Here is a 48,995-nt window from a genome sequence, read left to right as displayed (position 1 = left end):
CCCGTGTCTAAATTTAGGGGGTCACTTCAAAGCTGGGAGGCCTTTTTTGTTATACTTTCTTGACTTTGTTCATGTACTCTTCGAATGTTAAGTCGTGATCATGCATCGCTTTTGCGGCTTCTTTCCCTACATAGCGCAGGTGCCACGGCTCATATTCATATTTTGTGATGTCTTCTTTTCCTTTTGGATAACGGATGATAAAGCCATATTTATAGGCATTTTTGGCGACCCATTTGCCATCAGGTGTTTCACCAAATTTTTCAGAAATCTCAAAACCGGCACTTTTTGAGGAAATGTCTATTGCAAGACCTGTTTGATGTTCACTTTCGCCTGGTAATGCTACGGCTTCTTGGGCTTTTTCTTTCCCTTTTAATTTGACTTCACTATCAAAAATAACTTTTTGACGATCATAGGAGCGATAGCCAGATACAGCGGCCAGCTCGAAGTTTTTCTTTTTCGCACCTTTGAATAATTTCTCAAGTGCCTCCGCTGCTACTTTCCGAATATATCGTTTTTCAATATCCTCTGTAAAAGAGAATTCTACTTTTGGTACAACGAGATCAGAAGGTTTATAGGTTCCTGGCAGTGCGTATTCTTTGTTGACAAGTGCGAGCACATTTTCAGGATTTTGAATGGTTTTCAGCCCGCTAACAACCTTGATGTCATTGAAATATTCACTCTTTAACGTCAGCTCTTGATTAGATGAATCTGCCGTATCATTTGAGTTTTGCTGGGACGATGAACTTTGAGTTTTTTGTTCGCTTGTTTTGTTGGATTCACTGGTACCGCTTTTTTGATCCAGCAACTGGCAGCCTGATAATGCGGCCGTCAAACCAAGAATCGATGCGATTGAGAGTATTTTATAGCTTTTCTTCATGACATACCTTCCTTTTGCTCTACTAAAAAAATAAAGATGCGCTACGTCGTAGCACATCCTTTATACTATTATAAAACAGACTCTAGTGCAATTAAGATCATTTCGTCAAACGTTGTTTGGCGCTCTTCAGCAGTTGTTTCTTCTCCTGTTAGCACATGATCACTCACTGTCAAAATCGACAACGCTTTTCTGCCAAATTTTGCAGCGAGCGTATAAAGAGCTGTTGTCTCCATTTCAATCGCTAGAATTCCATATTGATCCATCAGCTCAAGTGGTTTTTCATTATAAAATTGGTCTGCGGTAAACACATTCCCAACACGCACAGCTACATTTTTTGCTTCGGCTGTGTCATAGGCTTTCTTCAGAAGATCAAAATCTGCGCAAGGCGCATAATCAATCGGTCCAAATGCCACACGGTTCATTTGAGAATCTGTTGATGATGTTTGAGCTAAAATGACATCACGCACATTGACGTCCTTTTTGATCGCTCCGCAAGAGCCAACACGAATTAAGTTTTGAACATCATAGCTTTGGATCAGCTCATTCACATAGATCGAAATAGACGGTACGCCCATTCCAGTGCCTTGTACAGAAATACGCTTCCCTTTATACGTTCCAGTAAAGCCATACATGCCGCGCACTTCGTTATAGCACACAACATCTTCTAAATATGTATCTGCAATATATTTCGCACGAAGCGGATCACCTGGCAGCAATACCGTTTCTGCAATTTGTCCTTTTTCTGCTCCAATATGTACACTCATTTGTCAGCCTCCACTTACATTTAACATGTATTTAGTCCCATTTATTATAAACGATTGAGGGGAAAAAGAAAATACCAGCTGGATGTGAGGCTGGCATCATCAGTTTATATTTAACTCATCGTCATTAAGCGTTCACTGCGTTTCCATCCTGTCGGAAAGAGCTGATAATAGCACTTCCCTTTTTTCTGATCATCAATCACAACGATATCCCCTGTTGAGATGAACCGTGCATTGTAATCATTAGGGACTGTATCTTGTACATTAAATGTCGAGAATGCTTTTTCCAGTACATCAAGGTGTGTCCTGCCGCCAATCTTTGTCCGGTACACAGGCTGATGCCCGCTTACAGCACCATATTCAGGTGTTTGGTAAATGGTTAAGTGATATGCTGAAGGTTTCTTTTGAAAAAATCTCAACGTCAATTGCATTCAAATCCCTCCCCTTTTATATAAAATTAGCTGGGATTTGTTAATTTCCTTCTTCTAATTTTGTCGAATGCCGGACAATTTTTCGTCAATCTTTTTACATATGAGAAATAAAGCTAGTCCGATCGCAAAGCCCCCTGCTACATCCGTCAAATAATGTACACCGATATACATCCTGCTGATGCCAATCATCAGCACACATAATCCTGTCACCATATAGACCGCTTTTTGTCTTTTTTTGAGCCATGGAATCATCTCAATTAATAGATATGCGATAAACGGATAGATTGTTGCTGCATTCATTGAATGACCGCTCGGAAAGCTGTAATATGTTTCATTCACTAGATGATCAAAGGCTGGACGCTCTCTAGCAAAAAGCCCTTTCAGTTCATGATTGATCGCCCTTTCTGAAATATAGAGCAGAAAAAGCAGCATGATAGAGTAGTAGCGTTTATACGCGAGCAGCACCACACTAAAGATGAGCATGATTGGGACAAGCAGTGCACTGATGCCAAAATCAGTCAAAGTGAGCATGACGTCATTTAAAAAAGGAAGTCTCATGTTCTCAAACGATAAGATGATCTGGTTGTCCAATTTTTGAAACACACCAGATACCATAAGCGCAGCGATGGCGCCAAATATCATGAAAAGAATGATCACATACACGCTAAAGTATTCCCCTCCCTTTCTACTCAGAATCTCTTCAAAGTATAGTGCCTACCAAGCCTCTTCTTCAACTATCATTGCTTTCCTCAGCATATATTCAAATGTGATATCAGCAAGCTCAAATGTTTCCAGCTCAGATGGTATGTACCCTCTTTTGACCAGCTCCATGTAGAAGTATTCTGCAATTTCCTCTGTATCAATCACCAAATCAGCTTCTTTCATTGCTTTAGCCTCCTTTTTTATGATGTATGAACGCTCCCTTATTTTTATTACAGTTTGTCATAATGGCTCATTCCATACATATAAATGCAGTAAACAAAAAGAAAAGGGGCTTGAGACAATGAAATGGTTAAGCATATTAGATGGAGATACTTTTGATCAAGTGATGGGCCGTATCTTGAGGGGATGGTTTTATGTGATTGCTTTTTTCTGTGTCCCTTATTTTTTATTCGTGTTAGGACAAGTCTTTCTTTAACCAAAATGTTCGTTTAAGCTTTCCAAAATAAAGTCCATCATATCCTTGTATTCTGGGTCCTTAAAAAATTCATAGAGAATTTTATAATCATTGTAAATGTCAAGAAGCTCATCCACTATAGATACAGCGAGGAATTCTAGTGTGGCTTCGCTTTCTTGTTTCTCTTCTAACTGTAATAGTGCCGTCTGCACCATATCTTCTTCTATTTCTTTTGAGGTCTCCCCAACGTAATGCACAAAAAGAAGCTGATGGACAAACTGGTCCATCTCATATTTCCTTAGGACAAGCGTCAAGTCTTCCTCTTCTGTTTCCAGCCATTCTCCGTCTTTTAACCTCGTGAGTTCGTAAATCACATCTTCCCAGCCATCTTCAAGGTAGCGCCAAATTTCAGTCCGATGGCCAATGATTTTAAACAGCTCTTTTCCGTAATCTTTTACATATACAACATCGCCAATGAGGAACTCATATTCAATGTCCAGCTTTTCTGTATCCACAATCACCCCGTCGTACTCGTCATAAAGCTGAAGTGATGTTTCAAAATAAAGCACCTCATTATGATTGACCTCATATAGATAGTGCTGGTCAATTTGATGGACTTTTGTTATCGTTCCAACAGTGCCGTACATGACAACGACGACAATATCCCCTACTTTATATTTTGGTGCTTTCGCCTTCATTTTGTCTCCCCCTTGCCCGACTTTTGGTCTTAACGTATCGTATGCCGGCGCAAGGAATTCTGCATGGGCAACCACACCATGCAAAACGCCATTTTATTTCCCCAATAAAAAACCGCTTCTCCCATACGGAACAAGCGGTGTTATGTGTTATTTTTTTTTGACTTCTACTTCGTATTGCTCAAATGCTTCGTCAAATGTCGTCATAGAGCTTAAATAGTCCCCATTTAACTCTAAATACGCACACAGCTCATGATAATCAGTGGAAGCTTTAGGGAAGCTGTGATCTTCATAAGCAGCATTGGCAAAATGACTGATGTCATCTTTCGGTTTTGGATGTCTGTACTTCATTAAATAGTGGTAAAACGACTTCACCTGTAATTCCCTCCGCGACACTCTGTTTTGTTGTTATATTATACAGGAAATTGATGACTTGTATAGGCGGAGGTACAACTTATGATGAAAAATCAAAGTAATTTCGCTTTAATAATCGCTTCATACTCATTAATTCTTCATATGAGATTTTTTCGGGCAGCTTTGTTTGATCGACTAAAATCAATTGATCTTCTATCTCTTTTACCGTTTCATCCTTCTGATAGGTCATGCCGCAATGCGTGCAGGAGATTGAGGGCGTTTCAATTATTTCAATTGACTGTGTGCCGGTGATCAGCTCCCAATAGACCGTTGTCTGCTCTTCATTTGCTTTCTTCTCCTCACACCAATCACATGTCAGCAACGTTATTTCTCCTCCTTTACGGTTTGTTCTTTTTTGAGCTGCGCTTGATATTTCTTTTCTTTTAATTCATCTCGCTTTTCACGTTTATTTTTGAGCGTATCGTGTTCAGGATTTGTCTCATACGACGCTCTTCGTTTCATTCGGCTTAAATTTTCAGGTGTAAAGGATTTGGCCTCATCCTGAAATAAAGCGGTCACACCGATTGCCGGTTCTTTCTTCTTTTCGTAAATTTCATTAAAATATGCATCCGCCTGGCCAGCGACGTAATGTTCTGGCTCTGGATATGAGGTAATGACACCTTCAAAGTTACGAAGAACGACTTTGTCAGGGCTTTGTGACAATAAATAATTTGGCTGTAAGGCGATCTTGCCTCCTCCTCCTGGCGCATCTACAACAAAGCTTGGCACGGCATAACCACTCGTATGTCCTCTTAGGCCTTCAATGATTTCAAGACCTTTTGAGACGGGTGTTCTAAAGTGGCCGATGCCCTCAGATAAATCACATTGATAAATATAATAAGGTCTGACGCGAATCTTCACGAGATCATGCATCAGCTTTTTCATAATCGGTACACTGTCATTAATCCCCGCAAGGATCACAGCCTGATTGCCTACAGGGACACCGGCATTGACAAGACGTTCACACGCTTCTTTTGCTTCTTTTGTGATTTCAATGCTTGTATTGAAATGGGTATTCAGCCAAACCGGATGATATTTTTTCAGAATCTCACACAGTTCATCCGTAATTCGCTGCGGAAAGACAACCGGAGCACGAGTCCCAATTCGAATGATTTCAACATGAGGAATATCTCGTAAGTTTTTCAAAATGTATTCAAGCACTTGATCATTGATTAAAAGCCCGTCACCACCTGAAATTAACACATCCCGCACTTCAGGTGTTTCTCTAATATAGCCAATTGCCGCATCTAGTTGCTTTTTCGGTACGCCCATGCCGATCTGACCGGAAAAACGTCTTCTCGTACAATAGCGGCAGTACATGGAGCACTGATTTGTCACAAGAAACAGCACACGATCTGGATAGCGGTGCGTTAGACCCGGAACAGGTGAATCCTCGTCTTCATGAAGCGGGTCTTCCAGGTCATATTTGGTTTTATGAAGCTCCTCTGCAATTGGTACAGACTGCATACGGATTGGACATCTTGGATCGTCTGGATTCATCAGTGAGGCATAGTAGGGTGTAATGTTGAGTGGAATGGTTTTGGTGGAAATCTTCACCCCTTCTTTTTCCTCTTCTGTTAAGTTCACGACTTTTTCTAAATCATCAAGCGTTTTAACAGTATGCGTCAGCTGCCAAATCCAGTCGTTCCATTTCTCCTCAGGGACATCCTTCCATAGCTCAATGTCCTTCCAGTGTCGCGCCGGTTGATACAGTTTCTGATTCATATCCATTCCCCCTATCAGCATTCACTTTATACTATGCAAGTTATGTGCCAACATGGGAAAATGCCCCTACTCTTTACAAAAGGAGCTTTTTCCGTGGTATTCAATTTTTTGAGGCGCCTACTTTTCGGCACCTGCATATTTTTTCATTTTATATTGCAGTGTTTGTCGAGGAATCTTTAAGGCTGCGGCAGTTTGCTTAATATTTCCAGCGTGCTTTCTTAAAGCTTCTTGGATCAGCGTTTGTTCAAATAAAGTCACTTGAGTTTTTAATGAGGACTCAGGCGGGCTCTTATCTACCTTGTGCGTTCGTAAATGAGCAGGAAGATACGCCGGGGTTATTTCTTCCGCTTCCTTTGGCATCATCAAAACGGCATGCTCAATGGTATGTTTTAGTTCTCTCACATTCCCTGGCCACTGGTGAGCCATAAATAATTGGGTCGTTTCTTCAGAAAGACGGGTCACATGTTTAGAAAATTGCTGATGATAGGTTTGAATAAAGTGGCGGGATAACAGCTGGATATCATGCTTTCTCGCACGAAGTGGCGGGATATGAAAAGATGACACATGCAGTCTATAAAACAAGTCTTCTCTTAAAATTTGCTTTTTAACCGCTTCAAATGGGTCTACATTCAGTGCAGTTATGACTCTGACATCCACTTGAATGGCCTTTGAATCACCTATGCGGCGGACAACACCATCCTCTAAAACACGCAGTAGTTTTGTCTGCAATGTAAGCGGCATCGCCTGCAGCTCATCAAGAAAAAGTGTACCCCCATCTGCTAATTCAAACAGCCCCTTGCGATCAACGGCGCCCGTATAGCTCCCTTTGACAGATCCGAATAAAAGGCTCTCAAGTAATGACTCTGGAAGCGCCGCGCAGTTTTGCGGGATGAAGACCCGGTCTTTTCGGTCAGATTCATGGACTATGGCTTGTACGAGTACTTCTTTTCCAGTCCCTGTTTCCCCGTAGACAACAACGGATGAAGGATATGCAGCAGCTTTTTTAGCCTTCTCAAGCGTCTCTTTTAAGTGTGAATCATTTGTTAAAAATGAAGAAAAATCATGCATTTGATCAATTTCAGCGACTCCGTCTGATCGCTTTTTTTGATCTAAACGATTCGAGAGCGCTGACAGCTTTGAAACATCTTTGGCTACTTCTACTGCGCCTATTAACTTGCTGCCTTCTATAATGGGCAATGTGGTGTTGACCGTTTCAATTTTTTCTCCATTTTTATTCAAATAGGTTTGTAAAGAATGATAAATGGGCTTTCCTGTTCTGAGCACATGCATGAGTGTACTTGTTTTTTCAGTTAATGATGGATACACATCCAGGATGAATTTGCCAACCACCTCTTTTTTATCTAAACAGTCAAACTTCGCTGCGTTATGATTATAAAAAATGGTGACCCCCTGATCGTCTACAACATGAATCGCTTCGTCGATGGCTTCTAAAATTAATTCAAACCAATCCGCTCTTTCGACAACCTTCCCCATTTCTTCCCCCTCGCTTTCTATGCCGAAAACCCGGCATCCATTGCCCAATTTTCAGCGGCTTGATCATGTTCATATCGTTCCCCTACCCTTTTCACGTTTCGCTTTTTCCTTTCGATCTCCTGCTTTTTTTGTCTATTCTAAAAAAAAGCACCCCTCTTATGAGGAGTACTTTCGCCCTGATGTTTGATAAAGAGACATGTCGAATTCTTGCAGTGATTCCATATACAGCGGCACAATTGGCTTCCCTTCTGGAAAAAAGGCAAATTGAGAGGGATACAGCTTGATTGGCTGATGGTAAAACGCAAATAACTTCACTACCTCAGGTACAATCCGGCAAAAGGTGTCATGTACCAGTAAATAGATATCTTGTTTCCATTTAAACAGCCGTCTGTTTGGCGGGCTGAAAACAGGCGATACTTGAATAATGCTGCCATCCTCAAACGTCTCGAGCTGTTCATTTGAAATGGTGTATATCTCATTTGGGTGAAACTGAAAGTATTGTACATCACGTTTTGAAGCAAATCGTCTTTTTTTCTGATGTTCAATATAATAAAACGTTTTTCCGTAATCTGCGGTGACGACTGTATCATTTGGCACTGTGAGCATTTCTCTTATTTCATATTTCATCGTACATAACGATGGCACACGAATCGCACGCCTGTTCTTTCCATTGACCCAGCGCCTGTCAATTCGATGAAGATATCCGTGAGCGATCTGATAATAATCTCCACCCTTTTCGATCACGGTTCCATCAATTAAATCATAGGGCATACTTGAAAACATATGATGGAATGATTGTGGTGTTTTATATGTGATATCAAGTATTTCTTTTAATGGAAAGAACGCAGCAAAATGATTTAGCCTCTTCCAAAAAACGGAGTCTCCATGATGCCAATGTTTCGGATCATCAGCCCAGTATTGTCCGTATTGATCATGAATAAGTGGAAGCAATCGCCTTCTGTGCATGACCGAACAATGGTCGACTTGAAAGGACGCATGCTCTAACACTTGTTCTGCTTCTCGGACGAAGCTCCCCGTTTCCATCGAATGCTGATTCACCTGCACGACACGCTGCGAGGAATACACGATATCGATGTCAGGGTTCGACTGAAAAACATCCACCATTTTCTCTAAACGATCTTTCCGGTACACCGTATCATCAGTTAAATAACAAACCAGCTCGCCTGTTATACGTGTTAAAGCTTCATTAATAAGCGTCGCATAACGTACGGTCGTCAGCCGATTTGCAGGATGAATTTGATGCGAATACAACTGGATGCGCTCATCGTCTAAAAAAGGCTCGATCTTTTGAATCGTTTCTTGTTCTGACCCATCATCCATAATCAAAAGCTCCCAATGCTGATACGTTTGTTCCACCATACTCCTTAGCACACGATCAATGAAATCAGGTTTATTATAGCTTGTTAAAATCACTGATACTTTCATGATCACATTATCCTTTTTTAAATAGATTAAAAAGCTCCCCAGCTGACAATGTTCACGTAAGGAACACTCACTCTTAGCTGATTTGTCGCATTTTTAAAGACTGCCACTGAATCAAACAATTGCACGACAATTACGTTTTGCAGCACATCTCCGTTGACTAAATGAACACGCGGTACCGGAATGCCCAGCTCAAGCCATGAACGCAGCAATTCTTTGATTTCTGACGCACTTTCTTCCTCACTTCCCTCTAAAAGACGAAGAAGAAGTAAAATCAACATCACTTCAAGGACTCCTTCTGCTTCTAGTAATTCTTCGTTCCAGCCACTTAATAATTGTTCAAATTCCATTCAAAATCCCTCTCTCTTCTCCTTTGATCTTTACTAGAGTATGAGATTCACTTCATTTAGCATCAGCACTTGAGAACATTTTAAAAAATGTGTGAAATCATTAAATGAAAAAAGAACAAGGAATGAGCATTCTGCTTATACCAAAAAAAGAGAACAGCATATACATAATGGTGTGTTTGAAAGGATGAAGAAAGGATGGGGAAAAGATGAGCGAAAAGCGTGCCGAATTAAAAAAAGAGCTATTAAAGCTGTTTTTCCAACCGCTTAGTCATGCATTAACAGCCAATCTCGAAGAAGGAGGAGTTCAAGTGGAAGAAAAATTAAACAATTTATTTAGTGAGGTGGCAGTCGAGGCATCCGCGACAGGTTCTGCTGCAGCACTCAACACTTCTCAAGCAGCAAGATGGATTTTTGCAAGACTTGCACCAGGCACAGTCATTAGCATTGTGATGGACTCAGGAGACTTAATCGGTCCAGTTCAATTCGTATCATTCGATGCTTCAGCGGGTATTGTTTTCGTCACACAAGAAAGCTCTGTGACACCTACAGGCTCTGCAACGACTCTATTAGATGTAGATAAAGTTGAAAGTGTTACGTTCACATCTTAATGTGAGAGGGCCATCATGAAGCTTCTTTATATCAGCTCTGGCTACGGTGGAATCTATCGGCATTTCGATCAATGGATAGAAGAAAGCTTCATTGATTCCCCGTTTTCCTGTATCAAAATGGAAAGGGAATCTCTCCTCGATCATATGCACAAAATCCGGACATTTTCTCCGGATTTTGTTTTCATGATGATCGGTGACCATGTTCCAAAAGACTTGCTTCATCAATTCAAACAAGAAAAGATCCCGATCGTGCTGTGGATGACAGAAGACCCTTTTTACACAGATGTGTCAGCTGCTTGCGCAGGTGATGCACAGCTGATCTTAACGATTGACGAAGGTGCTTTGTCATTTTACAAACAACTTGGCGCTAATCACTCGCACTACTTTCCTATTCCGACAAATACAAAAGTATTTCAAAAAAAAGAATCCCTGCTTGAGACGTGCATCTATGACATTGCACTCATTGGCTACCCTTACCCAAACCGTATCAAAGCCATCCATACACTCTTACATCAAAACAAATGGCGTATTCTCGTTGCAGGTAAAGAATGGCATCGTCAGTTGAATAAATCACGCAGACGATATCGTGATGTAACACTGATGACCCATTGGCTGAACCCACAGCAAATGGCAGAGATCTATCAAACATCAGCCATTGTTCTAAATCCGCACAGGCCGGCACAATTTGCCTATAATCAAAACAAAGCCATGGTTCAAAATAAGAGCCTGAACAACAGAGCGTTTGATATCGCTGCAAGCGGACGCTTTCAATTGACGGACCTGAAACCGCCGCAGGCATTTTCAAGCTTTGCTTTTTACACAGATGAGAACGATTTGATTGAACAGGTCGAGTATTATATCACCAACGTTGAAAAAAGACAGTCGGTCGCACAGAATAATTACGAGCAGGTCGTTCGCTGGAACACATTTGATACGCTGCCATACAGACTTTATGAAATAACCAAAAGCGCCCTATGACCGGGCGCTTTTCTTACTGATTATACCGTTCCTTCTGCATCTTGCCGAGCCAATAAAACGCTCTCTGCCTTTTTCCGATCTGCCTCATTTAGGACAACAAGCGATTGCTCACGATCCATCATATACGCTCCAACAGATCCTTCTAAAAAGGAATGAATGCATTCTTTTGCATAAGGAACATGAAACGCATAGACAGCACCATTTAAACGCCCATACGTATAAGGGTGGTCATGTGTTGGAATGAAAAAATAATGATTGTCCTTATAAAGGTTCGCTTCATTGGTTTCATGAAGTGTCCACGTTTCATTCGGGTTTTCTAACGCCTCTGTGAAAGAAGCCGTACAATCAAATCCCCCTTCGACTAGCAGCTTCAAGCAGTTCTCAATATCTTCCGGCTGCCTTAGTGGTGATAAAGGAGGCAGATACAACACAATATCAAATGTCTTCCCCTCTCGTTCTAAATAAGCAAGCGCATGCTTCACAGCCAGTATAGCAGGTGTTTGTTCGGTCACATGTGTGCTTGGCAGCTCAATCACATTTGCCCCGTAGTGAGACGAAATGATTTGAGTATTCACATCCTCTGAAGATACGATGACTTCATCTAATTCAACCATTTGTAATAACGGCTGAATGGTCCAATAGATCAGCGGACGCTCCGCTACTACACGAATGTGTTTTGAATGATGAGTTTGCTGGCCGCTAAAAGCTGGTATCATGGCTAAAATACGATTTCCCCTATACATGTATGATCTTCTCCCCTCGTGCAGCCCAGTATCCTGCAAAAAAGCTTTTCCATTACGCTGAGCTGATCGCAGTACTGAAGTGTTCACGATTCTCGTTTTTCTACTTGTTCTTCTATCTCTACATATTCTATTAAGACGTCAAGCAGATGGTTATAATTTGTTCACCTAATTTATGCATAAAGTGGTTCTTTTCCTCAAACGTCTGTCACGCTTTTACATATGATACAAAGTAGAGAAATGAGAGTTGGGGGATTAGATATGTCCAAACAGGTAGAAATGAGTTTGAAGACCTTTTTTCGCGACAAAATTATATTGGTCACAGGCGGCACGGGGTCGATCGGTCGTCAAATTGTGAAAAAATTAACAGCATGCTCTCCTAAGAAAATCATTGTCTTCAGTAAGGATGACAGCAAACAATACATGATGAAAAATGAGTATGCAGCGTATCCAGAGGTCGTATTTGCACTTGGAGATGTGCGGGATGCAAGCCGTGTGAGACAGCTTGTCAAAGGGGTTGATATCATCTTTCATGCAGCTGCCTTAAAACAAGTACCCACTTGTGAAGATAATCCGTTTGAAGCCGTTCAAACCAATATCATCGGCGGACAGCATGTCATTGAAGCAGCAATCGAGCATGAAGTCAGTCATGTTGTCAACATTTCAACCGACAAAGCCGTCTCTCCAACAAATGCCATGGGTGCAACAAAATTGATTTCAGAGAAATTATTTTTTCAAGCGAACGAAAGTATCGCTAATCAAAAAACGATGTTTTGTTCTGTACGCTTTGGCAATGTGCTTGGATCAAGGGGTTCCGTCATTCCCATCATGCTCCAGCAGCTGTTAAATGAGAAGCCTTTAACGGTAACAGACCCTAAGATGACACGTTTTTTTATGTCCATTGAAGAAGCTGTATCCCTCACACTTAAAGCGGCGATCATGATGAAAGGCGGCGAAACGTTTATTCTCAAGATGGAGTCATTACAGCTGGCTGATCTATTAAAAGCGTTTCATGAATATGCCGGTCAAATCAATGTTGCATCTCCTGATATTCTCGTGATCGGAAAAAGATCAGGAGAAAAACTGCACGAGGAACTCACATTCCCTCACGAAGCAGATACACTGTTTGAACATGAACAGTTTTATGCCATCTTACCGAGACCGCATCTGCACCCCGCGTTCAAAAAAATCGATTTGATCAATTACACGTCAAACAAAGCACCGCTCATTACAAAAGAGAAGCTGTTTCACATCATTGAACAATTACATCATACGCATCATAAAAAATAAAAAATCGTCACACGGAAGCACTCGCTTTCCATGTGACGATTTTTCAATCAATCATTTAAATAGATGGTTCAAATGACCGTAGCCCTCTTTTTCAAGATCATCCTTTGGGATAAACTTCAAAGCGGCTGAGTTAATACAATATCGAAGACCGTTTGGCCCTGGCCCATCTGGAAAAACATGACCAAGATGAGAATCCGCTGTCTTACTGCGAACCTCTGTCCGAACCATCCCATGACTCGTATCAACCTTCTCTTCTACCTCTTGATCTTCAATCGGTTTTGTAAAACTTGGCCAGCCGCAGTGGGCATCAAATTTATCCAAAGAAGAAAACAATGGTTTGCCTGAAATGATATCTACGTAAATGCCCTCTTCTTTATGATCCCAAAATTCATTTTGAAATGGCGGCTCAGTGCCATTATTTTGCGTGACTTCATACTGCATCCGGTTTAATTCTTTGATGCGCTGCTCTTTTTCGTTGGCCATTATTTATCACTCCAATGAGACTTAATAAAACCTGCTCTGCCCGAACCGACATGATATCGTTCGTAGTGCATTTTGTTCTTTTTATAATAATGCTGATGATATTCCTCAGCGGGATAAAAAGGACCAGCGTTTAAAATTTCAGTGACGATTGGTTTTTGGAAGATTCCGCTTTGGCTCAGCTGCTGTTTTGATGTTTCTGCAAGCTGCCTTTGTTTTTCGTTGTGAACATAAATACCTGTACGGTAGGATTCTCCTCTGTCACCAAATTGCCCTCCATCATCTGTTGGGTCTATTTGCTGCCAATATAGTTCTAATAGCTTCTCATATGGAAAAACATCAGGATCAAATGTGATTTGAACAGCTTCTCTATGCCCCGTTGTATTTGTACAAACTTCCTCATAGGTCGGATTCACTGTATGTCCGCCAGTATACCCTGATTCAACTTTGATAATGCCTGGCTGTTCATCAAAAGGTTTAACCATACACCAAAAACAGCCCCCGGCAAATGTGGCTAATTCTTGTTTTTCAGACATATTAGTGCCCCCTTCATTTAAAAAATGGTATCATCATATTATAACATGATAAAAAATAATGAAAATGATACGACTTGTATACCTAAAATGGAGAGAAAGCATTCTGTCGTATCCTTAAAATATAATGGGGGTTTAATGATTGGAACAAAGAAAACAAATGATGTATGAAATGGATACTTTACTGAGAACCGTATTTAAGCAGATTCGTTATGAAATTAACAGCCTGCTTGAAAACGAATTATCTCGGAATGAATTTCTCATTTTAAATTTACTGCGTGAGCAGGGTGCGAAAAAAGTAACGGAATTTGCTTCGATTCTCGGGGTATCAGCCAGTCATATTACAGCGGTGACCGACACACTTGTAGAAAAAGGCTGGATCACCCGCATACGTTCAAAAGAGGATCGCCGCATCATCAAAATCCACTTAACCGATAAGGGTAAGGAAATTACTGAGCATTTTGAGAAAAAGAAAACAGAATACTTTATGGAGCGATTTGAATCCTTTGATGATCAAGAACTAAAAACGATGATCAAATTATTTAAAAAGCTGGATAAAAGTCAAAAGAATTAAGCATAGATTTTAGCGTTCAGGACATGCTACGGATAAAAAAGAGGTGGAATAAACGATGACAAGCCCTTATCTTTGTCCAAATTGCAAAACCAATAGAACGCGCTTTAATCTCATCGAGCAGCTTTCAGAACCTGTGAAACTTGATCCTGCGACTGGAGCCGTTGTTGAAACATACGAAGGTGATCAGCTTTCTCCTTTTCACATGAGCTATCAAGGTCCTAAAATCAAAGTCCAATGCGGCGTCTGTGGTTTAATTGAGGATGAAAAAACGTTCATAAAGCTGGCTGAATATCATCAATATTCGTCTCCTTCTTAACATGCGAGCCTGACGCTATCTGTCAGGCTTTTTTCTATGTTTCTTTTGCCTATACAGATCGTCCCTGTCGTGCATACGCTACAAAAAACACATTGCATGAGAAAGAAGGGATGAGGACTTGCAGCAGCTCTATGAGATGAATCACTTTCTATATCGTCCATCAGCTACCGCCCACCCATACCATCAGAGAAACACCTCTTCAAAAGCCGTTATTCGAATATTTCACGCCGCACCTGATTTAAGTGAGCTCGCTGTATTTGTGAACCAGCACCAGATTCATAAGAAGATGCCTTACGGCCAGCTGACAGCATATATGGAGTGGGATGAGGGTGTATATGAGATAGAAGTATTCAAGCTGGCTACAAAAGAAAGAGTTCTTTCTTCTCGTATGACGATGAAGGGAAACGAGACTTACACACTATGTATCACAGGAGCTCATACTGGCTTTGCGCTGCTTACAGAAAGGCAAGACTCGCTGATTAAGCAAGAAGATTTGTCAGCACTGACGTTTGTCCAGCTGTCTCCAGACCTCCCTCCCATTGATATATATGAACGGGATCAAGGAATGTTATCAAAGGAGCTCGGTTATGTGAGCGGCACTCAAACCCATCATTTCTCGCCGAATAAGTATCATTTTGAATTGAAAGCGTCTGGTACTCAGAGTGTGCTGCTTGATATCCCGAAAGTCCATCTGCAAACAAAGCGGGCCTATCTTATTTTGCTTCATGGTTTTGCAAATGGAGAACCAGAGCTTATGGCAAAGGTGGTCTTGTCTCGTCAAATGTAAAAAGAGCCTTTCCAAATGGAAAAGGCTCCTTACGAGACATCTTCAGCTTTTTCTTGCTTTTGAAAATCAAAAGCAAGAATCATGATACCTAAAAATAAAGCACAATAGGCGATATTTAAGTAAAACTGGTCGATATTTTCTGCTTTTAAATCAGTGGCAGCCGTAATGCCAAAGTACGCAGCAAATAAGAGCGACAGTAAACTAAAATATTGATAGACTCGCTTCATGTTTTCACTCCTGACTACCACGTTCTATTGCTTTGGATGGTAATATGAAAATTCAATTTCATCATTCTCAAGATCAATTTTGTTCGCTTTGACATACATATCATTCGTCAGCGGCATTTCTGAAAGGCGCACTTCCACCGTTTTTTGGTCTGGTTTCACATGAACGAATTCAGGCAGTTCATAGAACTGACCCATATAGCTTAAAACAAAACTGATCGGAATGCTTAATTGTCCGATGGAAAAGTCATCTACTTTAAGCAGTACATCCCCATTATCTTCAACAGTTGGCGTAAATGAGACGTTTGCATCAATGGTAGAAGAAAAGGCTTTGATTGCGCCAGTTACCTTCACATCTTGATCAATCGCCACATGAAAGTCTGGCATATCGCTTGACCCTTGATTTTTCAAATAATCATTGACAAATCTGGTCAGAGATTCTTTTGAGCTAGAAATGTTAAACGCATACTCGCTATTCACTTCTTTTGTTGAAGCGGATTGACCGCCCGGCAGCAGCATCAAAATACCGCAGGCAAGAACAATGAGTAGATTGATTGACAGTAAAATAAAAAATAAGCTCTTCCATTTTTTCATCTTTTCACCCTATTCCTTCGGCAGTCCTTCTTTTTTCACTTCTGAGAATAAACGATTTGCCATAAGAGAGTACCCCTTTTGGTTTGGGTGGAAATCATCATCTGCCAGTAATTTTTCATCAGAATCTTCATCAAATAAATCTGCCACATCGATCATCTCAGCGTTGCCGTCTTTTTTCAGTTCTTTTTTGGCAGCAGCGTTCCAGTCTTTGACGACTTCGTCAATATCTCTTAGCTCAGACAAGCTGAACTTAAACGGATTGTACATACTGACATACATGATCTTCGCGTGGTCATTATGCTCTCTTAGCTGGGCAAGAATGGTCTTAAAGCGCTCCTCAAAAGGACCTTGCTCTCTTTGAAAAGGAGCAAACGTCAAATTGAGCACATTTTGACGGACGACATGCATCAAGTCATTTCCGCCGATCGTAAAGAAAATATAATCAGCGTCTTTCAGTCCATCCTGCACCTTTTTTTCTTTTAATCTTTTTAATAAATCTACCGTTCTACTGCCTTTAATGGCATAGTTTTTTAATGTCACAGATTGCACGCCGTCCACCGCTTCTATCTTGTCACGGGTGATGCCTGCATATCCTTTTTTATCTTGATCTCCGATTCCTTCTGTTAAGGAATCTCCAACCGCTGCAATCGTAATATGTTCTTTTACGTTTTGTGTGTCTTCTAGTTTATCCTTTATGCCAGCCTCTTGCGCAGAACATGCAGAAAGAACAAAAGCTAGAGACATCACAATCAAAATCAAACGAGCTTTCAAACGATGATGTCCCTCCTTTTTCTGATTAAAAAAGTGTATCATGTTTTCGCTCATTTGAACATCCTTATGCTAGCTCCGGCTCAGCGTCTTGATGTCCTTAATGATTTCATCATATGGTGTGTTTTGAACACCGTCATAATTTTTTATCACTTTTCCTTCTTGATCCACAAGGAAAAACAGTGATTGATGAATCACCTGATCTTCGTCTTCAGGTTTTTTCACGATGGTCTTAAAGCTTTTCATCGCGAATTTTTCAATCTCTGACTGTGAGTAACCAGTCAGAAAATCCCAATTTTTAAAGGACAATGGATATGCTTTTGCAAACGTCTTTAGCTTTTTCGGTGAATCTACCTCTGGGTCTACGCTAAACGAAATGATATGCGCATCCAATTTTTCTTCTTTTAATCGTTTTTGCAGTTCTGTCATATGTGCCGTCATAGGAGGACAAATCGTTTCACAGCTTGTGAAAATAAAATCTGCCACCCACACTTTCCCCTTTACATCATCGAGCGACACCTTTTGACCATCCTGGTTTTGATATTCAAACGGCTCGATTTGATAATTTAACGCATCCTTGATTTGCCCATTTGAACACGAGACTAAAAGAAGCACGCTTATCATCATAAGCGTACCAAACAAGGCTCCCCTTTTTCTATACATGACTTGCACATCCCCTTTTTCAATCAATCGGTATAAAAAGTAAAGCCTATTGCGCCTTTTCCGGTATGACAGGAAATAATCGGTGTTGTATAGGCAATGTCAATAAGGGCATCAGGTGTGTGCTCAAGCAGCGCTGCTTTGAGTTTTTCAGCGAGTTCTAATGCATCTGCATGCGCAATTCCAATAGCCTGAACGGTTCTTCCTTTCACCGCCTGTACATACTGTTTTGTTAAATAGCGCACAAGAGCAGAGTAGCTTCTCACGTTCGCTTCTGGCGTATATACCCCGTCTGTTAAGCTGGCAATTGGTTTGATATGAAGAAGTGAGCCGATCAGCGCCTTTCCTCTTCCAATTCTTCCACCTTTCACGAGATTTTCTAATGTATCAATTGTGACATATAGCTTTGTTTTAAGACGGATTTTTTCCACTTCTTTGATGATCTCTTCACTGCTGGCTCCTTCTTTTGCAAGCTCCGCTGCTTTAAGGACTTGAAAGCCCAGTCCTTGAGAGATAAAAGCAGAATCAATGACCGTAATGTTTCCATCCACCATTTTAGAAGCGCTTTCAGCAGTTTGAACCGTACCACTCATTCCACCGGTTAAATGGATACTCAACACTTCGCTTCCATCTGCCGTCAGCTTTTCATATAATTCCACGAATTGACCAATTGCAGGTTGAGACGTTTTCGGCAGTTCTTCTGCGGCTTCCATTTTCTCAATAAATTCATCTGGCTGTAAATTTATCCGGTCAATATAGTCAACTCCAGAAATGGATATATTCAGTGGAATGACGTGAATTGAAAGATCGTTGATTTTCTCTTGCGGAAGGTCCACGGTTGAATCTGTTACAATTTTAATTTGTTTCACTATCGTCTCATCCTTGCTGTCTTAGTCTTTACTTATGATATTACCTTATTTCCTGCAATCTTGAAAACAACTGTCATAACGTTTTTGAAATTGTCACATTTTCTTCTTTTCATCAAAAAAATCCTTGCCAAACGGAGCAGCCGTCATTTCAAAGCCGCCTCTTACTCCTTTGACAAAGATTTCTATTTACGCATTGTGTTTCAATGTAGGCTGCTGATAGATCTGTTCATATGTGCTCCACTTGACGTTACGTTTCACATCCTCCCTGAAAGAGTAAACATATCTTTTCCCTTTAGATACATAGACTTTTTTCAAGAAAGCTTCAAGTCTAAAGGTGAGCATGAAACCATATGGCTCATCTCCCTTTAGAACAGGGATTTCTGTTACCTTGATCTGAGCTCCATCCATCCGTCTAAAACATATTGTTTTGAGCAGCACAAACGATCAGTCCTCTTTTCCAAGTGATCTGTTTACCCTAAATAAATAGGTGGAATAAATCTTGATCTTTATTCACTTCAACATAATGGAAGCCTTTTTTGTTCATTCGTTCAATCAGCGCTGCATAGTCATCTCGCTCTTTCAATTCGATGCCAACAAGCGCAGGTCCTTTGCTTCGGTTATTCTTTTTCGTATATTCAAAGCGTGAGATATCATCATTTGGCCCGAGCACTTCATCTAAAAATTCCCTAAGAGCACCTGCTCTTTGCGGGAAGTTGACGATGAAGTAATGTTGAAGCCCTTCATAAATCATTGAGCGTTCTTTGATTTCTTGCATTCTGCCAATGTCATTATTTCCCCCGCTGACAATACAGACGACATTTTTCCCTTTAATCTCCTCGCGGTGTGCATCTAAGGCTGCAATTGGCAAAGCGCCTGCTGGCTCAGCTACAATCGCACATTGATTATACAGCTCTAAAATGGTTGTACACACTTTTCCTTCTGGTACGAGACTAATTTTATCAACAACGGACTGAAGGGATGTAAACGTCTTTTCGCCAATTCGCTGAACCGCTGCCCCGTCTACAAACTTATCAATCGAATCAAGTGTCACAACCTCCCCCTTCTCATGGGAAGCATGCAGTGAAGCTGCACCAAGCGGCTCGACTGCAATGATTTCGGTTTCTGGTGCGATATTTTTGAGATAGGTACCAACACCAGATAACAAACCTCCACCTCCGACACTTGCAAATAAAAAGTGAGGCTCTACTTCGATATCATTTAATATTTCTACAGCAGTCGTTCCTTGTCCTGCCATAACATCCAAATCATCAAACGGATGGATAAATTCGCGTTTTTCCTCATCTCCGCATTTTACTGCTTCATGATACGAATCATCAAAGGTATCTCCGGTTAAGATAATGTCAACATATTCTTTTCCGAAAAGCTCCACTTGAGATACTTTTTGCCTTGGAGTCGTAGCCGGCATAAAGATTTTCCCATGGATCCCTAAATATTTACAAGAATAAGCCACGCCTTGCGCGTGATTTCCAGCACTGGCACAGACAATGCCATTTTCTAGTTTATCTTTTGGGAGCTGGCTCATTTTATTAAAAGCGCCTCTTAATTTAAAGGAACGAACTACTTGAAGATCCTCTCTTTTTAAGTAGACATTACATTCATATCGTTCAGAAAGTCGCTCATTTTTTTGAAGTGGTGTATGAATGACTACATCCTTCAAATTTTGATGGGCTTTTAAGATGTCTTTCACTTGAATTAGCGTGTTTTCTTTGAGCAACGGTTTCATGTACAAGATCCTTTCTCTTTAACCTTATTTAATTTGTCATTATAACATGAATATTCAAAAAATGAACCAATAGATCATGGATCGAAGATAAATTTCATGAACTTTTTCGTTTTTCTATACAATTGTTCTAATTGGGTGTTATAATAAAACCAATTAGAACCAAAAAGAAAGGAATCACCCAATGACCACACCTCCGTTTGCTTCTATATATGGGGAGCATCAAGATATTAAGCACGCCATTCATATGGCAAAGCAATTCGCGAAAAATGAGCAGCCTGTCTTGTTGACAGGACAAATTGGAACAGGCAAAACACGATTTGCACAGGAAATGGCAAACCTATCTAATCCACAAGCTTCCATGCGGCACATATACTGCCCTATTTTGGATGAAGTCACTTTAAAGGAAGCATTCACGCAAGTGACAAACCAAGTTCTTTATTTAGACGAAGTCAGTCTATTAAGTATCCCTATGCAGCATCACGTCATTCATTTTCTAGAAACTTCTCCTGAAACAAAAATCATTGCTTCTTCGTCTTTATCTTTAGAGGCTCTGAGGGTTTCGTCAACTTTTTTACCTGAGCTGTTTTATCGTCTCAATGTACTCCACGTGCCTCTTCCGTCTTTAGCAGAACGAAAAACAGATATTCCTGTTTTAACACTAGCTTTCTTTCAGGAGCTCGGCATGAAGCCCGATATTGATTCAAGTGTTTGGGAGTTCTTGCAGCAGTATCCGTTTGAAGGCAATGTCCAGGAACTAAAAAATATGGTTCATTATGCTGCTTCGGTTCTCGAGGGACAAACGGTTTTCTTGCACCACTTGCCGCCTTTTGTGCTATTACCTCAACACACGGCGAGTAAAGGAAAAAAAGAGGAACACCAGCTCACGCTTATGGAGAAACAAGAATTTGTTTTCTTACTTGAAGCCATTAAGTCTCTCAATGAAAAGGGGGAAACAGCCAGCAGGCGCATCTTGTCTGAATTAAGCAAGCAAGGTGATATCCCGCTGACTCCTCAGCAAGTCAGGAGCCGATTAGATGATCTTGAGAAAAAAGCCTATGTGACGAAAGGAAAAGGCAGAGCTGGAACGAAGATTACACTTGAAGGTCTCTCATTTCTGAAGTCGCTTGATGGTTATATACCGGTTCAATAAAGGAGGACATCCATTGTTTACTGTAAAAGAAGAAATTGCAAACGCCATTACACATGGCATTGGGGTCATTTTATCCATTCCCGCCATTGTTTTTCTCGTTTTATTCGCTGTTCAATATGGCACAGTCACAGACATTATTAGCTTTTCGATATTCGGCGCATCCATGCTGCTGCTTTATTTAAGCTCAACTTTGCTTCATAGCATTCGGCACAAAAAAACAAAAGATGTGTTTGAAATCCTCGATCACTCGGCTATTTATGTCTTGATCGCTGGTACATATACACCTTTTTTACTCGGACCATTAAAAGGCGCACTCGGCTATACACTTCTTGCAATCGTATGGGCGCTTGCTGCTGGAGGCATTGTCTTTAAAATCTTTTTCGTCAAACGATTTATCATTGTATCAACCCTTGTTTACTTATTAATGGGCTGGATGATTATCATCGCGATCAAACCTCTGTACATTCAATTGACAGGAGCAGGTTTTAGTCTCTTACTGTTAGGCGGTATTTTGTATTCTGTCGGAACGATCTTTTATATTTGGCGGAAAATCCCCTATCATCATGCGATTTGGCACAGTTTTGTCCTAGGCGGAAGTGCATCCATGTTTTTCTGCATTCTATTCTATTGTGTCAACATCCCAGCTGCATGATAAAAAAACCAGCATCCACATTCGGATGCTGGTTTTTCTATGCACGCTTTTGTGCGTAGTCACTCATCATAACAGGTGCTTTAATATGAATATCGACATTGACAGGACGTAGCCTTTTCACGATTTTCCCTGTTAAAAGGCGCTCCGTTCCGCTTGTTTCAATCGGAACGATAGGACAGTCACATTCTTCAGCAAGCGCTTCTGCAATGGGACGATATTTTTCAGGAAGCAATATACTCTGTCCAGATATGATTCGCTCTTTTGCCTCTTCTAATAACGCATCATCAGATTGATTCTGATGAATCACCGCCATCTTTTTCAGCCATTGCTTTAAGATGGGATAGCGAAACAGATGCGGTTTTGCAATAAAAGCAAATGGCTTCTCAAGGTGGCCAATCAACAATGTCGTCGTAACTGGATGATGCTCTTGTGTGACATAAATCACAGGTCCATCTGGAAGCTTCTTTTGCTGATAAATGGTCATCACTGACCCTGATTGATCAATACATCCCCGGGCAAACTTTTTCGCATGCTCATGAATGAGATGCATTCGTTTCGTATAGGAAATGCGGGGATCAGTTAATTCATGATCGTACAAATGCTTCATACTTTTAAAAAAGGATACAACAACATACATCGTTAAACACCAATAACGAAACAACCGAACTCCTCCTACTCATTTATCCTTCTTTTCTGTCATAAACGACAAATTCATAATTGTAGGGGTTCTTTTCGTCACTATGGCCCTTTTCACGTGATATAACCGTCCAATCTTCTTCATCGTAATGAGGGAAGAAACGGTCACCTTCAAACGCATGGTGAATGTGAGTGATATATAGACGATCTGCATATGGCATCATTTCCTCATACAGCTTAGACCCACCAATGATCAATAATTCTGTCTCATTCTTCGCGATGGCTAAAATATCATCGATTGAATGGACAACCTCGCATCCTTCAGCTTGAAATGAAGAACTTGTGGTCAACACAATATTACGGCGGTTAGGCAATGCTCGTCCAATTGATTCAAATGTTTTTCTGCCCATGACAATGGTACGGCCGCCTGTGACTTTTTTAAAATACGCTAAATCAGCGGGTAAATGCCAAGGCATTTGATTATCTTGGCCAATGACTCTGTCTTTTCCTGTCGCCACTATCATGGAAATCATACACTGACTTCTCCTTTAATGTGAGGATGCGGATCATAGTTTTCAAGCACAAAATCATCAAACGTAAAATCAAAAATACTCTTTACATCTCTTGTGATGCGAAGCTGCGGAAGCGTGCGCTCCTCTCGCTCTAGCTGCATTTTCACCTGCGGAAGATGATTTTGATAAATATGAGCATCTCCTAGTGTATGAATAAACTCTCCTGGCTCAAGATTTGTCACCTTGGCAATCATCATCGTCAGAAGTGCATATGAAGCAATATTAAACGGCACGCCTAAAAAGATATCTGCCGATCTTTGATAAAGCTGGCAGGACAATTTCCCGTTTGATACGTAAAATTGAAACAAGCAATGGCAAGGAGGCAGCGCCATTTGATCAATTTCTCCCGGATTCCAAGCACTGACAATCAGTCTTCTTGAATTCGGATTGTGCTCAATATCATGGATCAGCCTTGCGATTTGATCGACTGTCTCTCCGTTTCCGCTCGCCCATGATCTCCACTGGGCACCATACACGCGCCCTAGCTCTCCATTTTCATCTGCCCATTCGTTCCAAATACGGACACCATTTTCTTGAAGATATTTGACATTTGTATCACCTTTTAAAAACCACAGTAACTCATGAATGATTGATTTCAGGTGCAATTTCTTTGTGGTTAATAGAGGAAATCCTTCCTGTAAATCAAATCTCATTTGGTAACCGAACGTGCTGATTGTGCCTGTTCCTGTTCTGTCACCTTTTTTATCCCCGTGCTGTAATACATGACGGCATAACTCTTTGTATTGTTTCATTTTTTTCATCCTTTATTTATGTTCTTGTTGTAGTTTACCTTATTTCAGCTTTTGTTGAAACCAAAAAAACATGTCTGCATGATGAGCAGACATGTTTTTCTTTTATCCTTGATTCACTCGATCCTGCTCTTCGTCCTTAATATCTTGGTGAGAGTGAGCAATGCGGCTTGCAGCGGCGGCGGCGAGTGCAGCGACAAGGTCATCAAGGAAAGTGTGCACTTCACCTGGACGACCTTCATCCAATTCCCTGATAATACCAAATTTCTCTTTATCTAAGTAACCGAAGTTGGTCAAACCGATTGATCCATATACATTGACAATGGAAAGCGGAATAATCTCATCAATTCCATATAGCGGTTCATCTGTTTCAACTAAATGCTGCAAAGGTTCTGGCAAAAGCTTTTTTTCTGCCAGCTGATCAAGAGCAAGTCCTGTCAAAACTGCGTGGACAATTTCCCTTTTATTCAGCACTTTTTCAACATTTTCAATGCAGACACTAAGTGGAAGATTTGGGTTGTATTTCTCTTGGAGTTTCAGCACAATATGTGCAATATCTTCTATTTTCACTCCACGCTCGTTTAACATCTGTTTTGTAATGCGAACCATTTCGTTCATTGTATACTTTTTCAATTGGCATGACATCTCCTTCTAGTGGCTCATCCAGCTCGGCGGGGTGTTTTTATCCCAGTAAATATTACCGAGTTCATGATGCGTCTGGAATCCATCTTCTGCTGTATGATAGTGAAAATTAAACCAGTATCCGCTGTGAGGCGGCTGATCTCTTCTCACATGGAAACGAAGCAAATCTTCTCCGGTCTTCCTGTTATAAATGTGGAAGATTTTTTCGCTATTTCCGCTCGAAGGCTGATCAGTTAAAACAACATCTTGAAATTTTTCGTCATCTTTAAAATTTGTTAAAAAATCGGTTAACACTTGTTCAATCTTCGGTTGAATCTCTTCTCTGTACTCGTCCTCAATGACAGGTGTAATTTTACGGCCAAATTTGAGAAAGGATTGGTTTTCTGCACTTGATAGAACCTCTTGTTTATATTGCTCAAAGGGGTCTACCCGCTCTTTGTTGTCTTCTTGCGATAGTTCCCAGCTGCGCGTATCATCTGATGTATCATAAACTGCTGTATAAGGTGATTTATCAGATGAAGAAAGTTCAGATGGCTTGTCTGTCATCAAAGCCGACGGAGGAGAGATTAAGCCAAACGTTGCAATCGTAAAGAGTGCAACAAGCGTTTTTCTCATCCACATCTTCATGATATCTAATTCCTTCCATACGTTATCATACTGCTATTCTAGCATATAATGAATTTTCAGTCATTCAATTTGGTCACTTATTTGAGACTTTCTTTTTTAAGATAAAACGTTTACAATGACAGTAACGACGACTAAAATTTGGGAGGAATGGATATGCTTGAAGGGTTTTTCATCACAGCTTCCTTGCTGACATTATTTTATTTTGTCTATATGGAGATCACAGATTAAAAGCCCTGAATCAGGGCTTTTTTCGATCAGATTAATTAAAGTGGTGTTGATTAGTCTTCTTCTATTGTGATATACCCATAATGGAATTGGGCGGTTTTACGTTTGATGACCTGAAATTGATAGGCGTCTGTAGTAAATCGAGTGCTTTTCCAATGATCCTTTAAAACCACTCTTTTTCTAGCCACTCTCACCGCTTCTTGCATGGCTACTTCGTGGTCAAAGTGATGCTCTGCGACATGACGGAGCGGCGACATGCTTCTAGATTCTTGAATCGTCTCCTCGAACATTGGATCAAAATAGACGATATCAAATGAACGATCAGGCAGCTTCTTTAGCTGCTCAATGCTGTCTCCGCTTATGACGGATATACGTCTCATTGCTTCATCTGCCGCCGCTACACCAGTTTCCCAAGTGCTAAGCCCTTCTCGAACTAGCAATGCCGTCATCGGATTTTTTTCAATGCCGACCACTTTTCCATTAGAGCCTGCTGCGCAGCTGGCGGTAATGGCGTCTGAGCCTAAGCCAAGCGTACAATCTAAAAAGGAATCGCCCGGCTCTAGCCCGGCTGCTTCAATTAATGGATCCTTCTCCCCTCGCAGAATCCGCTTCACCCTAAACATAGCTGAGCTTGGATGGAAGAAAAACTTTTCACCATTTGGCTGATACCATTCGAACCTTTCTTTCCCAACAACGAGAACGTCCCCTCGTTTGATCGCAAGCTGTTTGACGGATTGTTTGCGCCGCGCTATATACTCACCATGTAAGTCCCTTGCGAGTGCCTTTGCTGTTTCAATTGTATGTTCATTTGCTCTAAAGCTTGTTGTAATGAGCATGTCCATTCCTCCACCATGATCAAGAAAAAATGCCCTGATAGGATCACAGGGCATTTCAACACTTGTATTAGCAATGTTTTTCAAAAGCAGATAAGATGTTGTTCATAATGTCTTCCATTTCATGACCTTCAATTTCGTCACGCGGGATAAAATGAACGAGTTCATTTCCTTTTAAAAGTGCCATAGATGGAGAAGATGGCTCTTCTCCCGTAAAGTATTCTCTCATTTTAGCAGTTGCTTCCCGATCCTGACCAGCAAAAACCGTCACGAGTCGATCTGGTGCTTTTTCTGCCTTCATGACCGCTTGAGTAGCAGCTGGACGTGCTAAGCCGGCAGCGCATCCGCATACAGAATTGACCACAACAAATGTTGTTCCTTCTGCTTCTTGCATCGTTTGTTCTACTTCTTCTTCCGTCGTCAATTCTTGAAATCCTGCACTTGTTAGCTCTTGGCGCATTGGTACAACAAGCTGACGCATATATTCTTCATATGCCATTGACATAAAAAAGCCCCCTCTAAAATCCTTATGCTGTGAATAAAGGATACTATAGAGAGAGCCATTTTTCAAATGTTCGATTTCAGATTAAATTTTCATGATCCCGCCTGTATTGGCTGATGTGACAAGTTTTGAGTATCTGGCAAGGTAGCCGGTTTTCACTTTTGGCTCAAAGCCTTTCCAGTTTGCTTTTCTTCTTTCCCATTCTTCCTCTGGGACATCTACACTTAAAATGCGTTTTTCAATATCGACCACAACATGATCACCATTTTCAACAAAAGCAAGAGGTCCACCCTCTGCTGCCTCTGGAGAGACGTGTCCAATGGACAATCCGCGAGAAGCACCGGAAAAACGGCCGTCTGTAATTAACGCCACCTTTGGACCAAGTCCCATTCCGACAATTTGTGAGGTTGGTGCAAGCATTTCAGGCATGCCAGGTCCGCCTTTAGGTCCTTCATAGCGAATAATGACAACATGTCCTGCTTCTACTTTTCGGTTAATGATGCCTTCAAGAGCTTCTTCCTGGGATTCAAATACGATCGCAGGTCCTTCATGACGTGTGATGCCGTCTTGTACACCGCCTGTTTTAATGATGGCTCCATCTGGCGCAAGGTTTCCAAATAAAACGGCTAAGCCGCCTTTTTCAGTAAATGGCTTATCGATTGGATAAATGACGTTATAATCTTTTACCTCATGTCCTGCAATGTTCTCGCCCAGCGTTTTCGCTGTGACAGTCATTGTATCTAAATGAAGAGCACCCTCTTTTTTGGACAATTCATTTAGAGCAGCTGTTACACCGCCAGCTTCATGTAAATCTTCAATAAAAACATCAGAGGCTGGAGCAAGTTTTGATAAATGTGGCACTCGTTCTGCTACTTCATTAATACGCTCAAGTGAATATTCAACACCCGCTTCATTTGCGATTGCCAATGTATGAAGAACTGTATTTGTTGAACCACCTAATGCCATATCTAAAGCAAATGCGTTATCAATTGCTTTTTCAGTGACAATATCACGTGGTTTAATATCTTTTTTGATGAGTTCCATCAGTTGTTTTGCTGACTTCTTCGCAAATTCTCTCCGCTCTGGTGATGTCGCTAAGATCGTTCCATTTCCAGGAAGAGCGATACCAAGCGCCTCTGCTAAACAGTTCATTGAGTTTGCAGTAAACATACCTGAGCAAGAGCCGCAGGTTGGACAGCCAAACTGCTCTAATTCATTTAATTCCTCTTCATTAATTTTTCCTGACTGGTATGCCCCAACACCTTCAAAGACGGATGAAAGAGAAATTTTTCTGCCATCACTTGTTCTGCCCGCTTCCATTGGACCACCGCTGACAAATACAGTCGGGATATTGACGCGCATGGCTGCCATCATCATACCAGGTGTGATTTTATCACAGTTAGGAATACAAACCATTCCATCAAACCAGTGTGCAGACACAACGGTCTCTACTGAGTCAGCAATGATTTCACGGCTAGGCAATGAATATCTCATCCCAATATGCCCCATTGCAATTCCGTCATCGACCCCAATCGTATTGAATTCAAATGGAACGCCGCCAGCTTCACGAATGGCTTCTTTGACGATTTTCCCGAATTCCTGAAGATGGACATGCCCTGGGACAATATCAATATAGGAATTACATACGGCAATAAACGGCTTGCCGAAATCCTCATCTTTTACCCCCGCTGCTCTTAGTAAGCTTCGGTGAGGTGCTCTGTCAATTCCTTGTTTAATCATATTACTGCGTAGTTCTGCCATCTGTTTAAAAAGCCTCCTATACTACAAGTCTTGTTGACTGCATCATTTTGAGTTGATTTTATTTTACAAATTTTCTGTTTATTTAGCCACCTATGAATGATGATGACCAACATGGCTGCTGAAGCAAGTGTTCAGCAAGGATGGTGTCATAAAATCTGACCTCCAATATTCTATATTGGTACTACTATATAGAGTTTTTTCTCATATTTCAACAATATTCAAAATAATTTTTCTAAAAAAATTTTTCTGTCTATAAAGATTCCTGATTTTAGAAAACAAGCTGCCTTTCACTGGCAGCTTGTTCCGATTTCTCATCAGTCTGACGCATTTTTTCTACTTTCTGTCATTTGCTTCCAGACTGAGCCTTTCGCTTCTTCCCCGTGCTCAATTCGTTCAATCGCCATTTTCACTTGAAGACTGACTTCAAATTCAGGGTCCTGCTCCGCTTCTTTTAATGCTTCAAGTGCCGTTTCGTCACCTTCTTCATAAAGAAACATGGCCGCACGCCAGCGGACAAGCTTACTTGGGTCTTTTAATGCTGCGATCATCGCTTCAATAGCGCTTGGATCACCAAGATCTGAAATACAGTCTCCAGCAGTTCTGCGGACCGTCACTGTTTTATCTTCAAGCCCCTTATATAAAATAGGCAGAATAGCTGGGTCTTCAATCATGCCAGCATTCACAACAGCTTGCCTGCGAATAGACGTTTTTGGGTCCTCCATCGCTTTCATTAAAACGGGTATATCTTTTTTCTCAGGCTGCATTTGCTCTAAATGAGCAAATCGTTTTTTCCAATCTTCTTCACGCAGCATTTCTTCTGTGACGTCATAGGCCTTGCGATTCACCTGTTTATCGACAGCCTCTTGTCCTTCCTGAACCGCTTCTGTTAAACGGGTTAAGCGCTCGTCGTCATAAGCTGCTTGCAGCTCTTCAGTGACTTCTTGACCGATATCAGCAAATTCTCCAAAACGTACGCCATGTTCTTTCCACACACGTTCAAACACAACATTGTCTGAACTGCTTCTTAGCTTCAGGATAGCTGCCTGAAAACGTTCAGGCATGCCAAATCGTTCTTCTCTTTCCCCATCTGTCAGCTTGACCTGCATCGGAATGCCATTAAACATTTGGACAAACACTTTGACTTCGCCAAATGTGTCACCGCCTGACTGTGATGTTTCCTGAAGACCTTCCGTTTCTTGTCCAAAGGCTTCTCTGACCTGTTGTAAAATCCCCTGCCAGTCATATTTTGCATTGCGTTCGACTGCTAAGAAATCTGCTACATGGTAGACCCCTTTTACACCTTCAATCGATAAAATGCGCTTGATCATTTCTGGTGCTTCGTCTTTTTGATCCTTTTTGTAGTTGTTGCTTTTACCGCCGGCAAGCGCCTCTGTCAAAATCACCTTCATTGTATTCGGACTTGGTGTCGGTTCTATGGCAATTATTTTCATCTCATCATCCTCCTTACACACATAAAGACCCTACTCATCTGTAAGGCCGCATTCTTCTTTCCATGTCTTGATAAATAAACACATGAATTCATGCCGCTCATTAGCAAGCTGCTTTCCTTCATGTGTGTTCATTAAGTCTTTTAATTTGAGCAGTTTTTCTTGCATGTGTTCAAGCACTGAGCCTAGGTGTGAACCGTTTGTATAATGGGGTTCACCTTTTGCACCTGCATACGTAAATACCCTTGCAATACCAGTTGCTCCTATTGCATCCAGCCTATCCGCATCTTGAACAATAGCTCCTTCTAATGTCATTGGCTTATGCTGCATATGACGGCGGCGAAAAGACATCGTTGTAATGATATCCATGATATAACGAATATCCCGCTTATCCACTTCCCACAAAAGGAGCTGCTGCTTGAGTTCTTGCGGTGAAAGCTTCCATTCACTTGACAGCTTCTCATCAATTAAATCATGTACAATCGCCGCCATTTCAATGATAAATAGTGACCCGCCTTCCCGCTTTGCGATATTAAGTGCAAGGAGACGGACACGATCAATATGAGCCGCATCGTGACCTGTCGGCTCATCCTTTAGCTGTTTTGAAACAAAGAAGGCCGCTGCCTCCAATTGCTTTTGCTGCATGATCGTACGCATCTTATTGATCCAAAAGAGCGATGATCGAGCTTTCTAATTCTTTTGGCGGTGTTTTAGGAGAGAATCGTTCAGTGACTTCTCCGTTTTGGTCAACGATAAATTTTGTGAAGTTCCATTTCACCGTTTTTGTGCCAAGTACACCTTTCGCATGACTTGTTAAGTATTTGAAAAGAGGATGCGCATTGTCGCCATTGACATCAACTTTTGCAAACATTGGGAAGGTCACACCATAATTCAATGAACAGAATTCTTGAATCGCTTCTTCCCCTTCTGGCTCTTGATTCATAAATTGATTGCATGGGAATCCTAAAATTTCAAGACCCTTTTCGTGATATTGATCATATAACTCTTGTAATTGTTTAAATTGAGGGGTCAGTCCACATTTGCTCGCTGTGTTCACGATAATAAGTACTTTCCCTTTGTAATCTGCCATTGATTTTTCCTGACCGTTTATGGTCTTGACCTGAATATCATAAATTGACATCTCATTGCCTCCTAGGATTCTCTTTTTCCTATCGTAACATGCTTCTTTTAGAAAATCGCTTTTTATGCTCTCTGCTAAAAGAGTCCTGTCACACTGCCGTCTTCTAATAAATCCATCTCAAGCGCCGCAGGTTTTTTAGGCAGGCCGGGCATGGTGAGAATGCTTCCGGTTAAAGCAACGATAAAACCTGCTCCAACAGATGGCTTTAACTCTCGAATCGTAATGGTAAAGCCTTTTGGTCTGCCGATTAAAGCAGGATCATCCGAAAGGGAGTATTGCGTTTTGGCCATACAAACCGGTAAATGAGCCCAGCCATTTTTCTCGATTGCTGCCAGCTGTTTTCTTGCTTTTGAAGTGAGCGTGACGCCATCTGCACCGTAAACGTTTTTGGCCACTTTTGATAACTTTTCTTCAATGGAATCTTTTTCTTCATACAAATACGAAAATTGGTTCTCATTCTTTTCAATGAGTGTCGTGAGTTCTTCGGCAAGTGCTGTGCCTCCATCCCCTCCTTCTTCCCATACATTGACGGCTTTTACTGGATGCCCATTCGTTTCACACCAATTTTCTATCGCTTGAATTTCTTCTTTCGTATCGGTGATAAAACGATTCACTGCGACGATGTATGGAAGACCGAAGGCTTGCAGTGTTTCAATATGCTTCTCTAAATTATGTATACCCTCTAATACAGCATGTGCATTTGCTTCCTTGAGCTCTGTTTTTTGCATTCCGCCATGCATTTTTAACGCTCTGACAGTTGCTACAATGACAACAGCACCTGGTTTGAATTCACCGGCTCTTGTTTTGATGTGAAGGAATTTTTCAGCACCAAGATCTGCACCGAACCCGGCTTCTGTTACCACATAATCGGCTAGTTTTGCTGCCATCTTTGTTGCAATTAAACTATTGCAGCCATGTGCAATATTGGCAAAAGGACCGCCATGGACAAGGGCTGGAGTTCCTTCAATTGTTTGAACAAGATTTGGTTTGAGCGCGTCTTTTAAAAGTAATGTCAGTACACCTTCATATCCAAGATTTCCAACTGTGACAGGCTCACCTTCTTGATTATAGGCAACAACAATAGAAGAAAGACGTTTTTTCAGATCGTTTAAGTCTTGTGCTAAACAAAGGATCGCCATCATTTCCGAAGCAACCGTAATATCAAATCCGTCTTCTCTAGGGTATCCATTTAATTGACCGCCAAGCCCTACTACCACTTGTCTTAAAGCACGGTCGTTTAAATCAAGCACCCGTTTCCAGACAATCCGGCGTGCATCAATACCCAGTTCATTTCCATGATGGATATGGTTATCAATAAAAGCAGATAAAGCGTTATGTGCGGATGTGATGGCATGGAAATCCCCTGTGAAATGGAGATTGATTTCTTCCATTGGCAGCACCTGTGAATATCCGCCACCAGCTGCACCGCCTTTAATGCCCATTGTAGGACCTAGTGAAGGTTCACGCATGGCAATGATCGCTTTTTTGCCAATTTTTTCGAAGGCTTGACCGAGGCCAACTGTGACAGTGGACTTCCCCTCACCTGCTGGCGTTGGGTTTATCGAAGTCACAAGAATCACGTTTCCTTCTTTCTGTTCCTTTAAACGGTCAAAAATAGTCAAAGATATTTTCGCTTTTGTGAAACCATAGCATTCTAATTCTTCGTCATGTATTTGTAATTTCGCTGCGATGTCTTGAATGGGTCTCAGCTTTGCCCTTTGGGCAATGTCAATATCCAATAAATGTTTTGTAATCATCAATAAACGGCCTCCTTTTTGACAGAAACAGCTTTCATTTTTGCTCTATCTTTCATTGTAACATAATTGAAACATTGAAATATCGCCAGAAAGTTCCTATAATGAAATGAAATTAGCTTTGGTTCAGGGGGTGGCAAGTTGCCTATAAACATACCAGTTCATTTGCCGGCAAAACAAATACTAGAGAGCGAAAACATTTTCGTCATGGATGAGACAAGGGCATTCAAGCAAGATATCCGTCCTTTGAATATCGTGATCTTAAATTTAATGCCAAAAAAAATTCAAACTGAAACGCAGCTGCTAAGAATGCTCGGAAATTCTCCTTTGCAAGTGTACTTCACATTTTTGATTCCAAGTACACATACACCGAAGAATACATCAAGAGAGCACCTAGATGAATTTTATACGACCTTTGACTCAATTCGCCATAAAAAATTTGATGGAATGATCATTACAGGCGCACCAATTGAGCATTTACCTTTTGAAGAAGTTTCCTATTGGAAAGAACTGCAGGACATTTTGGACTGGAGTAAAACCAATGTGACGTCTACTCTTCATATATGCTGGGGAGCACAGGCAGGTCTATATCACCATTATGGCATTGAAAAAATCAAGCTCCCCGAGAAAAAATTCGGTGTGTTTGAGCATCATGTCAAAGAAAAAAAAGAAAGATTGGTAAGAGGTTTCGATGAAGTATACTATGTCCCACATTCTAGGCATACAGATATTAATACAGAACAATTAAAAAACACACCGAATCTGAAAATATTGAGTATATCTGAAGAAGCTGGTGTTTGTTTAATTGTTTCAGATGATGATAAACAAGTATTTTTAACTGGACATCCTGAATATGATACAGATACATTGAAGCAGGAATATGAAAGAGATTTGTTGAAACATGATACAGTTAAAAAACCTGTCCACTATTTTATAGAGGATGGAGACACATTAGTGCCAGTGAATCGCTGGAAAGCCCACGCAACTTTACTTTTTATGAATTGGCTTAATTATTATGTTTATCAAGAAACACCATATGTGTGGGAATAAAATAGACTCTGGTCTGATGAAAAATGATCAAAATGTGTTAAAATACAAATGGCTCTGTCTTCCATTATCAATTTAGCCTGTTTGTTTTTTAAAATTAGTTTAATTCTTTCGTAACGAATGATATGCTCTTCCTGTTTATATGTTATCTTTATGTATATGTAGACCTATGAGATTCATAGTTTCGTACGAAGTTTTGTTGTTGTTGATTACATTTGAGGTGAATATTCTTGAATACCAATAAAAAAATATTAATCTTGACCGCAAATTACGGAAATGGACATATGCAGGTTGCAAAAACACTGTATGATGAATGCAAATCCCAAGGGTTTGAACATGTGATAGTTTCTAATTTGTATCAAGAATCAAATCCCATTGTGTCAGAAGTGACTCAATATTTATATTTGAAGAGCTTCTCCATTGGGAAACAATTTTATCGCTTGTTTTATTACGGTGTAGATAAAATTTACAATAAACGCAAATTTAACATTTACTTAAAGATGGGAAATAAGCGTCTCGATGAATTAATTCAGTTACACAACCCGGACATCATCATCATTACATTCCCGATGATTGTTGTACCCGAATACCGAAACAAAACAGGTAAAGTGATTCCAACATTTAATGTGATGACAGACTTCTGTCTTCATAAAATTTGGGTACATGAAAACATCGACCGATACTATGTTGCAACCGATTATGTGAAACAAAAGCTAGTGGAAATCGGCACACATCCAAGCGATGTCAAGGTGACAGGCATTCCTATTAGACCACAATTTGAAGCAGACGTACCAAAATCGATCATCTATAAAAAATATGGATTATCGTCAGACAAAAAGGTCCTTCTCATTATGGCAGGTGCTCATGGTGTACTAAAAAATGTGAAGGAGCTATGTGAAGCATTACTTCTTGACAGTGAAGTGCAAATTGTTGTTGTATGCGGTAAAAACGTAGCGCTGAAACAATCGCTCAGCGATCTTGAACAAGCACACCCAGATCAATTGAAGGCGCTTGGATATGTGGAACAAATTGATGAATTGTTCAGAGTAACAGACTGTATGATTACAAAACCAGGTGGTATTACATTAACAGAAGCAACAGCAATTGGTGTCCCAGTGATTCTTTACAAACCTGTTCCTGGACAAGAAAAAGAAAATGCTCTTTTCTTCGAAGATTATGGCGCTGCCATCGTCATCAACAGACATGAAGACATTTTAGAATCTGTGACCAACCTGCTACAAGATGAAGAAAAATTACACACAATGAAACAAAACATAAAAAAACTGCACTTAAAACAATCTTCTCAAACCATTATAGAAGATATCGTTGAACAATCTGATCTGATCATGAGCAACAAAACGTATGCTCGTGCATTATCATAAAAAGGTGCCCGTCTATGACGGACACCTTTTTCTTTTACCCTTGATTTCCACTTGCTGTGTACACTTCTTCAAACGGCTGAACAACAACAAAGCCGCTTCCGCTAAACTTCATTTGAATGGACTCCCCGCTTCCCCTGCCAATAAACGTTTTGAAGGACACATCTGTTACAAATTCAGTGTTTAAATCTCCTGACCATGCGACCGTCGCATTCGGATCTGTATAAACAGAATCACCTGGCTGAACAATCAGCGTAAGCGGTTCGTAATGACTGGTGATTGCAATCAGACCTGGTCCTTCAAGTTTGACGTTAAATAAACCACCGGCAAGCATGCCAGACACCTTTTTCATCAATTTAATATCCCAGCGGATTGACGGTTCAAATGCAAGCAGATCGTTTCCATTTACAAAAATGGACTCCCCTTGAGCCAACCGAAGAATGGAGATTTTTTTGCCTTGGTCTGCGATATATAATTTCCCCTCACCCGTTGCTTTCATCAAAGAGGTTCCTTCTCCTGATAACATCTTCTTGAACATCTTTGAGACGCCATGCTCCAAAACACCTTCACGTTCAAACTTTATTTTGCCCCGATATGACACCATGGAACCTGTTTTTGCCCAAATGGTATCAGTCAAATTTATTTCCAAAAGCCTCGATGTTTCAAGCTCGAAGACCCCTTCTCCTTTATCTTCTTGCTGTGTATTGTGAACAAATTCCTCAATCGTGTAACGATTCATGACCGGCACCTCTTTCAATATTTTTTTTATATACGGACAAGACACACATTAGGTTTCAGAAAATTAGGACGTTTTATATATAAGTGGTTTTGCATTAAAAAACAAAAAAATCAAATATTCTGCTCAAAATTTGGCCTGCCTGCTTGACGCTTTACTTTTGATAGTGTATAGTGGAACCATCATTTAACAACTTCGTTAGGTGATGAAAATTTTTTTTAGTATACCAAAAGGTGTGCTACAGTACTAGGAGGAAAAAGCAATATGCAAAACGGTAAAGTAAAATGGTTCAATAATGAAAAAGGTTTCGGCTTCATTGAAGTTGAAGGCGGAGACGATGTATTCGTTCACTTCACAGCTATCGAAGGTGACGGTTACAAGTCTTTAGAAGAAGGACAAGAAGTTTCTTTTGAAATCGTTGAAGGTAATCGTGGACCTCAAGCAGCTAACGTAACAAAAATTTAATCAACTAAATCAATGATGAAACGACAAAATAAAGAGAGGCATATGCCTCTCTTATTTGATTTTCAGCTGAATTTCAATTGCTAAAATATTTTGTTTTAGTCTTTGTTCAATTTCAGAGATATCTTTTTCGAGAAAAGGTCTTCCCTTCTTTGCTACATCTACTAGCTGCTCTAGATCGCTGTATACCTCTTGAAATGTTCGATGTAATACCATTTCAAAATCCTTATTATCCATGCCGGCCTTCCCCTTTTCCTCTAATATCCGTCACTTAGTCAAAAAGTAACTTAACCGAAACTTTCTATAGTTATATCGGCTCATTTTTCAGAATATGTTCTTTTTTTACACATTCTGTCCGTTTTTTTTCATGAGCATCTGTTTAACAAGAGGAAAACCGGTGTGCCCGTTTATTTTTTGAGCAGTGCATTTCCGTATTCTTTGATTTTCTCTCCTACCGTGCATTGCTGTATACAAAAGGAGTGTGCGTATTTTTTGCCAAATTCTTTTCGAAAGTGCTTCTTTATCAAACAATCTGAACAATACGTGTCTTGAAGATCCGTCAATTCTTTTACTGCTGTTTTTTTATCCACACTATTCAGCTCCGTCTGCTTCTAATTTCAACTTACTTTCGATTGGGACGTCTGCTAGCATCTGCCTGGCAAGCTGATCGGCTTCTGCATTTTGTTTACGATCAATGACTTCATAGGTTGGGGTGAGCTTCAGCTCTTTGATTGCAGCCTCAATTCGGTCGAGCCATTTGTTATGCACATCATCATAACAAGGCCATTCCCCTTTTAACTGATTCATGACAACGAGTGAATCTCCTTTAATCGTAACAGAGTTTCTGCCCGCTCCCAGTTCTTTTAAAGCATTTACTGCTTCAAATAAAGCCGCATACTCTGCCTCATTATTAGTGGTACCCCGAAAAGGGTGATTCTTCCTTAATCGATAAGCATCTTCTCCAAGATGATAATACACGACAATTCCAAGTCCGGATTCACCCGTTTCTTTGCGAAAGCTTGCATCAAAATAAACTTGAAGCTGATCAGGTTCAAGCCTAAGTTCTTCGTTTAGTTTTTCAAGCTCTTTGATAGACCACATCGCACCCTTTTCATCTTCAAATGATAGAAGCGACTGCGGTTCTTTTTTGTCTATATGCTTTGCTAAAAGCAAGGCCTCCTTGAGTTCCATCCAATCTTCTTGAAAAAAAGCAATGGACCCAATTGATTTTACTTTCATTGTATAATGTGCTCTTAGTTTCATTGATCACATCGCCTTTCCGTACTTTTAAGGTAAACGTTCGTTATGCTATAATCAAAAAGTTACATTTTACAATCAGAAAGGAAGTTCATGTCACTTGTTTAATGAAGGTATTTGGCTCTTATTTGCGATCATTAATTTTATCATTGTTCTTCTATTTTATAAAGGATTTGGCAAGACAGGCCTTTTCGTCTGGATTGGCTTTGCGACGGTTGCCGCAAATTTACAAGTGGTCAAAACCGTTGAATTATTTGGTTTAACGGCGACACTTGGAAATATTTTATATGGCAGTGTGTTCTTTGCAACGGACGTTCTAAATGAAAAATATGGGCAAAGAGAAGCGAAGAAAGCTGTCTGGATTGGCTTTGCCACTCTTTTAACGTTAACAGTTGTCATGCAGGAGGCTTTGCTTTTCCATCCCGCTCCATCTGACATTTCACAATCATCATTAGAAACCATTTTTGGCTTTATGCCGAGAGTTGCCCTTGGCAGTCTTGCTGCTTATATCATCAGTCAAATGTTAGATGTTTATGTATATTCGTTTATTCGCCGGATATTTCCTTCAGACGGTGCGCTCTGGGTGCGAAACGCTGGAAGTACGATGATCAGCCAGCTGCTGGATACACTCGTTTTCACAACGATTGCTTTTCTTGGCACCTACCCATTTCATATCTGGATCGAAATTTTCATCACGACATACGTGATTAAGTTTATCGTAGCGGCGATTGCTACCCCATATGCGTATGCAGCAAAGAAAATGGTTCCGCTTGATGAAAGGGGGAAATAATGTGCCAGCAGAAATATACATTGATGGCGCCAGTGCAGGAAATCCAGGTCCGTCTGGCATCGGCATTTTCATTAAATATGATGGAAAGGCTGAGTCTTTCTCGATCCCTCTTGGAACAATGAGCAATCATGAAGCAGAATTTTCTGCGCTGATCGAAGGGATGAAAATTTGCGCTGAAAAAGGCCTGCGAACCGTTTCATTTCGCACAGATTCACAGGTAGTTGATCGTGCGGCCAATGCAGGGTTTGCTAAAAATCCAGCCTTCCGCCATTTTATTGAAGAGATGTTGCAGCTTCAAACCGAGTTTGATTTATTTTTTATTAAGTGGATTCCAAGCAAGGAAAATCATGTAGCCGATCAGCTCGCTAGAAAAGCGATTCACCTTTCTAAAGGATGAATCGCTTTTCTTTTGGTTATGCTAATGTGTGAGGTGAATCGAATTGGATAAAGAGAACAAAGGCCGTGTCACAAACGGAACAACCCCACAAGGTGATGCGCAGACAAAAGATAAGCAGCCTCTATCTCAATTAGAAAATAAGGCGAAAAAAAGCAATACAAAGGGCTAAAATGAACTTTATTTTAGCCCTTTGCTTCTTTTCATCATAATAAAGAGTTCCTTGAAGTCTGAGAGATCAGCCTTAGCTGATTTCTAATTGACTTACACGGTGGACCATTGGTTCAATTCCTTTGATTTGGTGCAGGCGCAGCATGGCGGCTGCACGCTCTGGATTGATGTTCATTTTTGTTTCATCAATTGGACAGCTAAGTGGTACGTCACATTTAATCTCTGCGAGTATACGAGAAAGCTTCAGATCTTCTAAGCCTGCTTGCATTTTCTTTTGCTGCGCTGCCGTTAATTCCTCGATATTTTCTAACAGACGATCAATGGATTGATACGTTTGAATAAATTTCAATGCTGTTTTTTCTCCGATACCTTTTACACCGGGATAATTATCACTTGCATCACCCATTAAAGCTTTCATATCAATCAGCGCCTTTGGAGTGATGCCCATTTCCTCTTCAAATAAGGCTTTTGTAAATGGTTTATAATTCCCAATTCCTTTTTGCATCAGAGCCACTGTCACCTGTTCGTTCAAAATTTGCAGCAGATCTTTATCTCCAGTCAAAACGGTCACACGTGCTTCTTTTTGATAGAGTGCAGCGAGCGTACCGATACAATCATCTGCTTCAAAGCCCTTTAAACCAACGTTCATGATTCCAAGTTCTTCTGTCGCCTCTTTGGCTAAATCAAACTGCGGGATCAGCTCGACAGGCGCTTCTCCTCGATTGGCTTTATAATCTTGGAACAATTCATTTCGGTACGTCTGGCTTCCCATATCCCAGCAGCAAACAATATGTGTTGGCTCAAAGGTTTGGACAGCCGTTAATAAATGCTTCAAATAGCCACTAACTCCATTTGTCGGCACACCACGATCATTTATCATAAAGTTACGATGGACAGCCGTCGCATAAAACGACCTGAAAAGAAGTGCCATTCCATCTACAAGCAGTACGTGTTTATTCATTCGTATAAACTCCCTTTTTAAAAACAATACTCCTATTCTATCATAGAACATAGAAACGGACATAAAAAGGCGCCTTCTTCTTTTTGAAAAGAAGAGGCAGCCCGATTACTTTTGACCATATTGCATTTTTTTCGTCTCAGCTTCTGCGTAAGACGGCATGTCTTTTTGTTTAGGCATGCGTTCTTCCTTCTGCTGTGCGTTTTGCTTTTTTGCCATCATCATTCCCCTTTCTGGTTCATTTGTTAAGATGACCAAAAAAGAGAAAGTTACTCTTTACTTCTGTTTACGCCCGGCGTACTCGCTTACCATATCTATCGTGACATGTTTTCGCAGTGGAACAATTCCACCTCGTGCAAGCTCATTCATTTTCGAAGTAATGGCATTGATCTCATCTGTTGTAAATGGTTCGTTTCGTTCACACTTTGCTACAGCAGTCTCAATTGCCTGCTCTCTTTTTTGCTCAAGTGCGAGAAAGGATTGAATATGGGCATGCTGTTTCTGTGAATGTGCAGAAATTTCTTCATGTACGCTCGTCATTGTGTATCAACTGCTTTCTTTTTTATCTAGTCTATCATGAATCATATCGTTTTCAACTGGTTCTTCCATTCAATTGTTTGTTTATATACTTGCTCAATTATGGCCTGCTTTTTCGCATCTGTCTTCAGGCTCGTCATAAACGTGCGTTTTTGCTCATTGAGCTGTTGAAGCGCGGCTTGTTCATACCTTTCAGTATAGGTCTTGACGATTTTGTCATATCTGCTAAGTAACTCTTCTTTTTCTTTATCTGCCCACAACGTTGTCAATTCAAGTAGAACATCTCGAACGGATTCAATAAACGCCGCCTTTCCATTCTGTTCAAAAAAGGCTTTTGCTGATTTTTGTTTCTTTAAGAGCGGCTCAAACGGCGTAAGCTCTGCTTCGACTTCGATTTGTTTCAGCTCGGCGTTTTTCTCCTCAGGTCGTGACAGACTGAGAGAAAAGTAAGGATCTTCAGCGCATGCAGCCTGCATCCCTTTCTCCCACTCCTCTTGGAAATATTGATGGATAAACGATTCCATTCGAATATCAAGCGCCTTGATCTCCTGGACAAATTCAAATTCATATTCCTTTAGAGCTTTCTCAAGTGCCTTTTTCAGCTGCTGACTGAAGTTTTCTTGAGATATGCCCGGATAAAAGGCTGTTTTTAACATATCATTCGCAAATAGTGATAGACGCTGTACAATGTGGTAAAGCTGTTCATGCACGTCTTTTTTTACGCTTTCTGTCACTAGCTTAGACCGTTTCACATCGTTCATTTTTTCAAGAATTGATTCATATGATGTCTCTATGTTTTTCTTTTCGGCTTCTTTCTCATCTTCTGATTGATGCAAAGTCGCATGAAGCTTGTCAACTGTTGCACATAGTGTATTGGCTTCAAAATGCAAAAGCTCGATGGCATCTTTCGTTAATTCTTCCTCAATAAAATAATCGAGTTGTTTTCTAAGTTTTGCATATTGATTATAAGGTGACGGCTCTTTTCCTTCGATTTCTTCCTTACTAGACACATGATGCAGATTGGGATGCCGGATGCCTTCTTTTGTGAGCTCGTTTCGTACATAGTCAAACACCGTTTCAAGCTCTGCTTGATCCTTGGCCAAATCAGCTGCATTGATAATAAAGAACATTTTATCCATACTAAATGAATCTTTTACGAGTCCAAGCTTACGTAAAAATGATCGATCGGCCTTTGAGAAAGAATGCTGATAGTACGTTAAATATAGCAGGGCATCGGCGTCCTTCATATATTGGAAAGCTATTTCTGTATGACGCTTATTCATACTGCTCGCACCCGGGGTATCCACAATCGTCAGCCCTTTATCTGTCAAAGGTGTACTTAAATACACCGTTACTTCCTTCACTACACAAGAAACGGCTTCTTCTGCCACATACGGCTTTAATTCTTGAAGTGTGACATGTAATGGGGTTTGGTTGTCAATGTAATCATGAAACCGGGCATGTGCTTTTAGAAAATGTTCGACAATGATGCAGTGGTCCTGTTCAAGCTGTCTTTTTTTCAGCACCCTTTCCAGTTTCGCTTTAAATGTATCCCCTTTTTCTTCTGTTATTGAAAATCCAAGAATCTGATCAAGCTCCTCTAGAATGTCCTGTTCTGTTTTGAACACCACTTTGACACTTTCATGAGGGTGATCCTCTGTAGGCCGTGTGAGCTTGTTAATCGTTGCCGTTGTTGGCGTAGGTGATGATGGTAACACTTTTCTCCCAACAAGTGCATTGGCAAAAGAAGATTTCCCCGAACTAAAAGCGCCAAATAATGCGAGGGTAAACTCTTTTGCCTGAAGCCTTTCTGTTCGTTTTTCAAAGGATTGTCTTTGTGACTGGATAGCGTCTAAAGGCGATAAAATATGAGAAAGCTGTTTAAATTGCTCAATCGACTGTGCTGTCGTCACATGCTGCGACTGACGTATTTGATCACGATCTGTCCGTTCATCATCTTGACTGCTCTCTTTAGCATGAGAAGGCGTTTGATTCTGCTTTAGCTGGTCATGCTGCATCCATTGCTTTTTCACATAAAACCAGTCGTCTTGAATATGCTCATCTGTCCCATTTTGCCAAATGTCCCATATAGATTGAATGTCCTGTCTTATTTGTTCATTTTTTTCGTTAAACGCCTCAAGCATCTGAAGCTCTTGCTTTGCTTTCTCCCATTTGTCTTGCTGCTTCCCCTGTTCATTCATCAGCTGGTCTTTCAATGCCTCGACCATTTGTTCGATCAATGGCATGGCTTTTTGTTTTGCCTGTCTTTTTAAGGCTTCACCAGCATCTTTCGCATATTGAAGAACGTATTCGTTAGAGAAAGTCGCACCAGGATGAATCACCTTTTCAAGCAGGGATTCTTCAACAGGTGTTTCAAATGCCATCGCTTGGTTTAATAACTCTTCACCAAGCTGATGCTGTTTTATTTCTGTTTTGAGCAGCTCGGCAATGTGCCAGTCCACTTCCGCTTTCATTCTCTTTTTGACATCTGCTAAGAAGTCGCTCGCCCGTTTTTGTTTCTCCTGCTCGGTTTTATTTTTAGTAAAGAGCAAACCTACTTTAAAGCCAGGTACTTTCGATTCGATATAATCATTTGCAAGCTCCCTCATCTTAAATGGGGTGAGGTTGGCATTTTTTAAAATGTTCTCTACTTCAGAAGACACTTCATCTTCTACCTGTTTTGCGCCCTTTTCGATAAATCGGCTTTTTGCTTCTAATTCTTTGACTTCATTCCTTTTTTCGTGAAGCTGCGTATCAAGGTCCTCTTCGTTCAGTTCTTCTTTTAGCGATTCGATGTGTTCTTTTAATACATGTTCTATTTTCTGCTCTGTATAGGCTCGAAGTGATGCTTTAGGTAAAGTTTGTAATTCTTGCAGTTTCTCCACTAAGCGAATCATTTCGTTTCTTGGGTGCGCCTCATCGGTCACAGATGTAAAATACAAATGCTCTTCCTCTATGCCTTCTTTTAAAAGCATCTCAACGACTTGCTTTTTGTAGTCTTCAAAAGTTGTCTCTTGTTCATTGTGCCGATCCACTTGATTGACGATGAAATAAAGATTTGGCACTTTCTCTTTAATTGAGCGAATGAAGCGAATGTTCTCTTCAGAATGAACATGGTTATAGTGAACGACATAAAAAAGAGCATCTGCTTGATGAAGAATAGACGCAGCAGATAAAAAGTGCGCATGATCGGTTGAATCTATACCTGGCGTATCAATGAGCGCCACCTTTTCTTCAAGTCCCTTATAATTACCGCTGATTTCCACCATTTCAATCTGTTCCCCATCTTTACAAAAACGCTGCACCGCATCTTTATCATAAGAACCGCTCATTTTTGCAAAACGGCCGTCAGAGGTATGAAGCTTCACTTCGCTGACCCCTTTTCTCACAACGACCAAGTTTGCACTTGTTGGAATTGGACTCGTTGGCAGGATATGATCATGAAGAAGATAATTCACAAGTGATGACTTACCAGCAGAATAGTGACCGGTAAATGCGATATACACTTCTTCTTCAGCTTCCTTTTTCATAATCGATGCAAGTTTGGCTGCGCGCTCATGATCATCCCTTTTAAGGAGACACTCATATAGTGCACCTGTAGTTTGAACGAGCGAATCTCGAATAGACAAGTCTTTCATGACGATAAACCCCTTTGTTTTTAGAAAAGTCAGTTATGTATGTGATACCATTTTACACAAAATGAAGAAATTTTTCTTCTGATCTGAGGAAATAAAAAAAATCTGCTGCCCGATCAGTCATCATTGACTGCAATCAGGAAGCAGATTTTTTTGAAACACCTTTTAATACAAAGCCAATTAATAGGCTGTATACACAAACCGTACCGAGTAAGAAAATCATTGTCATGTGATCACCGTCCATCCTTCATGATTGAGAATGCTTATCATTAATGAAAGTGTAGCACAATTGATAATGATTTTCAATATTAATTTAGTAAATACTGATTCAGTGCTTTTTCTTCTGTTTGAATTCTCACCATCATCATCCATCCATTTAAACACGTAAACAAAATGGCCGTAATAAATGCGTTAAATAGCAGCGGAATAAACATCAGTTCAATCGCCACCACCATATAGTTAGGGTGCTTTAACCATCGATACGGCCCCTTTTTGACAATCGTCGCATTTGGAACCACTAAAATCTTTGTGTTCCAGTACGTCCCAAGAGACCATAACGCCCAATATCGAATCACTTGTACAGCCAGCAAGAAGGCGAGCAGCAAAAGGAAAAAACGAGACGGGTCACGATGAAACAGCCATGTCTCTCCAATGAGCGAGAGAAAAAAGGCCGCATGCATGGCGACCATATAAGGATAATGACCAGCACCAAATTCAATCGCACCTATCGCTTTCACTTTCTTCTCATTTCTTTTAGCAACGAGCATTTCAATCAGGCGCTGACAAATGAAGAAACCAATCACTAGCCAGAAGGTCATGACGAGACCTCCTCCCATTTCATGAGTAATAACTCAGAGGAAAAGCCTGGACCAAGCGCTCCGCATAGTCCCACCGCTCCCGCTTCAACTTCCTGATGCTCAAGAAAATGCTTCAGCACATACAAAACGGTGGCAGAGGACATATTCCCATGATGTTTCAGTACTGCTTTTGAAGAAAACAGCCGATCCTCTTGTAAAGATAGACTTTCAAGATAGGCATCAATTACTTTTTTTCCTCCAGGGTGAGCAAGAAAAACGGATAAATCCTCTGTTGAATACCCTTGCTGATGTAAAAATTGATCCACTTGCTCTTTTAACCAGCCAGAAATGATGGACGGAATGTCACGTGAGAAGATGACCTGAAACCCGTCACTTGTAAAATCCCAGCCCATGACATCCTCGGAATCTTTCATGGTCACGGACTGTGTGCCAAGCACTCTAGGTACTGCGTTAAACTGTGCATACTCAGATATAGCTGTTTCTCCAGCTAATAGTACTGCCGCAGTCCCGTCTCCGAACAACGAGGTCCCGATTAAATTGCTCTTTGATTGATCTTGCGGCTGAAACGTTAAACTGCAAAGCTCACAGGCCACAACTAGTACCTTCGCTTCTGGATACGCGCGTATGTATTCATACGCTCTAGATAAGCCTGAAGCTCCACCTCCGCAACCCAATCCCCAAATCGGCACTCGTTTCGTATAAGGAGAAAATGGGAGAACATTCATCAGCTTTGCATCAAGACTTGGCGTTGATAATCCAGTGCTGGAGATGAAAAACAAAGCATCGACCTCTTCATAGGGAAGCGGTTTTTTAAGGAACGCCGTCTCATGAAGACAGTAAAAGACAGCTTCTTTCGCATGCTCCAAAGCCTTTTCCAAATAGAGATGATTTTTCTCTTCAAACGAGTGGTGTTCTTGGTACCATTCAATGGGCTTCACAAACTGCCTGCTCTCTATTTCGCCATTTTGAAAAGCTTTTAATAACCGATCAATATCTTTAAACGATCGTTTAAATTGAGACCTTGCAAATTGAGCAGCTGCTTGCTGATCCACATGATGTTTTGGCAGACTTGTTCCAACTGAAAGAATGTACGCCATCGGCTTCACCTCTTTTTTCGGTTAATATCCCCAATCAAAAAAAGGATATACATGCCAAATCGTCACAATTCAGTCAAAATATTTTCCTCCGTCTAACTTTTTGTCTTGACGACAATTGATAAATATTGGATAATATAGGTGAAAACATGATGTAGTTTTCCTCCTTCACAGGTTCGTTCCAAGCCAAGCGAACCTGCTTTTTTTGTGCAAAAAACACCTCTCAGGTGAGAGGTGTTTACACAACAGATTGTTTAGGTTCTTCCACATGGTCCTTTTCTGTTTCCTTTTTCAGTGGAATCATGTGATAAATGATATGAAGCAAAATGGCGGTAAAGCTCCCTGCCACAATGCCGTTACTTGTTAATAATTTAATCGATTCTGGAAGATGCTCAAACATTTGCGGCACAACGGTTACACCTAGCCCGATGCCAACTGAGCATGCGACAATGAGCAAGTTTTCCTGTTTGGCAAAATCGACACGCGAGAGCATTTTAATCCCGTATGCAATGACCATTCCAAACATTGCGACCATCGCACCGCCAAGAACGGACTTTGGAATGATCGTTGTGAATGCAGCGATTTTAGGAAAAAGGCCAAATAACATTAATAATACCCCTGTCACCACAATGACCTGATTTTTCTTCACACCAGTTAACTGGATCAATCCAACGTTTTGGGAGTAGGCTGTGTATGGGAAGGCATTGAAGATTCCGCCTAGTAACACAGCAATCCCCTCTGCACGATAGCCCTTTGCTAAATCCTTCTCCTTTAATGAGCGATTCGTTAAATCGCCCAGTGCAAAATAAACACCCGTTGATTCGACTAAGGACACAATCGCAACTAAAGTCATCGTCATAATTGGCGCAAATTCAAAGGTAGGCATTCCAAAGTAAAAAGGCTCAATGATGCGGAAGACTTGTGCATTCGCCACTTCTGCCGTCTCTACCTTTCCTAAAAGAGCAGCAACGGCTGTCCCAAGTAGAATGCCGATTAAGATGGCAATGGCTTTCATGAACCCCTTTGTAAATCGATAGAGAAGGATAATCATAAACAACACAAGAAAAGCGAGTCCTAAATTTTCAAACGAACCATAATCTGCACTTCCTTCTCCGCCTGCCATATTGTTCATGGCTACCGGAATAAGGGTAATTCCAATGATCGTGACGACTGAACCTGTGACAACAGGCGGGAAGAATTTCACAAGCTTCCCAAAGAAAAATGAAAGGGCAATGACCATACACCCTGCGGCGATTATACTTCCATATATAGACGAAATTCCATATTTAGAGCCAATCGCAATCATAGGAGATACCGCAGTAAATGTACAGCCTAGTACAACAGGCAAACCGATGCCAAAGAAACGGTTTTTCCATACTTGGAGCAGTGTGGCCGCACCACACATGAAAATATCCGCCGAAATTAAGTAAGTGAGCTGTGCAGACGAGAGCCCTAGCGCATCTCCAACAATGAGCGGTACAAGAACCGCACCTGCATACATGGCCAGCACATGCTGAATTCCTAGCGAAAGCGTTTTGACTTTTTTTGCAGCACTCATGATTGTACCTCCCGTACAAACGTGACTTTTCCTTCCTCGAGTGATTCAATACGTGCGAGCGACTCGACTCTGTAGCCCATTTGCACAAGTTCATTTCTTCCAGGCTGGAATGACTTCTCGATGACAATCCCAAATCCAGCGACTTTCGCCTTTGCTTGCTTTGCAATTGTAGCAAGTCCCTTAGCAGCTTCACCGTTTGCTAAAAAGTCGTCGATGATTAACACACAATCATTTTCACTAAGATGCGTATTCGAAACAGCGATCGTACTTTCTACTTTTTTCGTAAATGAGTACACACTAGCTGTCAGCAAATTATCCGTTAATGTCAGCGATTGGCGTTTCCGGGCAAACACAACGGGTACATGAAGGGCAAGTCCAGCCATGACGGCAGGTGCGATACCAGAAGATTCGATCGTGATAATTTTAGTAATACCATCGTGCTGATATAATCTAGCAAACTCTTGACCGATCTCATGCATTAACACAGGATCAATTTGATGATTTAAAAAAGCATCTACCTTTAACACTTGATTTGACAGAACGATTCCTTCGTTCTCGATTTTTTGACGTAACAATTCCATCATATTTCCCCCTAGCATATTGGCAACTTTCAATTTTTTGCATAAAAAAAGCATTGCTGTCCATTAAGGAGCAAGCAATGCGAAAACGATCCACGGGATCTTCAGCTGATACAAAAGCTGTTTCATTTTGCTCACTCATAGTCGGACGGTATCGGTGTCCGGTAGAAACTTGCGTGCCATCATCACGCGATTATATGAGTGGTTCATAGTGTTCAAATTATAACAAGATTTCAGACACTTGGAAAGCACTTTTCTAGAAAAATACCGAACTTAAATAATCATTAAGCTCCAAACGTTCGTTTTTAGAATATTCAACCATCAAAAAAGCACCCTTCTAATCAAAGGGTGCCTCAGATTGGTGACAAAGGGCTAAAATGAACTTTATTTTAGCACTTTGTATTATTTTAAGAGTGA

At 40.8% G+C, this 48,995-nt stretch carries 61 protein-coding genes and 1 riboswitch; of the genes, 15 read left to right on the top strand and 46 right to left on the bottom strand.

Annotated elements, in window-relative coordinates; translation table 11 throughout:
* Positions 1-49: 49 nt before the first annotated feature.
* The 5 genes from BA1_RS09455 to BA1_RS18685 all read right to left on the bottom strand — a co-directional run bounded on the left by BA1_RS09455 (position 50) and on the right by BA1_RS18685 (position 2,954).
* A complete protein-coding gene (locus BA1_RS09455; protein ID WP_008358196.1) occupies positions 50-877 on the bottom strand; it encodes a M15 family metallopeptidase in 828 nt (275 codons plus the stop codon).
* Between the two features lie 68 nt (positions 878-945).
* A complete protein-coding gene (gene deoD, locus BA1_RS09450; protein WP_008358194.1) occupies positions 946-1,641 on the bottom strand; it encodes a purine-nucleoside phosphorylase in 696 nt (231 codons plus the stop codon).
* 110 nt (positions 1,642-1,751) lie between these two features.
* Positions 1,752-2,069 (bottom strand): YodL domain-containing protein, encoded by a 318-nt coding sequence (locus BA1_RS09445; RefSeq protein ID WP_008358192.1) that lies wholly within the window; start codon positions 2,067-2,069, stop codon positions 1,752-1,754.
* A gap of 54 nt (positions 2,070-2,123) precedes the next feature.
* Complete coding sequence (locus tag BA1_RS09440) at positions 2,124-2,732, bottom strand: phosphatase PAP2 family protein (RefSeq protein ID WP_008358190.1); 609 nt, start codon at positions 2,730-2,732, stop codon at positions 2,124-2,126.
* Positions 2,733-2,783: 51 nt separating this feature from the next.
* Positions 2,784-2,954 (bottom strand): YozD family protein, encoded by a 171-nt coding sequence (locus BA1_RS18685; RefSeq protein ID WP_008358188.1) that lies wholly within the window; start codon positions 2,952-2,954, stop codon positions 2,784-2,786.
* A 118-nt stretch (positions 2,955-3,072) separates the two neighbouring features.
* Here BA1_RS18685 and BA1_RS19650 point away from each other — a divergent pair, with 118 nt between their 5' ends.
* Positions 3,073-3,207 carry a hypothetical protein gene (locus BA1_RS19650; RefSeq protein WP_008358186.1) on the top strand — a complete coding sequence of 45 codons (135 nt, stop codon included), beginning with the start codon at positions 3,073-3,075 and terminating at the stop codon, positions 3,205-3,207.
* On the opposite strand, the gene BA1_RS09435 is transcribed toward BA1_RS19650, so the two are convergent.
* The 7 genes from BA1_RS09435 to cgeC all read right to left on the bottom strand — a co-directional run bounded on the left by BA1_RS09435 (position 3,204) and on the right by cgeC (position 9,307).
* Complete coding sequence (locus BA1_RS09435) at positions 3,204-3,884, bottom strand: hypothetical protein (protein WP_008358185.1); 681 nt, start codon at positions 3,882-3,884, stop codon at positions 3,204-3,206. The two genes, BA1_RS19650 and BA1_RS09435, sit on opposite strands and share 4 nt — an antisense overlap.
* Before the next feature lie 147 nt (positions 3,885-4,031).
* On the bottom strand, positions 4,032-4,256 hold the full coding sequence (locus BA1_RS09430; protein ID WP_008346438.1) for a YozE family protein: 225 nt from the start codon (positions 4,254-4,256) through the stop codon (positions 4,032-4,034).
* 79 nt (positions 4,257-4,335) lie between these two features.
* On the bottom strand, positions 4,336-4,617 hold the full coding sequence (locus BA1_RS09425; RefSeq protein ID WP_008358183.1) for a YokU family protein: 282 nt from the start codon (positions 4,615-4,617) through the stop codon (positions 4,336-4,338).
* A gap of 2 nt (positions 4,618-4,619) precedes the next feature.
* Positions 4,620-6,020, bottom strand: coding sequence for a lysine 2,3-aminomutase (gene kamA / locus BA1_RS09420; RefSeq protein ID WP_008358181.1), 1,401 nt, complete (start codon positions 6,018-6,020; stop codon positions 4,620-4,622).
* 117 nt (positions 6,021-6,137) lie between these two features.
* Positions 6,138-7,514 (bottom strand): sigma-54 interaction domain-containing protein, encoded by a 1,377-nt coding sequence (locus BA1_RS09415; RefSeq protein ID WP_008358179.1) that lies wholly within the window; start codon positions 7,512-7,514, stop codon positions 6,138-6,140.
* 156 nt (positions 7,515-7,670) lie between these two features.
* A complete protein-coding gene (locus BA1_RS09410; RefSeq protein WP_051009114.1) occupies positions 7,671-8,966 on the bottom strand; it encodes a glycosyltransferase family 2 protein in 1,296 nt (431 codons plus the stop codon).
* A gap of 20 nt (positions 8,967-8,986) precedes the next feature.
* Positions 8,987-9,307 carry a spore maturation protein CgeC gene (cgeC, locus tag BA1_RS09405; protein WP_008358174.1) on the bottom strand — a complete coding sequence of 107 codons (321 nt, stop codon included), beginning with the start codon at positions 9,305-9,307 and terminating at the stop codon, positions 8,987-8,989.
* Between the two features lie 206 nt (positions 9,308-9,513).
* Between cgeC and BA1_RS09400 the strand changes: the two genes are divergently transcribed.
* Both BA1_RS09400 and BA1_RS09395 read left to right on the top strand, forming a co-directional pair.
* Positions 9,514-9,915 (top strand): hypothetical protein, encoded by a 402-nt coding sequence (locus BA1_RS09400; protein ID WP_008358173.1) that lies wholly within the window; start codon positions 9,514-9,516, stop codon positions 9,913-9,915.
* A 15-nt stretch (positions 9,916-9,930) separates the two neighbouring features.
* Positions 9,931-10,893, top strand: coding sequence for a CgeB family protein (locus BA1_RS09395; RefSeq protein WP_008358171.1), 963 nt, complete (start codon positions 9,931-9,933; stop codon positions 10,891-10,893).
* Positions 10,894-10,913: 20 nt separating this feature from the next.
* Here the strand turns inward: BA1_RS09395 and BA1_RS09390 are convergent, their stop codons facing one another.
* Positions 10,914-11,636: an acylneuraminate cytidylyltransferase family protein gene (locus BA1_RS09390; protein ID WP_008358168.1), complete on the bottom strand. Its 723-nt coding sequence runs from the start codon at positions 11,634-11,636 to the stop codon at positions 10,914-10,916.
* 258 nt (positions 11,637-11,894) lie between these two features.
* On the opposite strand from BA1_RS09390, the gene BA1_RS09385 reads away from it, so the two are divergent.
* Positions 11,895-12,923, top strand: a complete 1,029-nt coding sequence (locus tag BA1_RS09385; RefSeq protein WP_008358166.1) for an SDR family NAD(P)-dependent oxidoreductase — start codon at positions 11,895-11,897, stop codon at positions 12,921-12,923.
* Between the two features lie 51 nt (positions 12,924-12,974).
* Here BA1_RS09385 and msrB read toward each other — a convergent pair whose 3' ends face one another.
* Both msrB and msrA read right to left on the bottom strand, forming a co-directional pair.
* The gene (msrB, locus tag BA1_RS09380; protein WP_008358164.1) at positions 12,975-13,406 is read right to left on the bottom strand and encodes a peptide-methionine (R)-S-oxide reductase MsrB; all 432 of its coding nucleotides are present in this window, start codon (positions 13,404-13,406) and stop codon (positions 12,975-12,977) included.
* Positions 13,406-13,939 carry a peptide-methionine (S)-S-oxide reductase MsrA gene (msrA, locus tag BA1_RS09375; protein ID WP_008358163.1) on the bottom strand — a complete coding sequence of 178 codons (534 nt, stop codon included), beginning with the start codon at positions 13,937-13,939 and terminating at the stop codon, positions 13,406-13,408. The genes msrB and msrA overlap by 1 nt, the downstream gene beginning before the upstream one ends.
* Before the next feature lie 139 nt (positions 13,940-14,078).
* Here msrA and BA1_RS09370 point away from each other — a divergent pair, with 139 nt between their 5' ends.
* The 3 genes from BA1_RS09370 (at position 14,079) to BA1_RS09360 (ending at position 15,613) form a co-directional block, all read left to right on the top strand.
* Complete coding sequence (locus tag BA1_RS09370) at positions 14,079-14,510, top strand: MarR family transcriptional regulator (protein ID WP_008358161.1); 432 nt, start codon at positions 14,079-14,081, stop codon at positions 14,508-14,510.
* Positions 14,511-14,565: 55 nt separating this feature from the next.
* Complete coding sequence (locus BA1_RS09365) at positions 14,566-14,826, top strand: hypothetical protein (RefSeq protein WP_008358159.1); 261 nt, start codon at positions 14,566-14,568, stop codon at positions 14,824-14,826.
* A 118-nt stretch (positions 14,827-14,944) separates the two neighbouring features.
* Positions 14,945-15,613, top strand: a complete 669-nt coding sequence (locus BA1_RS09360; RefSeq protein ID WP_008358157.1) for a DUF4397 domain-containing protein — start codon at positions 14,945-14,947, stop codon at positions 15,611-15,613.
* Positions 15,614-15,642: 29 nt separating this feature from the next.
* On the opposite strand, the gene ypmT is transcribed toward BA1_RS09360, so the two are convergent.
* From ypmT to ilvA, 7 genes are all read right to left on the bottom strand, one after another.
* On the bottom strand, positions 15,643-15,840 hold the full coding sequence (gene ypmT, locus BA1_RS09355) for a protein YpmT (protein WP_008358155.1): 198 nt from the start codon (positions 15,838-15,840) through the stop codon (positions 15,643-15,645).
* Between the two features lie 24 nt (positions 15,841-15,864).
* Complete coding sequence (locus BA1_RS09350) at positions 15,865-16,431, bottom strand: YpmS family protein (RefSeq protein WP_008358153.1); 567 nt, start codon at positions 16,429-16,431, stop codon at positions 15,865-15,867.
* Positions 16,432-16,440: 9 nt separating this feature from the next.
* A complete protein-coding gene (locus BA1_RS09345; RefSeq protein WP_008358151.1) occupies positions 16,441-17,202 on the bottom strand; it encodes an SGNH/GDSL hydrolase family protein in 762 nt (253 codons plus the stop codon).
* A gap of 69 nt (positions 17,203-17,271) precedes the next feature.
* Positions 17,272-17,862 carry an SCO family protein gene (locus BA1_RS09340; RefSeq protein ID WP_008358149.1) on the bottom strand — a complete coding sequence of 197 codons (591 nt, stop codon included), beginning with the start codon at positions 17,860-17,862 and terminating at the stop codon, positions 17,272-17,274.
* 23 nt (positions 17,863-17,885) lie between these two features.
* Complete coding sequence (locus tag BA1_RS09335; protein ID WP_008358147.1) at positions 17,886-18,728, bottom strand: DegV family protein; 843 nt, start codon at positions 18,726-18,728, stop codon at positions 17,886-17,888.
* Between the two features lie 186 nt (positions 18,729-18,914).
* Positions 18,915-19,166: a YpmP family protein gene (locus BA1_RS09330; protein ID WP_008358144.1), complete on the bottom strand. Its 252-nt coding sequence runs from the start codon at positions 19,164-19,166 to the stop codon at positions 18,915-18,917.
* Positions 19,167-19,203: 37 nt separating this feature from the next.
* Positions 19,204-20,472 carry a threonine ammonia-lyase IlvA gene (gene ilvA, locus BA1_RS09325; protein WP_008358142.1) on the bottom strand — a complete coding sequence of 423 codons (1,269 nt, stop codon included), beginning with the start codon at positions 20,470-20,472 and terminating at the stop codon, positions 19,204-19,206.
* A 181-nt stretch (positions 20,473-20,653) separates the two neighbouring features.
* Here ilvA and BA1_RS09320 point away from each other — a divergent pair, with 181 nt between their 5' ends.
* Together BA1_RS09320 and trhA are read left to right on the top strand one after the other, a co-directional pair.
* Entirely contained in the window at positions 20,654-21,622 is a 969-nt protein-coding gene (locus BA1_RS09320) for an AAA-type ATPase lid domain-containing protein (RefSeq protein ID WP_008358140.1), read from the top strand.
* 13 nt (positions 21,623-21,635) lie between these two features.
* On the top strand, positions 21,636-22,274 hold the full coding sequence (gene trhA, locus BA1_RS09315) for a PAQR family membrane homeostasis protein TrhA (protein WP_008358138.1): 639 nt from the start codon (positions 21,636-21,638) through the stop codon (positions 22,272-22,274).
* Positions 22,275-22,311: 37 nt separating this feature from the next.
* Here the strand turns inward: trhA and BA1_RS09310 are convergent, their stop codons facing one another.
* The 12 genes from BA1_RS09310 to BA1_RS09255 form a co-directional block, all read right to left on the bottom strand.
* On the bottom strand, positions 22,312-22,935 hold the full coding sequence (locus BA1_RS09310; RefSeq protein WP_008358137.1) for a lysophospholipid acyltransferase family protein: 624 nt from the start codon (positions 22,933-22,935) through the stop codon (positions 22,312-22,314).
* Positions 22,936-22,954: 19 nt separating this feature from the next.
* Complete coding sequence (gene folA / locus BA1_RS09305) at positions 22,955-23,443, bottom strand: type 3 dihydrofolate reductase (RefSeq protein WP_008358135.1); 489 nt, start codon at positions 23,441-23,443, stop codon at positions 22,955-22,957.
* Positions 23,440-24,234, bottom strand: a complete 795-nt coding sequence (locus BA1_RS09300; protein WP_008358133.1) for a thymidylate synthase — start codon at positions 24,232-24,234, stop codon at positions 23,440-23,442. Before BA1_RS09300 ends, folA begins: the two co-directional genes overlap by 4 nt.
* Positions 24,235-24,336: 102 nt before the next feature.
* Positions 24,337-24,864, bottom strand: a complete 528-nt coding sequence (locus BA1_RS09295) for a phosphatidylglycerophosphatase A family protein (protein WP_008358131.1) — start codon at positions 24,862-24,864, stop codon at positions 24,337-24,339.
* Positions 24,865-24,882: 18 nt separating this feature from the next.
* Positions 24,883-25,500, bottom strand: coding sequence for a YpjP family protein (locus BA1_RS09290; RefSeq protein WP_008358130.1), 618 nt, complete (start codon positions 25,498-25,500; stop codon positions 24,883-24,885).
* Positions 25,501-25,778: 278 nt separating this feature from the next.
* Entirely contained in the window at positions 25,779-26,561 is a 783-nt protein-coding gene (locus tag BA1_RS09285; protein WP_008358126.1) for a class I SAM-dependent methyltransferase, read from the bottom strand.
* Positions 26,562-26,628: 67 nt separating this feature from the next.
* Complete coding sequence (locus BA1_RS09280) at positions 26,629-27,063, bottom strand: BrxA/BrxB family bacilliredoxin (protein WP_008358124.1); 435 nt, start codon at positions 27,061-27,063, stop codon at positions 26,629-26,631.
* Positions 27,064-27,144: 81 nt separating this feature from the next.
* Complete coding sequence (gene ilvD / locus BA1_RS09275; RefSeq protein ID WP_008358122.1) at positions 27,145-28,821, bottom strand: dihydroxy-acid dehydratase; 1,677 nt, start codon at positions 28,819-28,821, stop codon at positions 27,145-27,147.
* Positions 28,822-29,135: 314 nt separating this feature from the next.
* On the bottom strand, positions 29,136-30,272 hold the full coding sequence (locus BA1_RS09270; RefSeq protein ID WP_008358121.1) for a conserved virulence factor C family protein: 1,137 nt from the start codon (positions 30,270-30,272) through the stop codon (positions 29,136-29,138).
* A 30-nt stretch (positions 30,273-30,302) separates the two neighbouring features.
* Positions 30,303-30,914: an HD domain-containing protein gene (locus BA1_RS09265; protein ID WP_008358119.1), complete on the bottom strand. Its 612-nt coding sequence runs from the start codon at positions 30,912-30,914 to the stop codon at positions 30,303-30,305.
* Between the two features lie 13 nt (positions 30,915-30,927).
* On the bottom strand, positions 30,928-31,410 hold the full coding sequence (locus tag BA1_RS09260; RefSeq protein WP_008358117.1) for a glutathione peroxidase: 483 nt from the start codon (positions 31,408-31,410) through the stop codon (positions 30,928-30,930).
* Between the two features lie 74 nt (positions 31,411-31,484).
* Positions 31,485-33,167, bottom strand: a complete 1,683-nt coding sequence (locus BA1_RS09255; protein WP_008358114.1) for a formate--tetrahydrofolate ligase — start codon at positions 33,165-33,167, stop codon at positions 31,485-31,487.
* Between the two features lie 138 nt (positions 33,168-33,305).
* Here BA1_RS09255 and metA point away from each other — a divergent pair, with 138 nt between their 5' ends.
* The gene (gene metA, locus BA1_RS09250; RefSeq protein ID WP_008358112.1) at positions 33,306-34,214 is read left to right on the top strand and encodes a homoserine O-acetyltransferase MetA; all 909 of its coding nucleotides are present in this window, start codon (positions 33,306-33,308) and stop codon (positions 34,212-34,214) included.
* Positions 34,215-34,441: 227 nt separating this feature from the next.
* Entirely contained in the window at positions 34,442-35,593 is a 1,152-nt protein-coding gene (locus tag BA1_RS09245) for a diglucosyl diacylglycerol synthase (protein ID WP_008358109.1), read from the top strand.
* 34 nt (positions 35,594-35,627) lie between these two features.
* Here BA1_RS09245 and BA1_RS09240 read toward each other — a convergent pair whose 3' ends face one another.
* Positions 35,628-36,329 (bottom strand): AIM24 family protein, encoded by a 702-nt coding sequence (locus BA1_RS09240; RefSeq protein ID WP_008358107.1) that lies wholly within the window; start codon positions 36,327-36,329, stop codon positions 35,628-35,630.
* Between the two features lie 261 nt (positions 36,330-36,590).
* Here BA1_RS09240 and cspD point away from each other — a divergent pair, with 261 nt between their 5' ends.
* Positions 36,591-36,791, top strand: a complete 201-nt coding sequence (gene cspD / locus BA1_RS09235; RefSeq protein ID WP_003215784.1) for a cold-shock protein CspD — start codon at positions 36,591-36,593, stop codon at positions 36,789-36,791.
* A 51-nt stretch (positions 36,792-36,842) separates the two neighbouring features.
* Here cspD and BA1_RS09230 read toward each other — a convergent pair whose 3' ends face one another.
* The 3 genes from BA1_RS09230 to BA1_RS09220 all read right to left on the bottom strand — a co-directional run bounded on the left by BA1_RS09230 (position 36,843) and on the right by BA1_RS09220 (position 38,051).
* Positions 36,843-37,025 (bottom strand): hypothetical protein, encoded by a 183-nt coding sequence (locus tag BA1_RS09230; protein ID WP_008358105.1) that lies wholly within the window; start codon positions 37,023-37,025, stop codon positions 36,843-36,845.
* Between the two features lie 170 nt (positions 37,026-37,195).
* A complete protein-coding gene (locus BA1_RS09225; protein ID WP_008358103.1) occupies positions 37,196-37,378 on the bottom strand; it encodes a zinc-finger domain-containing protein in 183 nt (60 codons plus the stop codon).
* Between the two features lies 1 nt (position 37,379).
* Complete coding sequence (locus tag BA1_RS09220) at positions 37,380-38,051, bottom strand: ribonuclease H family protein (protein ID WP_008358101.1); 672 nt, start codon at positions 38,049-38,051, stop codon at positions 37,380-37,382.
* 94 nt (positions 38,052-38,145) lie between these two features.
* Between BA1_RS09220 and BA1_RS09215 the strand changes: the two genes are divergently transcribed.
* From BA1_RS09215 to BA1_RS09205, 3 genes are read left to right on the top strand one after another with little or no spacing between them, the layout of a single operon-like run.
* On the top strand, positions 38,146-38,835 hold the full coding sequence (locus BA1_RS09215) for a queuosine precursor transporter (RefSeq protein ID WP_008358099.1): 690 nt from the start codon (positions 38,146-38,148) through the stop codon (positions 38,833-38,835).
* Between the two features lies 1 nt (position 38,836).
* The gene (locus BA1_RS09210; RefSeq protein WP_008358097.1) at positions 38,837-39,232 is read left to right on the top strand and encodes a reverse transcriptase-like protein; all 396 of its coding nucleotides are present in this window, start codon (positions 38,837-38,839) and stop codon (positions 39,230-39,232) included.
* Between the two features lie 43 nt (positions 39,233-39,275).
* Entirely contained in the window at positions 39,276-39,401 is a 126-nt protein-coding gene (locus BA1_RS09205) for a hypothetical protein (RefSeq protein WP_008358095.1), read from the top strand.
* Between the two features lie 72 nt (positions 39,402-39,473).
* Here BA1_RS09205 and BA1_RS09200 read toward each other — a convergent pair whose 3' ends face one another.
* The 8 genes from BA1_RS09200 to xpt all read right to left on the bottom strand — a co-directional run bounded on the left by BA1_RS09200 (position 39,474) and on the right by xpt (position 48,581).
* A complete protein-coding gene (locus BA1_RS09200; RefSeq protein ID WP_008358093.1) occupies positions 39,474-40,361 on the bottom strand; it encodes a 5'-3' exonuclease in 888 nt (295 codons plus the stop codon).
* A 273-nt stretch (positions 40,362-40,634) separates the two neighbouring features.
* On the bottom strand, positions 40,635-40,898 hold the full coding sequence (locus tag BA1_RS09195; RefSeq protein ID WP_008358090.1) for a YpbS family protein: 264 nt from the start codon (positions 40,896-40,898) through the stop codon (positions 40,635-40,637).
* A gap of 41 nt (positions 40,899-40,939) precedes the next feature.
* Positions 40,940-44,533: a dynamin GTPase gene (dynA, locus tag BA1_RS09190; protein ID WP_008358087.1), complete on the bottom strand. Its 3,594-nt coding sequence runs from the start codon at positions 44,531-44,533 to the stop codon at positions 40,940-40,942.
* 133 nt (positions 44,534-44,666) lie between these two features.
* On the bottom strand, positions 44,667-44,753 hold the full coding sequence (locus BA1_RS19025; protein ID WP_223251174.1) for a Fur-regulated basic protein FbpC: 87 nt from the start codon (positions 44,751-44,753) through the stop codon (positions 44,667-44,669).
* Positions 44,754-44,838: 85 nt separating this feature from the next.
* Positions 44,839-45,348, bottom strand: a complete 510-nt coding sequence (locus BA1_RS09185) for an isoprenylcysteine carboxyl methyltransferase family protein (RefSeq protein ID WP_008358085.1) — start codon at positions 45,346-45,348, stop codon at positions 44,839-44,841.
* Entirely contained in the window at positions 45,345-46,445 is a 1,101-nt protein-coding gene (locus BA1_RS09180; RefSeq protein WP_008358084.1) for a type III polyketide synthase, read from the bottom strand. Before BA1_RS09180 ends, BA1_RS09185 begins: the two co-directional genes overlap by 4 nt.
* Positions 46,446-46,680: 235 nt before the next feature.
* On the bottom strand, positions 46,681-48,000 hold the full coding sequence (gene pbuX, locus BA1_RS09175) for a xanthine permease PbuX (RefSeq protein ID WP_008358081.1): 1,320 nt from the start codon (positions 47,998-48,000) through the stop codon (positions 46,681-46,683).
* Positions 47,997-48,581, bottom strand: a complete 585-nt coding sequence (gene xpt / locus BA1_RS09170; RefSeq protein ID WP_008358079.1) for a xanthine phosphoribosyltransferase — start codon at positions 48,579-48,581, stop codon at positions 47,997-47,999. Before xpt ends, pbuX begins: the two co-directional genes overlap by 4 nt.
* 118 nt (positions 48,582-48,699) lie before the next feature.
* A riboswitch (purine riboswitch) is annotated at positions 48,700-48,799 on the bottom strand.
* Positions 48,800-48,995 lie beyond the last annotated feature (196 nt).

Source organism: Bacillus xiamenensis (assembly GCF_000300535.1).
Taxonomy (GTDB): domain Bacteria; phylum Bacillota; class Bacilli; order Bacillales; family Bacillaceae; genus Bacillus; species Bacillus xiamenensis.
This window is presented reverse-complemented; position numbering and strand designations above follow the sequence as displayed.

Excerpts from the sequence above, each read along its gene's own strand:
- BA1_RS09455 (WP_008358196.1), bottom strand. The coding sequence starts at position 877 with ATGAAGAAAAGCTATAAAATACTCTCAATCGCATCGATTCTTGGTTTG.
- deoD (WP_008358194.1), bottom strand. The coding sequence starts at position 1,641 with ATGAGTGTACATATTGGAGCAGAAAAAGGACAAATTGCAGAAACGGTA.
- BA1_RS09445 (WP_008358192.1), bottom strand. The coding sequence starts at position 2,069 with ATGCAATTGACGTTGAGATTTTTTCAAAAGAAACCTTCAGCATATCAC.
- BA1_RS18685 (WP_008358188.1), bottom strand. The coding sequence starts at position 2,954 with ATGAAAGAAGCTGATTTGGTGATTGATACAGAGGAAATTGCAGAATAC.
- BA1_RS19650 (WP_008358186.1), top strand. The coding sequence starts at position 3,073 with ATGAAATGGTTAAGCATATTAGATGGAGATACTTTTGATCAAGTGATG.
- BA1_RS09435 (WP_008358185.1), bottom strand. The coding sequence starts at position 3,884 with ATGAAGGCGAAAGCACCAAAATATAAAGTAGGGGATATTGTCGTCGTT.
- kamA (WP_008358181.1), bottom strand. The coding sequence starts at position 6,020 with ATGAATCAGAAACTGTATCAACCGGCGCGACACTGGAAGGACATTGAG.
- BA1_RS09415 (WP_008358179.1), bottom strand. The coding sequence starts at position 7,514 with ATGGGGAAGGTTGTCGAAAGAGCGGATTGGTTTGAATTAATTTTAGAA.
- cgeC (WP_008358174.1), bottom strand. The coding sequence starts at position 9,307 with ATGGAATTTGAACAATTATTAAGTGGCTGGAACGAAGAATTACTAGAA.
- BA1_RS09400 (WP_008358173.1), top strand. The coding sequence starts at position 9,514 with ATGAGCGAAAAGCGTGCCGAATTAAAAAAAGAGCTATTAAAGCTGTTT.
- BA1_RS09395 (WP_008358171.1), top strand. The coding sequence starts at position 9,931 with ATGAAGCTTCTTTATATCAGCTCTGGCTACGGTGGAATCTATCGGCAT.
- BA1_RS09390 (WP_008358168.1), bottom strand. The coding sequence starts at position 11,636 with ATGTATAGGGGAAATCGTATTTTAGCCATGATACCAGCTTTTAGCGGC.
- BA1_RS09385 (WP_008358166.1), top strand. The coding sequence starts at position 11,895 with ATGTCCAAACAGGTAGAAATGAGTTTGAAGACCTTTTTTCGCGACAAA.
- msrB (WP_008358164.1), bottom strand. The coding sequence starts at position 13,406 with ATGGCCAACGAAAAAGAGCAGCGCATCAAAGAATTAAACCGGATGCAG.
- msrA (WP_008358163.1), bottom strand. The coding sequence starts at position 13,939 with ATGTCTGAAAAACAAGAATTAGCCACATTTGCCGGGGGCTGTTTTTGG.
- BA1_RS09365 (WP_008358159.1), top strand. The coding sequence starts at position 14,566 with ATGACAAGCCCTTATCTTTGTCCAAATTGCAAAACCAATAGAACGCGC.
- ypmT (WP_008358155.1), bottom strand. The coding sequence starts at position 15,840 with ATGAAGCGAGTCTATCAATATTTTAGTTTACTGTCGCTCTTATTTGCT.
- BA1_RS09350 (WP_008358153.1), bottom strand. The coding sequence starts at position 16,431 with ATGAAAAAATGGAAGAGCTTATTTTTTATTTTACTGTCAATCAATCTA.
- BA1_RS09340 (WP_008358149.1), bottom strand. The coding sequence starts at position 17,862 with ATGTATAGAAAAAGGGGAGCCTTGTTTGGTACGCTTATGATGATAAGC.
- ilvA (WP_008358142.1), bottom strand. The coding sequence starts at position 20,472 with ATGAAACCGTTGCTCAAAGAAAACACGCTAATTCAAGTGAAAGACATC.
- BA1_RS09320 (WP_008358140.1), top strand. The coding sequence starts at position 20,654 with ATGACCACACCTCCGTTTGCTTCTATATATGGGGAGCATCAAGATATT.
- folA (WP_008358135.1), bottom strand. The coding sequence starts at position 23,443 with ATGATTTCCATGATAGTGGCGACAGGAAAAGACAGAGTCATTGGCCAA.
- BA1_RS09300 (WP_008358133.1), bottom strand. The coding sequence starts at position 24,234 with ATGAAACAATACAAAGAGTTATGCCGTCATGTATTACAGCACGGGGAT.
- BA1_RS09290 (WP_008358130.1), bottom strand. The coding sequence starts at position 25,500 with ATGAAGATGTGGATGAGAAAAACGCTTGTTGCACTCTTTACGATTGCA.
- BA1_RS09285 (WP_008358126.1), bottom strand. The coding sequence starts at position 26,561 with ATGCTCATTACAACAAGCTTTAGAGCAAATGAACATACAATTGAAACA.
- BA1_RS09280 (WP_008358124.1), bottom strand. The coding sequence starts at position 27,063 with ATGTCAATGGCATATGAAGAATATATGCGTCAGCTTGTTGTACCAATG.
- ilvD (WP_008358122.1), bottom strand. The coding sequence starts at position 28,821 with ATGGCAGAACTACGCAGTAATATGATTAAACAAGGAATTGACAGAGCA.
- BA1_RS09270 (WP_008358121.1), bottom strand. The coding sequence starts at position 30,272 with ATGAAAATAATTGCCATAGAACCGACACCAAGTCCGAATACAATGAAG.
- BA1_RS09265 (WP_008358119.1), bottom strand. The coding sequence starts at position 30,914 with ATGCAGCAAAAGCAATTGGAGGCAGCGGCCTTCTTTGTTTCAAAACAG.
- BA1_RS09260 (WP_008358117.1), bottom strand. The coding sequence starts at position 31,410 with ATGTCAATTTATGATATTCAGGTCAAGACCATAAACGGTCAGGAAAAA.
- BA1_RS09255 (WP_008358114.1), bottom strand. The coding sequence starts at position 33,167 with ATGATTACAAAACATTTATTGGATATTGACATTGCCCAAAGGGCAAAG.
- BA1_RS09240 (WP_008358107.1), bottom strand. The coding sequence starts at position 36,329 with ATGAATCGTTACACGATTGAGGAATTTGTTCACAATACACAGCAAGAA.
- cspD (WP_003215784.1), top strand. The coding sequence starts at position 36,591 with ATGCAAAACGGTAAAGTAAAATGGTTCAATAATGAAAAAGGTTTCGGC.
- BA1_RS09230 (WP_008358105.1), bottom strand. The coding sequence starts at position 37,025 with ATGGATAATAAGGATTTTGAAATGGTATTACATCGAACATTTCAAGAG.
- BA1_RS09220 (WP_008358101.1), bottom strand. The coding sequence starts at position 38,051 with ATGAAACTAAGAGCACATTATACAATGAAAGTAAAATCAATTGGGTCC.
- BA1_RS09200 (WP_008358093.1), bottom strand. The coding sequence starts at position 40,361 with ATGAATAAACACGTACTGCTTGTAGATGGAATGGCACTTCTTTTCAGG.
- BA1_RS09195 (WP_008358090.1), bottom strand. The coding sequence starts at position 40,898 with ATGACGAGCGTACATGAAGAAATTTCTGCACATTCACAGAAACAGCAT.
- dynA (WP_008358087.1), bottom strand. The coding sequence starts at position 44,533 with ATGAAAGACTTGTCTATTCGAGATTCGCTCGTTCAAACTACAGGTGCA.
- BA1_RS19025 (WP_223251174.1), bottom strand. The coding sequence starts at position 44,753 with ATGATTTTCTTACTCGGTACGGTTTGTGTATACAGCCTATTAATTGGC.
- BA1_RS09185 (WP_008358085.1), bottom strand. The coding sequence starts at position 45,348 with ATGACCTTCTGGCTAGTGATTGGTTTCTTCATTTGTCAGCGCCTGATT.
- BA1_RS09180 (WP_008358084.1), bottom strand. The coding sequence starts at position 46,445 with ATGGCGTACATTCTTTCAGTTGGAACAAGTCTGCCAAAACATCATGTG.
- pbuX (WP_008358081.1), bottom strand. The coding sequence starts at position 48,000 with ATGAGTGCTGCAAAAAAAGTCAAAACGCTTTCGCTAGGAATTCAGCAT.
- xpt (WP_008358079.1), bottom strand. The coding sequence starts at position 48,581 with ATGGAATTGTTACGTCAAAAAATCGAGAACGAAGGAATCGTTCTGTCA.